This is a genomic window from Deinococcus misasensis DSM 22328, from assembly GCF_000745915.1.
Taxonomy (GTDB): domain Bacteria; phylum Deinococcota; class Deinococci; order Deinococcales; family Deinococcaceae; genus Deinococcus_C; species Deinococcus_C misasensis.
This window is the reverse complement of sequence record NZ_JQKG01000018.1, coordinates 1-55905: the sequence shown is the minus strand read 5'-3', so window position 1 is coordinate 55905 and position 55905 is coordinate 1. Positions and strand designations below refer to the sequence as shown.

General features: G+C 54.3%; 58 protein-coding genes and 1 rRNA gene (1 of these 59 only partly in view). 20 read left to right on the top strand and 39 right to left on the bottom strand.

Going from position 1 to position 55905, the window contains the following annotated elements:
* Both Q371_RS13230 and ppk1 read left to right on the top strand, forming a co-directional pair.
* Nucleotides 1-364, top strand: partial view of a cupin domain-containing protein gene (locus Q371_RS13230; protein ID WP_034341351.1) — the 3' portion only. It extends 47 nt beyond the left edge of the window; 364 of the gene's 411 nt are visible here — the last part of the coding sequence; its start codon lies beyond the left edge, outside the window; the stop codon is at nt 362-364.
* Nucleotides 365-507: 143 nt separating this feature from the next.
* Complete coding sequence (gene ppk1, locus Q371_RS13225; RefSeq protein WP_084571425.1) at nt 508-2571, top strand: polyphosphate kinase 1; 2064 nt, start codon at nt 508-510, stop codon at nt 2569-2571.
* A 191-nt stretch (nt 2572-2762) separates the two neighbouring features.
* On the opposite strand, the gene Q371_RS13220 is transcribed toward ppk1, so the two are convergent.
* The 5 genes from Q371_RS13220 to Q371_RS13195 form a co-directional block, all read right to left on the bottom strand.
* Nucleotides 2763-4064, bottom strand: a complete 1302-nt coding sequence (locus tag Q371_RS13220; protein ID WP_034341349.1) for an MFS transporter — start codon at nt 4062-4064, stop codon at nt 2763-2765.
* Nucleotides 4065-4157: 93 nt separating this feature from the next.
* Nucleotides 4158-4877 carry a tetratricopeptide repeat protein gene (locus Q371_RS13215; RefSeq protein ID WP_157442700.1) on the bottom strand — a complete coding sequence of 240 codons (720 nt, stop codon included), beginning with the start codon at nt 4875-4877 and terminating at the stop codon, nt 4158-4160.
* 244 nt (nt 4878-5121) lie between these two features.
* Nucleotides 5122-7659: an alpha-glucan family phosphorylase gene (gene glgP, locus Q371_RS13210; RefSeq protein WP_034341447.1), complete on the bottom strand. Its 2538-nt coding sequence runs from the start codon at nt 7657-7659 to the stop codon at nt 5122-5124.
* Nucleotides 7660-8177: 518 nt separating this feature from the next.
* Nucleotides 8178-10073: a 1-deoxy-D-xylulose-5-phosphate synthase gene (gene dxs, locus Q371_RS13200; RefSeq protein ID WP_084571424.1), complete on the bottom strand. Its 1896-nt coding sequence runs from the start codon at nt 10071-10073 to the stop codon at nt 8178-8180.
* Nucleotides 10060-10722, bottom strand: coding sequence for a hypothetical protein (locus tag Q371_RS13195; RefSeq protein WP_157442699.1), 663 nt, complete (start codon nt 10720-10722; stop codon nt 10060-10062). Before Q371_RS13195 ends, dxs begins: the two co-directional genes overlap by 14 nt.
* Nucleotides 10723-11023: 301 nt before the next feature.
* On the opposite strand from Q371_RS13195, the gene rapZ reads away from it, so the two are divergent.
* From rapZ to Q371_RS13175, 4 genes are all read left to right on the top strand, one after another.
* Nucleotides 11024-11860: an RNase adapter RapZ gene (gene rapZ / locus Q371_RS13190; RefSeq protein ID WP_034341444.1), complete on the top strand. Its 837-nt coding sequence runs from the start codon at nt 11024-11026 to the stop codon at nt 11858-11860.
* Between the two features lie 314 nt (nt 11861-12174).
* Nucleotides 12175-13515: a gluconeogenesis factor YvcK family protein gene (locus tag Q371_RS13185; protein ID WP_051964310.1), complete on the top strand. Its 1341-nt coding sequence runs from the start codon at nt 12175-12177 to the stop codon at nt 13513-13515.
* 124 nt (nt 13516-13639) lie between these two features.
* On the top strand, nt 13640-14434 hold the full coding sequence (locus tag Q371_RS13180; protein ID WP_034341342.1) for a glucodextranase DOMON-like domain-containing protein: 795 nt from the start codon (nt 13640-13642) through the stop codon (nt 14432-14434).
* A gap of 1 nt (nt 14435) precedes the next feature.
* Nucleotides 14436-15290, top strand: coding sequence for a DMT family transporter (locus tag Q371_RS13175; protein ID WP_034341340.1), 855 nt, complete (start codon nt 14436-14438; stop codon nt 15288-15290).
* Nucleotides 15291-15293: 3 nt separating this feature from the next.
* Here the strand turns inward: Q371_RS13175 and Q371_RS13170 are convergent, their stop codons facing one another.
* On the bottom strand, nt 15294-16547 hold the full coding sequence (locus tag Q371_RS13170) for a DUF4127 family protein (RefSeq protein ID WP_034341339.1): 1254 nt from the start codon (nt 16545-16547) through the stop codon (nt 15294-15296).
* A 46-nt stretch (nt 16548-16593) separates the two neighbouring features.
* A complete protein-coding gene (locus Q371_RS13165) occupies nt 16594-17031 on the bottom strand; it encodes a hypothetical protein (RefSeq protein ID WP_034341337.1) in 438 nt (145 codons plus the stop codon).
* Nucleotides 17032-17135: 104 nt separating this feature from the next.
* Here Q371_RS13165 and lepA point away from each other — a divergent pair, with 104 nt between their 5' ends.
* The gene (gene lepA / locus Q371_RS13160; protein ID WP_084571426.1) at nt 17136-18929 is read left to right on the top strand and encodes a translation elongation factor 4; all 1794 of its coding nucleotides are present in this window, start codon (nt 17136-17138) and stop codon (nt 18927-18929) included.
* A 116-nt stretch (nt 18930-19045) separates the two neighbouring features.
* On the opposite strand, the gene Q371_RS13155 is transcribed toward lepA, so the two are convergent.
* From Q371_RS13155 to Q371_RS13135, 5 genes are all read right to left on the bottom strand, one after another.
* On the bottom strand, nt 19046-19771 hold the full coding sequence (locus Q371_RS13155) for an alpha/beta hydrolase (RefSeq protein ID WP_051964305.1): 726 nt from the start codon (nt 19769-19771) through the stop codon (nt 19046-19048).
* Nucleotides 19768-20556, bottom strand: coding sequence for a MerR family transcriptional regulator (locus Q371_RS25770; RefSeq protein ID WP_051964302.1), 789 nt, complete (start codon nt 20554-20556; stop codon nt 19768-19770). The genes Q371_RS13155 and Q371_RS25770 overlap by 4 nt, the downstream gene beginning before the upstream one ends.
* A gap of 91 nt (nt 20557-20647) precedes the next feature.
* A complete protein-coding gene (locus tag Q371_RS13145) occupies nt 20648-20842 on the bottom strand; it encodes a nucleoside triphosphate pyrophosphohydrolase family protein (RefSeq protein WP_034341335.1) in 195 nt (64 codons plus the stop codon).
* Nucleotides 20843-20851: 9 nt separating this feature from the next.
* Nucleotides 20852-21766, bottom strand: coding sequence for a ComEC/Rec2 family competence protein (locus tag Q371_RS13140; protein ID WP_051964297.1), 915 nt, complete (start codon nt 21764-21766; stop codon nt 20852-20854).
* The gene (locus Q371_RS13135) at nt 21763-22011 is read right to left on the bottom strand and encodes a DUF3006 family protein (RefSeq protein WP_034341334.1); all 249 of its coding nucleotides are present in this window, start codon (nt 22009-22011) and stop codon (nt 21763-21765) included. Before Q371_RS13135 ends, Q371_RS13140 begins: the two co-directional genes overlap by 4 nt.
* Nucleotides 22012-22098: 87 nt before the next feature.
* Here Q371_RS13135 and Q371_RS13130 point away from each other — a divergent pair, with 87 nt between their 5' ends.
* Nucleotides 22099-22626 (top strand): DUF1572 family protein, encoded by a 528-nt coding sequence (locus Q371_RS13130; protein ID WP_034341333.1) that lies wholly within the window; start codon nt 22099-22101, stop codon nt 22624-22626.
* A 43-nt stretch (nt 22627-22669) separates the two neighbouring features.
* Here the strand turns inward: Q371_RS13130 and Q371_RS13125 are convergent, their stop codons facing one another.
* The 6 genes from Q371_RS13125 to Q371_RS27570 form a co-directional block, all read right to left on the bottom strand.
* Nucleotides 22670-23863, bottom strand: a complete 1194-nt coding sequence (locus Q371_RS13125) for an aspartate aminotransferase family protein (protein ID WP_051964295.1) — start codon at nt 23861-23863, stop codon at nt 22670-22672.
* A 199-nt stretch (nt 23864-24062) separates the two neighbouring features.
* Nucleotides 24063-24647 (bottom strand): GNAT family N-acetyltransferase, encoded by a 585-nt coding sequence (locus Q371_RS13120; RefSeq protein ID WP_034341332.1) that lies wholly within the window; start codon nt 24645-24647, stop codon nt 24063-24065.
* Entirely contained in the window at nt 24644-25237 is a 594-nt protein-coding gene (locus Q371_RS13115) for a GNAT family N-acetyltransferase (RefSeq protein WP_051964291.1), read from the bottom strand. The genes Q371_RS13120 and Q371_RS13115 overlap by 4 nt, the downstream gene beginning before the upstream one ends.
* A 47-nt stretch (nt 25238-25284) precedes the next feature.
* Nucleotides 25285-25713 (bottom strand): hypothetical protein, encoded by a 429-nt coding sequence (locus Q371_RS13110; protein ID WP_034341331.1) that lies wholly within the window; start codon nt 25711-25713, stop codon nt 25285-25287.
* Nucleotides 25714-25813: 100 nt separating this feature from the next.
* Nucleotides 25814-26638 (bottom strand): [LysW]-aminoadipate kinase, encoded by an 825-nt coding sequence (locus tag Q371_RS13105; protein WP_034341330.1) that lies wholly within the window; start codon nt 26636-26638, stop codon nt 25814-25816.
* 157 nt (nt 26639-26795) lie between these two features.
* On the bottom strand, nt 26796-27068 hold the full coding sequence (locus tag Q371_RS27570; protein WP_169743844.1) for a hypothetical protein: 273 nt from the start codon (nt 27066-27068) through the stop codon (nt 26796-26798).
* 111 nt (nt 27069-27179) lie between these two features.
* Between Q371_RS27570 and pdxR the strand changes: the two genes are divergently transcribed.
* On the top strand, nt 27180-28622 hold the full coding sequence (pdxR, locus tag Q371_RS13095; RefSeq protein WP_034341327.1) for a MocR-like pyridoxine biosynthesis transcription factor PdxR: 1443 nt from the start codon (nt 27180-27182) through the stop codon (nt 28620-28622).
* Here the strand turns inward: pdxR and Q371_RS13090 are convergent.
* Both Q371_RS13090 and Q371_RS13085 read right to left on the bottom strand, forming a co-directional pair.
* The gene (locus Q371_RS13090; RefSeq protein ID WP_034341325.1) at nt 28579-28971 is read right to left on the bottom strand and encodes a hypothetical protein; all 393 of its coding nucleotides are present in this window, start codon (nt 28969-28971) and stop codon (nt 28579-28581) included. The genes pdxR and Q371_RS13090 overlap by 44 nt on opposite strands.
* A gap of 10 nt (nt 28972-28981) precedes the next feature.
* On the bottom strand, nt 28982-29695 hold the full coding sequence (locus tag Q371_RS13085) for an SIR2 family NAD-dependent protein deacylase (protein ID WP_034341430.1): 714 nt from the start codon (nt 29693-29695) through the stop codon (nt 28982-28984).
* A 369-nt stretch (nt 29696-30064) separates the two neighbouring features.
* Between Q371_RS13085 and Q371_RS13080 the strand changes: the two genes are divergently transcribed.
* On the top strand, nt 30065-31054 hold the full coding sequence (locus Q371_RS13080) for a LacI family DNA-binding transcriptional regulator (protein WP_034341324.1): 990 nt from the start codon (nt 30065-30067) through the stop codon (nt 31052-31054).
* A gap of 39 nt (nt 31055-31093) precedes the next feature.
* Here Q371_RS13080 and Q371_RS13075 read toward each other — a convergent pair whose 3' ends face one another.
* Both Q371_RS13075 and Q371_RS13070 read right to left on the bottom strand, forming a co-directional pair.
* The gene (locus Q371_RS13075) at nt 31094-31681 is read right to left on the bottom strand and encodes a hypothetical protein (RefSeq protein WP_034341322.1); all 588 of its coding nucleotides are present in this window, start codon (nt 31679-31681) and stop codon (nt 31094-31096) included.
* A 63-nt stretch (nt 31682-31744) separates the two neighbouring features.
* Nucleotides 31745-32350: a helix-turn-helix transcriptional regulator gene (locus Q371_RS13070; RefSeq protein WP_169743843.1), complete on the bottom strand. Its 606-nt coding sequence runs from the start codon at nt 32348-32350 to the stop codon at nt 31745-31747.
* Nucleotides 32351-32405: 55 nt separating this feature from the next.
* Between Q371_RS13070 and Q371_RS13065 the strand changes: the two genes are divergently transcribed.
* Nucleotides 32406-32612: a YgaP family membrane protein gene (locus Q371_RS13065; RefSeq protein ID WP_034341319.1), complete on the top strand. Its 207-nt coding sequence runs from the start codon at nt 32406-32408 to the stop codon at nt 32610-32612.
* Between the two features lie 167 nt (nt 32613-32779).
* Here Q371_RS13065 and argC read toward each other — a convergent pair whose 3' ends face one another.
* From argC to Q371_RS12995, 15 genes are all read right to left on the bottom strand, one after another.
* On the bottom strand, nt 32780-33817 hold the full coding sequence (argC, locus tag Q371_RS13060) for an N-acetyl-gamma-glutamyl-phosphate reductase (RefSeq protein WP_034341317.1): 1038 nt from the start codon (nt 33815-33817) through the stop codon (nt 32780-32782).
* A gap of 27 nt (nt 33818-33844) precedes the next feature.
* A complete protein-coding gene (locus Q371_RS13055) occupies nt 33845-34150 on the bottom strand; it encodes a MazG nucleotide pyrophosphohydrolase domain-containing protein (RefSeq protein WP_034341316.1) in 306 nt (101 codons plus the stop codon).
* Entirely contained in the window at nt 34150-34677 is a 528-nt protein-coding gene (locus Q371_RS13050; protein WP_034341315.1) for a hypothetical protein, read from the bottom strand. The genes Q371_RS13055 and Q371_RS13050 overlap by 1 nt, the downstream gene beginning before the upstream one ends.
* A gap of 25 nt (nt 34678-34702) precedes the next feature.
* Nucleotides 34703-35545 (bottom strand): lysine biosynthesis protein LysX, encoded by an 843-nt coding sequence (lysX, locus tag Q371_RS13045; protein WP_034341313.1) that lies wholly within the window; start codon nt 35543-35545, stop codon nt 34703-34705.
* 204 nt (nt 35546-35749) lie between these two features.
* Complete coding sequence (gene lysW, locus Q371_RS13040) at nt 35750-35923, bottom strand: lysine biosynthesis protein LysW (protein ID WP_034341312.1); 174 nt, start codon at nt 35921-35923, stop codon at nt 35750-35752.
* A gap of 60 nt (nt 35924-35983) precedes the next feature.
* Nucleotides 35984-36262, bottom strand: coding sequence for a hypothetical protein (locus Q371_RS13035; protein WP_034341429.1), 279 nt, complete (start codon nt 36260-36262; stop codon nt 35984-35986).
* A gap of 19 nt (nt 36263-36281) precedes the next feature.
* A complete protein-coding gene (locus Q371_RS13030; protein WP_034341311.1) occupies nt 36282-36773 on the bottom strand; it encodes a LeuD/DmdB family oxidoreductase small subunit in 492 nt (163 codons plus the stop codon).
* Nucleotides 36774-36776: 3 nt separating this feature from the next.
* Nucleotides 36777-36932, bottom strand: a complete 156-nt coding sequence (locus Q371_RS27045) for a hypothetical protein (RefSeq protein WP_157442698.1) — start codon at nt 36930-36932, stop codon at nt 36777-36779.
* Nucleotides 36919-37698 (bottom strand): hypothetical protein, encoded by a 780-nt coding sequence (locus Q371_RS13025; protein WP_034341309.1) that lies wholly within the window; start codon nt 37696-37698, stop codon nt 36919-36921. The genes Q371_RS27045 and Q371_RS13025 overlap by 14 nt, the downstream gene beginning before the upstream one ends.
* A 3-nt stretch (nt 37699-37701) precedes the next feature.
* Complete coding sequence (locus tag Q371_RS13020) at nt 37702-38940, bottom strand: 3-isopropylmalate dehydratase large subunit (RefSeq protein WP_034341308.1); 1239 nt, start codon at nt 38938-38940, stop codon at nt 37702-37704.
* Between the two features lie 13 nt (nt 38941-38953).
* On the bottom strand, nt 38954-39811 hold the full coding sequence (locus Q371_RS13015; protein WP_034341307.1) for a PhzF family phenazine biosynthesis protein: 858 nt from the start codon (nt 39809-39811) through the stop codon (nt 38954-38956).
* Nucleotides 39812-39911: 100 nt separating this feature from the next.
* On the bottom strand, nt 39912-41081 hold the full coding sequence (gene lysS, locus Q371_RS13010; protein ID WP_051964282.1) for a homocitrate synthase: 1170 nt from the start codon (nt 41079-41081) through the stop codon (nt 39912-39914).
* Between the two features lie 241 nt (nt 41082-41322).
* Entirely contained in the window at nt 41323-42240 is a 918-nt protein-coding gene (locus Q371_RS13005; protein ID WP_034341305.1) for an aldose 1-epimerase, read from the bottom strand.
* A gap of 156 nt (nt 42241-42396) precedes the next feature.
* Complete coding sequence (locus tag Q371_RS27750) at nt 42397-43104, bottom strand: META and DUF4377 domain-containing protein (protein ID WP_211253843.1); 708 nt, start codon at nt 43102-43104, stop codon at nt 42397-42399.
* 114 nt (nt 43105-43218) lie between these two features.
* Nucleotides 43219-44016 (bottom strand): PIG-L deacetylase family protein, encoded by a 798-nt coding sequence (locus Q371_RS12995; RefSeq protein WP_245618333.1) that lies wholly within the window; start codon nt 44014-44016, stop codon nt 43219-43221.
* A gap of 357 nt (nt 44017-44373) precedes the next feature.
* On the opposite strand from Q371_RS12995, the gene Q371_RS12985 reads away from it, so the two are divergent.
* The 7 genes from Q371_RS12985 to Q371_RS12955 all read left to right on the top strand — a co-directional run bounded on the left by Q371_RS12985 (nt 44374) and on the right by Q371_RS12955 (nt 52669).
* Nucleotides 44374-46491: an alpha-amylase family glycosyl hydrolase gene (locus Q371_RS12985; protein ID WP_051964280.1), complete on the top strand. Its 2118-nt coding sequence runs from the start codon at nt 44374-44376 to the stop codon at nt 46489-46491.
* A gap of 133 nt (nt 46492-46624) precedes the next feature.
* A complete protein-coding gene (locus tag Q371_RS12980; protein ID WP_157442697.1) occupies nt 46625-47230 on the top strand; it encodes a hypothetical protein in 606 nt (201 codons plus the stop codon).
* Between the two features lie 44 nt (nt 47231-47274).
* Nucleotides 47275-48444 carry an alanyl-tRNA editing protein gene (locus tag Q371_RS12975; RefSeq protein ID WP_051964279.1) on the top strand — a complete coding sequence of 390 codons (1170 nt, stop codon included), beginning with the start codon at nt 47275-47277 and terminating at the stop codon, nt 48442-48444.
* Nucleotides 48441-49649: an O-acetylhomoserine aminocarboxypropyltransferase/cysteine synthase family protein gene (locus tag Q371_RS12970; RefSeq protein WP_034341301.1), complete on the top strand. Its 1209-nt coding sequence runs from the start codon at nt 48441-48443 to the stop codon at nt 49647-49649. Before Q371_RS12975 ends, Q371_RS12970 begins: the two co-directional genes overlap by 4 nt.
* 170 nt (nt 49650-49819) lie before the next feature.
* A complete protein-coding gene (locus tag Q371_RS12965; RefSeq protein WP_034341419.1) occupies nt 49820-50623 on the top strand; it encodes a polyphosphate kinase 2 family protein in 804 nt (267 codons plus the stop codon).
* Nucleotides 50624-50719: 96 nt separating this feature from the next.
* Entirely contained in the window at nt 50720-51688 is a 969-nt protein-coding gene (locus Q371_RS12960) for an alpha/beta fold hydrolase (RefSeq protein ID WP_034341299.1), read from the top strand.
* A gap of 51 nt (nt 51689-51739) precedes the next feature.
* Entirely contained in the window at nt 51740-52669 is a 930-nt protein-coding gene (locus Q371_RS12955) for an alpha/beta fold hydrolase (protein ID WP_034341297.1), read from the top strand.
* 405 nt (nt 52670-53074) lie between these two features.
* Here Q371_RS12955 and Q371_RS12950 read toward each other — a convergent pair whose 3' ends face one another.
* Together Q371_RS12950 and Q371_RS12945 are read right to left on the bottom strand one after the other, a co-directional pair.
* The gene (locus Q371_RS12950) at nt 53075-53785 is read right to left on the bottom strand and encodes a metal-dependent hydrolase (RefSeq protein WP_034341295.1); all 711 of its coding nucleotides are present in this window, start codon (nt 53783-53785) and stop codon (nt 53075-53077) included.
* A gap of 39 nt (nt 53786-53824) precedes the next feature.
* Nucleotides 53825-54061, bottom strand: coding sequence for a hypothetical protein (locus Q371_RS12945; protein WP_034341293.1), 237 nt, complete (start codon nt 54059-54061; stop codon nt 53825-53827).
* 221 nt (nt 54062-54282) lie between these two features.
* Between Q371_RS12945 and ychF the strand changes: the two genes are divergently transcribed.
* The gene (gene ychF / locus Q371_RS12940; RefSeq protein ID WP_034341290.1) at nt 54283-55380 is read left to right on the top strand and encodes a redox-regulated ATPase YchF; all 1098 of its coding nucleotides are present in this window, start codon (nt 54283-54285) and stop codon (nt 55378-55380) included.
* A 361-nt stretch (nt 55381-55741) separates the two neighbouring features.
* A 23S ribosomal RNA gene (locus Q371_RS27745) occupies nt 55742-55905 on the top strand; the annotation flags it as partial.

Here is a 55905-nt window from a genome sequence, read left to right as displayed (position 1 = left end):
ATACCGTGGCAAACAGGGCCTCGATTACCAGAGGGGCATCTCTGCGCAGAGCACCGGGTCCACAGGTCTGTGCATGCACCTGAACACTTTTCCTCCGGGTGCCAGAGCCAGAGCCCACCTTCACGACCACCACGAAACGGCCATTTACATGCTGAAAGGCGAAGTGGGCATGTGGTACGGCGAGAACCTGAAAGAGCACATGGTGGTTCGTGCAGGAGATTACCTCTACATTCCGGCCAACATGCCCCACTTGCCTTACAACATGAGTGAAACCGAGGAAGCAGTGGCCCTCCTTGCCCGCACCGATCCCAACGAGCAGGAAAGCGTCACCTTGCTGCCAGAGCTTGATCTCATTCACGTTTGACCCAACCCTCTGGCTGGTGGGTGAGGTGTGCTTGCCCACCAGTTTTTGTTCTGGAACCTCTCCTGCTTGCATAGAACTCTGCCCATCACCTGACACTCCCCTGATCTGACCATCATGGAGGCGGTCTAGAATGGAACTTGATCATGTCAGTGGAAAGTCATCACAACCTCGATAAACTGCCCAGAGAGGCCTACCTGAACCGTGAATTGGCCTGGCTGGAATTCAATGAGCGGGTGCGACACGAAGCCACACATCCCAAAAATCCTCCTCTGGAACGATTGAAATACACCGCCATTTGCGGCAGCAACCTCGATGAATTTTTCATGGTGCGGGTGGCTGGAATCCACCGGCAGATCGCAGCCCATGTGCGCACCCACACCCCGGATGGCCTGACCCCCCACCAGAACCTTGATCTTGTGCGCAAACACATGCCCGAGATGATGGCCAACATCCAGAGAAACCTGCAAACCAATCTGGAAAACCTTGAAAAGCACGGCATCCAGTTTGTGAAGTACGCAGAACTGGACGATGAAGCCCGCGAAAACCTCAGGCAGTATTACCTCAAAGAAGTGCACCCGGTGCTGACCCCTCTGGCCGTGGATCCGAGTCACCCTTTCCCCTACATTTCCAACCTGAGTCTGAACCTCGCGGTGATTCTGGAAGAAGACGAGGGCATTGAACTGGCCCGTGTGAAAGTGCCTGTGGGGGTGTTGCCCAGAGTGGTCAAGATCTCCGATGGGCGCTACATGTTTCTGGAAGACCTGATTGCTGCGCACCTTTCTGAACTGTTCCGGGGTCGCACGGTTCTGAGCAGTCATGTGTTCCGCGTCACCCGCAACACCGACTATGAATTTGAAGAAGAGGAGGCCGAAGACCTGCTGGCCACCATTGAAGACGGTCTCAGGCGCAGGCGTTTTGGTGCGGTGGTGCGTCTGGAGGCCAACCCGGACATTCCCGAGCGCTTGCTGTCCGAATTGACCGAGCGCCTCAGGCTCAGCCGTCAAGATGTGTTTTTGCTGTCCGGTCCTCTGGGCGTGGCAGATTTCATGGGTTTGGTGGGCATTTTGTCACCCCTCCATCCCCATTTGACTTATGTGCCTTATGTGGCCAGCATTCCCGATCTGGAAGGGGAGGAGGGCATTTTCTGTAGCCTTCAGCAGCAGGATTTCTTGATGCATCACCCTTATGAATCCTTCGAGGCGGTTTTGCAGTTCATCGAGGAGGCCGCACAGGATCCAGATGTGCTGGCGATCAAACAGACCCTTTACCGCACAGGCGGAGACCGGCGTTTGCTGCGTGCCCTGACCCGTGCCGCCGAGGCAGGCAAACAGGTGGTGGCCCTTGTGGAACTCAAGGCCCGTTTTGATGAGCAGCGCAACATCACCTGGGCCAGAGCTCTGGAACGTGCAGGGATTCACGTGGTGTACGGTCTTCCCAAACTGAAAACACACGCCAAGGTGACTCTGGTGGTGCGCCGTGAACAAGGAGGCCTGAGGCGTTATGTTCACATCGGCACCGGAAACTACAACCCGAGAACCGCTGCCATGTACACCGACATTTCTTTCCTGACTTCCGACAAGGACATCTGCATTGATGCCAGCGAGTTGTTCAACCGCCTGACCGGTTACGCCGAGGCCACCTACCGCAAAATGCTGGTGGCCCCAGAGCGCATGCGCCATGATTTTTATGCCTTGATTGACCGTGAGATTCAGCAAGCGAAAGCAGGGCAGCCTGCAGCCATCACTGCCAAGATGAACAGCCTCACCGATCCGGGACTGATTCAGAAGTTGTATCAGGCTTCGCAAGCAGGGGTGCAGATCCGCCTGATCATCCGTGGGGTGTGTTGCCTGAAGCCCGGTGTGCCTGGCCTGAGCGACAACATCGTGGTGCGTTCCATCATCGGGCGTTTTCTGGAACATGCCCGCATTTATGCGTTTTTCAATGCTGGAGCCAGCGAAGTGTACATTGGCAGTGCAGACTGGATGACCCGCAACCTGAACCGGCGCGTGGAGGTGGTGGTCCCCATCCGGGGCAGCAAGCACCAGCGTTACCTGCAAAACCTGCTGGAAGCCGAGTGGCGTGATACCCGTGGAAGCTGGCAGCTTTTCCCGGACGGCAAATGCGAAAAAGTGCGTGGCAGCAAAACCTTCAGCTCCCAGAGGCACTTCATGCTCAAGCACGGTGCTCTGGAAGAAGTGGAAGACTGAACTTTACTGCGTTTATCAGTGAAACAGGAGGCTTCGTCTGAAGCCTCCTGTTTCAAAAAACCTTTTCCAGAGAGACATCCTTTTATTCTTCTGTCAAATGCTTTAAACAAGGACCAAAAAAACAGGAGGCTTTCTCAGGCCTCCTGTTCCAGTTTTGAACATGAAAACCTCTTATTTATCTGTCAAATGCTTTAAAATTTGCGCACTGGAATCAGGTGCTGGGCAATGTAGCGCAGCACATCTCGGGTGCGGTGGGCTCGGGTTTCGGTGATGGGCTTGAGCAGGATCCATGCACTGGCGCGCATCACCCCGGCCAGAATGAACAGCGCATGGTAAGCGTGGGTGTTGCCAAAGATCAAAGGAAACCACTCCATCAGGGCACCGCTGATGATGCCCCCCAGAAACCCAGTAAACCCGGTCAGCAAATTGAACATGCCAAAGTAGGAAGCTCGGGTTTCGGCTGGACTGCTGGCGAGCACCAGATTGAACAGTGCAGGTCCGATGGCACCCCAGGCCACCGCATCAAACACCGCTGCAGCCCAGAGGTACCCCATGTTTCCGGTGATGCCTCCCAGCATCCAGCACAGAGGCATCAGGGTTCCGGCCACAAAGGTGCCAATCGCCAGCACAGGTTTGTTGCCCCAGCGGTCTGCCACTGCTCCCCACAAGGGCATCAGCAGCATGGCTGAGATGCTCGCCACGGCGGTCCAGAGGGCCAGCATGGTGAAACTCATTTTCACCACTTTCAGGAAGTAAGGGAACACAAAACCCGAGCACAGCATCACCGCAACCATCCAGTAGGCTGCAAAGCCCAGATAACGGCGGAAATTGAGGTCCCTGAGGGGAAGTGCAAAAGTGTCCAGCAGTTTGAAGCGCAGCACTTTGCCTTCGGGTTCGTGGTGTTGCTTCAGGAAGTATCCACCCAGCAAGGCACATCCTACCCCGAGCAGCAAAACCAGCTGGAAATTGTAGGGCTCTGGAAGGCGGTCCAGCAACCATCCAGCCAGCAGGTTTCCCAGCATGCCGATCACGCCCACCAGTCCGGTTCGGAAGCCCATGTATTTGCCCCGTTCTTCCTCGGGGATCACATCGCCCATCCATGCCTGCCAGAGGGTGCCTGCTGCGGCTTGAAGGGCACTGGACAGGGCCACCAGCAACACCACAAAGGTGGGCCTGAAGGCTTCAGGAATGTTGAAAAGAGGCAAGAGGGCTGCCAGCACCCAGAGGCTTCGTCCCAGCACTGCGGTCAGCAGGGTCAGGTCTTTGCGTTTGCCCAGTCTGCCTGCCCACCATGCTGCAAACGGGCTGATCATCTGGGCCAGCAAGGGGACGCTGGCCACCAGAGCCAGTTCGCTGGGTTTGGCCCCGAGGTAAATCATGAACCCGGTCAGCACAATTCCGGTGGTCCAGTTGAGGAAAATCTGGCTCATGCTGCCTTCAAGAAGCGAGTAGAACATGGTGCGACGGACAGGATCACGGGGGGCAGACAACATACATTTCGAGCCTACACCCGCCTTTTTGGACTAAGCCATTTGTCGGATGCCCATTTTGTATACAACTTTCGAAGTGCTGTGCCAGCAGGCGAATCAGAGGGTTTTGAGCAGTTCCAGCGCTTCCCTTTGGTCCTCTTTGTCCCAGTAGGTCAGGGCAGGCATGCTGGTGGCCCGTTGCAGGTGTTTTCTGGCATCCTGCAGGTGTTTGGCTTTCAGGCGTTTGTTTTTGTTGCCCAGAATGATCAAGGCCTTGGCAAAGTTCAACTCATGGGAGACCACAGCAGATTCCAGTTCAATGGCTTTTTGCAGACGGGGCAGGATTTCGGCTTCATTGCCGCCAAAAATCCCGGCAGTGAGGGTGCCGTACTTGATCACGTTGGCATGCCACATCGCCAGACCCACCTGTGCAGAGGCATAATTGGGACTGTATTGCACGGCTTTTTCAAAGAGCGCTCTGGTTTCACCCAGAGCGCCCAATCCACCCACAGCCCCTTTCAGAACCGCCTGCCCTCCAAGGGCTTTGGAGAGCTGGTAGTAAGCTGCTCCATTCTTGGGGTTCAACTCAATGGCTTTTCGGGCGTACTTTTCAGCCTGTTCCAGCGGTTCCAGATTGGCTTTGTCCGTGATGTGCTTGCGCACGCTCAGCACCAGAGCTTCTGCTGCGAGGGTGTAGGCTTCAGAGGTTTTCAGCTCCAGAGCCCCTTGAACGGTTTCTTGGACCTGACCGGCAGCCAGACTTTTTTTGAGCTCGGGCAGGCTTGCCGCAAAACCTTGCACAGCCAGCATCATCACAACCACAGAAAGCCACTTCACAACAAGCATTGTCCATGATCTAGCATCTTGCAAAAAGGGTCCGAATTTCAATTGGTTCGTGGCCTGAAACCACCAAAAAGAACCCGGCTGCAATTTGCCGCTTGCAGCCGGATCGATCAAGGATGGAAAGGGAGTAGATTTGCGTGGTTAAGATTGAAGCGCTTCCATTTTATCAGAAAGACCAAGAGACAGATGAGAAACACTTCAAAGGGAGGGGGATTTGACTCCCCCTCCGGGGAGATGGTTAAGCCCAGCGGATCAGGCCAAGTTCCAGAGGTGTGCTGAGGTCAGACACGTAAGGAATCACCCGTGCGCCCACTTCGAAGGTGCCGCTCTCAGGGAGGGCCACTTCGCCAGCGTACTCGGCCCAGCCGTCTTGACTGCTTTGCAGGGTCAGGACACCGAAGGTGCGCACATCGTCACTCTGGCGGCGGATGACGCCTTCCACACGCAGGGTGTTGGGATCGATGCCAGCGGTTTGCACACGCACGTACACCTTCACAGCGTCGCCGGGTTTGGCATGCTCGGGAAGTTCACTGAAGGCTTCCACGTGGAGGCGGCTCCACTGCTGGCGCACCCAGTTCTTCCAGCCAGCGATGTGACGCACGGCTTTCAGGTCTTCTTTGCTGATGCTCTGGGCGCGGGCGTCCAGGGTCTGGTAGTACTGCTTGGTGTAGTCGATGACCTGACGGGCCATGCTGAACTGGGGAGCCACAGACTTGATGGCAGCACGGGCGATGTTCATCCACTTGTGGCGCAGTTTGGAGTCGTCGCGCTCGTAGTAGGCGGGCACGATGTGGTTTTCCAGCAGGTCATACAGGCTGTAGGCGTCTGCGTCGTCCTGAACATCGAGGTTCTCGTATTCGCGTTCTTCACCGATGGCCCAGCCGTTGGTGTTGACGGGATCGTGGCCTTCCACCCACCATCCGTCAAGGATGGAGAGGTTGGGGCTTCCGTTGAAGGAGGCTTTCATTCCAGAGGTGCCGGAAGCTTCCAGAGGACGGCGGGGGTTGTTCAGCCACACGTCCACGCCCTGCACGAGGTGACGGGCCACTTCCATGTCGTAGTTCTCCATGATCACGATCTTGCCTTGCAGCTCGGGGTCCTGAGCGTAACGGTAGATCTGCTGGATGAACTCTTTGCCGGGGTTGTCGGCGGGGTGTGCTTTACCAGCGAACACGAACTGCACAGGACGCTCGGGGTTGTTCACGATGCGCTTGAGGCGCTCAAGGTCGCGGAACAGGAGGGTGGCGCGTTTGTAGGTGGCGAAGCGGCGGGCAAAGCCGATGGTCAGGGTGTGGGTGTCGAGCACTTTTTCAGCGCTGGCCACGCGGGCTGCACTGGCACCGTGACGCAGGTACTGGCGCTTGAGGCGCTCACGCACAAACTTGGCCATTTTCTTCTTGAGGTCGTGCAGGGCCTGGGTGAACTCGGCGTCAGGAATTTTGTCCAGATCGTTCCAGAGGTCTTTTTCGTGCACGCGCTCTTTCCAGTCCTCGGGGAGGTGCTGGTCAAACAGGTCGCGCAGTTCCTGAGCAAGGAAGGTCAGGGTGTGGGCACCGTTGGTGACGTGACCGATGGGCACTTCGGTGTGGTGTGCGCCGGGGTACAGGAAGTTCCACATCTTGCGGGACACTTCGCCGTGCAGGGCAGACACCCCGTTGGCGGCTCTGGAGAGTTTCAGGGCCAGCACGGTCATGCTGAAGGTGGGACCCCAGGGCTGGTCATGGCGGGCAAGTTCTTGGAACTCTTCGCGGCTGACGTTCAGGGTGTGGTACCAGCTGCCGAGGTAACGGTCAATCAGGTCCATGGGGAAAGCGTCGTTTCCGGCAGGCACAGGGGTGTGGGTGGTGAACAGGGTGCTGGCAGCGGCCAGTTCCACAGCTTCACGGAAAGACAGCCCGAGTTGCTGCTCGAATTCGCGCACACGCTCGATGCCGAGGAATGCAGCGTGGCCTTCGTTCATGTGCCAGATGGCGATGTTTTCATTCAGGGCACGCAGGGCACGCACACCACCGATGCCCAGAATCATTTCCTGAGCGATGCGCATTTCCTGATTGCCACCGTACAGGCGGGCGGTCAGGTTGCGGTCTTCAGGGGAGTTCTCGGGGACGTTGGTGTCCATCAGGTAGACCTTGATGCGGCCCACTTGCAGGATCCACACCCGGGACTGCACGTCGCGGCCCAGAATGTCCACGTGCACGCGCAGTTCACGGCCATCTTTGCGGGCCAGTTCGATGGGCAAGGTCGAGAGGTTTTGCTCGTCGTAGCGCTCTTGCTGCCAGCCGTCTTTGTCCAGCAGTTGGGTGAAGTAGCCCTGATGGTAGAGCAGACCCACGCCCACAAAAGGCAGACCGAGGTCAGAAGCGCTCTTGCAGTGGTCCCCGGCCAGCACGCCCAGACCGCCCGAGTAGATGGGGAGGCTTTCGGCGTAGGCAAACTCGGCGCTGAAGTAGGCGATCTTGCCCGAGAGTTTTTGTTTCTGTTTGGAGTACCAGGTCTTCTTCTGCTTGATGTAAGCATCGAAGTCTTTGATCACCTGGTCGTAACGTTCAAGGTAGTCGGGGTTTTTGAGGACAGCCTGCAGGTCTTTCTGGCTGACTTCGATCAGGGTGCGCACGGGGTTGTTGTGGTAACGCTCCCAGATTTCAGGGTTGAGTTCCTGATACAGCTCCTGTGCTCTGGGGGTCCAGGACCAGTAAAGGTTATAGGCCAGATCCTGCAAACGTTCGATGCGCTTGGGCAGGCTGGGCATCACAGTGACTTTGGTAAGGGTGTTCATGGCTCTCCTCCAGAGATCCTGACCAATTTCGCAACCTTCAAAGACCAAAAAGGCCATTTTTCAGGGGTTGTGGGGTTTTGGTCATGGTGAGTGGTAGGTTTATGCTACACATCACTCCTAAAAAATGCAAATTTGTAATGAAGATTAGGCCTTTATTCTTTTGTGAAACGGCATTTTTTGACCGTCAACATTTTTTATTGAAAAAATAGGATTTCTGGGGATTTTGGGGTGGAAAAGAAACTTTCTATTGAAATGTAAGAAATTCAGTCCGGTTTTGAGCCTGTGGAAAATCTGCAGTAGACCAGCGATTTTCCTTGGATTCAGACCATTCTCAATTTTTGGAGGCAGATTGGGTATCTTTGTTTTTAAATTCACAAGCACATTTTTCTCCATGTAACAACAAAAACGGACCCGAAGGTCCGTTTTTGTTGAACATTTCAAACTTGTTACACTTTCAAAGTGACCTGTTTTGAGGACAAAATCCAGAGGTTTTTGTAGGCCAATCCCAAAAAGCCCATTCAGATCTCTATGGGAACGTCTACACCCAGCTCTGCAAGGACCGTTCGAATGGCCTGAGCATCAATTCCGGCCTGGGCATGGATGGAGGAGACCTCTGCATGGTCATAGAACTGGTCAGGAATGCCCAGAACCCGCACTTTGGGACTGAGGCCCCGATCTGCCAGAAACTCCAAAACCGCTGAACCAAACCCTCCCATCTTCTGGTGGTCTTCAACCGTCACAATGGCTCTGGCGGTGCGGCCAATGTATTCCAGCATCTCCTCATCGAGCGGCTTCACAAAGCGGGCATTGACCAGACCCACCTGTGGAAGGTCTTGGACGGCTTTTCGGGCATACTCCAGAGCTTTCCCACCTGCCAGAACCACCACGTCTTCGCCGGGGTTCAGCCATTCCCAGGAACCCCACTCGATTTCAGGCCAGGTGCCTTCAGGAACCTGATCGGTGTTGCCTCTGGGGTAACGGATGGCCACAGGACCACCTTGTTTCATGGCGGCTTTGAACATTGCACGCATTTCAGAGGTGTCTTTGGGCAGGGCCACCGAAACATTAGGAATGGTTCGCAGGTAAGCGATGTCAAACACCCCATGGTGGGTTGCTCCGTCTGCTCCGACCATTCCCCCACGGTCAATGGCAAAGATCACAGGCAGGTCTTCGATGGCCACATCGTGCAGGACCTGATCGAATCCCCGTTGCAAGAAGGTGCTGTAGATGGCGACCACAGGCTTCAGACCTTGCAGTGCCATGCCTGCGCCCACAGTCACGGCCACGTCTTCAGCGATGCCCACATCGGTGTAACGGTGGGGATGGGTCTGGCTGTATTTCACCAGTCCAGAGCCTTCACGCATGGCCGGGGTGATCACAAACAGGCGTGGATCCTCCTTGGCCAGCTCGATCATGGCATCACCAAAAGCCGTGGACCAACTGTAACCTTTGCTGGCCGGTGCTTTGCCAGTGGTTGGGTCGTGCGGAACAGCACCGTGCCACTTGATGGGGTCTTTCTCGGCGTATTCCAGCCCTTTGCCTTTTTTGGTGACCACGTGCAACATGGTGGGGCCTTCAAGGTCTTTGACTTTGCCCAGAATGTACACCAGTTGCTCAAGATCGTGGCCATCAATGGGCCCGACGTAACGCACATTCATGGCTTTGAAAGGGTTGTCTGAAGCCGGATCAAAGAAGTTGCGTGCACTGTCTTTGGCTCTGGACATCATCTGGGCCAGAGGACGACTGAAGGCCTGAATGGCTTTCTTGCCTGCATCTTCGACATCCTGAAACCAGCGTTGCACTTGCAGGGTCCGCATGTACCGATTGAGGGCCCCCACGTTTTCCGAAATGCTCATTTCGTTGTCGTTGAGGATGATCAGCATGCGTTTTTGCTGGAAGCCAATCTGGTTGATGGCTGCCAGAGCCATTCCGCCGGTCAGGCTTCCGTCTCCGATCACAGACACAATGTTGTAATCCTGTCCGAGGGCATCTCTGGCGAAAGCCATCCCCAGAGCGTTGGCCAGGCTGGTGCTGGCGTGACCCACCGTGATGGCATCGTGTTCAGATTCGCTGACTTTGGTGAAGCCGGACAGGCCACCTTCTTTGCGGATGGTTTGCATGCGGTCGCGGCGGCCAGTGAGGATTTTGTGGGCGTAAGCTTGATGTCCAACATCAAAGAGAATGCGGTCTTTGGGACTTTCAAAAACGTGGTGCAAAGCGGTGATCAGTTCAACGGCACCCAGACTGCTGGCAAGGTGTCCACCTCCAGTGGCACACACCCGGATGATTTCCTGACGCAGTTCATCCGCGACCTGAGAAAGTTCTTCCCGGGAGAGGTTTTTGAGGTCCTCGGGTCCATTGATGTGGTCCAGTAGCACAATCGTGTCCTTTCCAGCAGGTTCATTGACCTGCATTGGTGCTTTTTAAGACGAAGCCATCCGGGGTCAGCACTTCACCGACATACGGTACAAAGTAAAACTCTTTTGACTCGGGCAGGATGTCCTTTGCCCCAATCAGTTGGCGGGTCACCACCCACACAGAGTACGACTGGTTGCTGGTGTTGAGTTTCACAGTGCGTTGATCGAGCACCGTGTAGCGGTACTCCACATCTGCTTTGTCACGGACACCGCGGCCATCCAGCAAGGTGATTTGGGTTTTTCCAGACCAGCGGGCACCCACCTTCCAGGCTTTGATGGAAGGGTATTCTTGCATGGGAGGGTTCAGGGCAATTTTCGCTCCAGGAACGGTCATGCCATGGAGGTACACCCCTTCATCGGTGTAGGTGCGGAAGTATTCTCGTTCCACGCCGCGACCCACCAGAGCAAAACGGGTGGCGACCTCCTCACCGAACAGGGTGTTGCCTTCCACGGTCATGCGGTATGGAGGGGCATCAAGCCGATCGTCCTGCAACAGGAATTCCCACTGAAGTCCCAGTTCGTGTGGGTAGAAGGAGGCTTTGGCGGTTGCCACGGTGACGTTCACTTTGCCAGGGTCCTGGGCCACCTGTGGAGCACATCCGAAAAGCAGCATTCCACTCAGCGCGACCACAGTTCCTCGTAACATAGATCTCATCATAGTTGCCTCACAGGGAAGGGGAATGTCATAAGATCTGCAAATTATATCCCTTCTGGACCACAATGCGGCTGTGAAAGCGCTTAGAAAGTTCAAGATTGTGTACAGGGATGCACATTGATGGCATGTGATCAGAGCATGGCCAGAGCTTTTGAGAACACCCATTTGTGAACATTCAGAAGTCTTGATTTTGAAAATCCGAAACAGAAAATTCAAAGAAGTGGAAAAGGGGTTTCCAGATTCCGCTGGTTTTTCACCCCAGCCTGAACAAAAAATGGGTACACTGCTGTTTATGGAAGTGGTGATCATCTCTGGACTCTCGGGCTCGGGCAAGAACACAGCCCTCAAGGCCCTTGAAGAAGCCGGGTTTTTTGTGATGGACAATCTGGTGCCTGACTTGTGGGACAAGATGTACGATCAGGCACTCACACACGGCATTCAAAAATACGCTTTTACGGTCGATGCCCGCATGTGGCCTTTTCTGGAAAACCTCGACCGCCACCTGCAAGACTTTCAGGAACGCTCCGAAGCCAGGGTGCTTTTTCTGGAAGCGTCTGAAGATGTGTTGCTGCAGAGGTACAACCTCACCCGCCGCAAGCATCCTCTGGGAGAACGTTCCCTGTTGATGGACTTCCACCGGGAAAAGGAAATGCTCTCTTGCCTCCGTGAGGTGGCCGATCTGGTGGTGGACACCACCGAACTGACCGAGAAACAACTGGCCCGCAAAGTGGAGCAAATTTTCAGCATCCACTCCAAATTCACCCTCAGGCTGTTCTCTTTTGGGTTCAAGCATGGGGTGCCCAGAGATGCCGATTTGATGCTGGATGTGCGCGGTTTGCCCAACCCCTTCTATGATCCACAACTGCGACCGTTGACCGGGCTGGAAGAAGGGGTCAAGAATTACGTGTTCACCCCTGAAACCCACACCTACTACCAGACCCTGGTGCATTTCCTGAGAAGCACCCTTGATCTTGCAGAAAAAGCAGGACGCCGGGCCTACACCGTGGCGATTGGTTGCACAGGAGGAAGACACCGCAGCGTGGCCATCACCGAAGCCCTCTTGCATGACCTTGCCGATTACAATCCACAACTCAAAGACCACAGGGACATTCAAAAAGGGGAATATTGACCCTGAAGGTGAGCGAGTTGGTCAAAGACCGTTAAAACTCCATGAGAAAAGTCTCTGGTGTTGGTCAGGTTCAAGGAGTACAGTGAAAAACAGCCTGCCAGCATGCATCGCCTGAGATTTTGGATGTTGCACCATGAAAAAGCGACCACCATGCTCACATCTTCAACCCGCTTTTTCGGCTATCCTTGAACCGACGATGAAGTGTTTCCCATACACTTGCTGCAAGTTTCGGCTGCAACACCAGATTTGAACAACCGTGTGCCCACCAGAGCAAACCGTCTGGACGTACACACTTCCCAATGGAGGATTGACACATGAATTGGCACCATGAAGTTCGCCGCATCAGCGAGCGGTCTGCCACAGCAGGAAGGGTGGCCAAATGGTTGACTCCAGGCATGAACGTCAAGCGCTACTTCTTCATTCTCATCCTGAGTCTGAGCATCTTGATGGTGGGTTTTCTGCACTTCGTGTGGACCGGACCTTACCGTTTTGTCGCCACCAAATGGATTCTGTTTCTCAACCAGTTCACCAATCCAGAACTGATGCCCCTGTGGGTGGTGGGTCTGTTCGTGACCCTGCTTGCCCTTGCTGGAGCCATCTGGAGTGTGCTCAACCTGAACCGCACCTTCCTGAAGCTGACAGGCCTTGAACCTTCACAGGCGGCAGACCAGATGTACTCCAAGAATGCCCTTGCCCGAGGTCCCAAAATCGTGGCCCTTGGGGGCGGAACGGGCCTCAGCAACCTGCTCTCGGGCCTGAAAGAATACACCAGCAACATCACCGCGGTGGTGGCGGTCACCGATGATGGAGGCAGCTCTGGGAAGTTGCGCCGTGACCTGCACATGATTGCTCCCGGAGACATGACCGATTGTTTTGCTGCCCTTTCAGACTCTCCAGTGCTGGCCCGGTTGCTGTTGCACCGTTTCAGCAGAGGAGAAGGCATTGAGGGTCACACCTTCGGCAACCTGATGCTGGCCACCCTCTCCGAAGAACGGGGCCATTTTGAAGGTGCTGCACACGACCTCAACGACATCCTGAAAGTGCGAGGGCGTGTGTTCCCGGCCACCCACGATCCTGCAGTGCTGGTTTCTGAACTGCAGAACGGTGAAGTGATTTTTGGGGAAAGCCAACTCGGGGAGCTTCGCAAAGGCCGAACCATCAACCGCATGCGCCTTGATCCTCCAGAAGTGCGTGCCCCCAGAGAAGTCATCGAAGACCTGCTGGATGCAGACCTGATTGTGATCGGACCAGGAAGCCTTTTCACCTCCCTGATTCCCACGGTGCTGGTCCCTGAAGTGCGGCAGGCGATGGCCCAGAGCAAAGCCAAGCTGGTATATGTCACCAACATCATGTCTGAACCCGGTGAGACCGATGACCTCAGTCTGGAAGCCCACATCGACATGCTGGTCAAACACATCCGCCGTGACCCGGATTTCATTCTGGTCAATGACAGTCCCTTGCAACCCGAGGTGCTGGGCCGTTACGAACAACAGGGAGCCCGTGAACTCAGCAAAGATCCACTGTCTGACAAATGGCTTGGTCGGGTGGAACGTGCCCCTCTGGTGGCCATTGGCAAAGGGCAACACGATCCTTATTTGGTGTCCAGAGCCATCACAGAACTCCTGACCAACCCCAGACGAAAATCCACCCTGTGAAGCGTTTACACCAGTTGCTGAAATCCCCTTTTGTCTGAAGCAGAGGGGATTTTTTCATGTTCTGGATGGTGTGTTGTCAAAACGTCCCCCTGACAATGGGTGAAGGTTGTTTTATACTGCCAGAGTGCTCATTTCTGCTGTCCTTGCCACCCTCCTGCTGAATGCCCCTGATCCCAGTGGCGACCAGAAAGGGGACGGAACCTACCACCTTCCTGAAAACCTGTCCAGCACAGAACTCAACACCCTTGACCTGCGCAACTTCACTGCCAGCGATGACAATGGCAAACTGACCCTCGAAGTGGGTCTGGGGGCTCTGGCCAACCCTCTGGGTGCGCCGATGGGGTTTTCCACTTCCATTGTGGACATTTTCATCAAAACGAGGGTGGGGGGCAGCGTCAAACTGGGCGAAACCGGTTTTGAAACCCCTCCGGGGCAGGGCTGGCAATACCACATCCACCTGTCCGGTTTTGAAAAGGAATTTTACCGGGTGCCCAAAATGGAGCCCGAGAAACTCAATGCATCCGATTTGCAGGTGAGTGCCTCTGGAAGCAACATCCAGATCAAAACCCCCATTCCAGCTGGAAAATACGAATACTGGGTGACGGTCAGTTTGTTTGATCCCCTCACCCCGAGCGGTCTGGTGGCTCCAGTGAACGACAGCAACCCTTTTCACCTGAGCAGCCGACTCAACAATCCACCTGTGCCTGTGGATGTGCTCTCTGAATCGGATCAAGGACGCCACTACATCCAGCGCACCCTGCCCGGAGTGGGCAACTTGCAAGACATCCGCCCATGGATTTTGCTGGCGATGGGCGTTCTGGGCATGATTGGCGTGGTGGTGGCCACCATCGTGTTGATGAACCGTCGCAACGCCCCTGCTGCAAAGCAAGACTACAAGTACGACGCAAAGCTGGACTGACATGCCTTACTTTCTGTTGCTCTTGGCTGCTGCCCTGTGGGGCACCCTCGGGATTTTTGGCAAACTGGCGGTCCAGCAAGGACTCACCCCTCTGGAAGTGGCTTTCTGGCGTGCCGTGATGGCCGGAGGTCTGTACCTCTTGCACAGCCGAATCACCCGGGATCCCGCTTTGAAGACCCCGGACATCTGGGCCACCGTGGTGTTTGGTCTGCTGGGAGGCAGTGTGTTTTACGGATCGTACCAGTTGGCTGTGAACACAGGAGGGGTCAGTCTGGCCAGCGTTTTGCTGTACACCGCTCCGGCTTTTGTGGCAGTCATGGCCACAGTGTTCCTCAAAGAAAGCTTTGGCCTGAAAAACGCCTTGCTGGTGCTCCTGACCATTGTGGGCGTGGCCCTGATCTCTCTGGGCGGAGGCAGCAAAGTGAGCGTCACACCTGTCAGTCTGGGATGGGGTTTGCTGGCTGGATTTACTTACGCCCTGTATTACCTGTATGGCAAGCTGTATTTTCACAAGTACACCCCGATCAGCCTGTATGCTCTGGCCTTGCCTGTTGCAGCATTGGGCCTGTATCCTTTCGTGGAGTTTCAGCCCAAAACTGCTGTGGCATGGGGGATTCTGGTGTGTATTGGGGTGTTTGCAACGTATTTTGCGTACTGGGCTTACAGTGCAGCCCTCAAACGCCTTCCAGCGGTGCAGGCCAGCGTGATTGCCAGCCTCGAACCGGTCATTGCAGCGGTTCTGGCAGCACTGGTGTTCGGAGAGGTGCTGGCCCCACTGGCTCTTGTGGGTGCCGTGGTGGTGCTGGGTGCTGTGGTGATCACCACCCTCCCTGCCCGTTCAAAAACCCAAGCCTGAATCTCAGGGCAAAGCCCGATCCAGTTCGAATTCCCACTCAAAAGACCTTTCCCAAGGGAGTCCTGCACCCTTCACCACAAAACCCGAGAACAGTTTCAGCTCGGGCAGTTTGTTTTGCAGGTATTCCCAGGCCTCTTTGGATCCCATCTGGTTTTCCTGAAAGTGCTTGCGGATGTCAGGTCGGACCATCGCGCTGAACCACACGTCATTGGCATATTCATAGGCCAGCACTTCCTGCTGACGTGTGGCATCCACGCCAGAAAGGGCCAGTTTGGCATGGGAAAGGGCGGTTCCCAGATTGTTGCCCGGTGTTCCCCAGCCAGAGAGGCTTAAAAGTTGTGGGGTTTTGCCCAGCGTGGTCAGGTCTTTCCAGAGCCTAAAGGTCCCCTGATTGACCCGGTTCACATCCACCACCGTCAGAGGACCTTTGATCTGGTTCAGGGCCACTGCAGTGAACCTCGGGTCGTCCTGAACACCATTGAAAACAAAAAGGGTCAAGTCAGCATTCCCATTGACAACCTGAAAACCCACGCTGCCTGCATGCAGTTTCACGCTTTCGGTCAATGGAAGGCCATCGTACTTGATGACTTCTTTGGCTTTTTCAGGATCGGAATATTGCACTTTTAAGGTTCGGGTTTCTGGACTCAGGTAAGTGGCGACCAGAGCACTGGCCACTTCGTCTGCGCCGGGATACAGGTGGATGTTGGGTGCCAAGAGGGATTTTAAGCTGTTGGCTTCTTTAACCGCAGGAGAGCCAGACACGGCATCGTCCCACGTCACCCTCAAATCGGTGAAGATGCCATCTTTGGCCCACCCCATCATTTCGCGGATCACGGTCAGGTTGCGTTCACGGTATTTGGCGTCCGGATGCCTCGGGATGGTGATGCTGGCATAAACCGGTTTTCCGGTTTCCAGTTTCCATTTTTTGACCACCTGCAATCGTTCAATGGCCTCTGTTGCAGGCAGGTCCACGCCTCTGGACTGCACCAGTCCGCCATAAGCCACACTGTCCAGAGAAACGATCAGGACTTCGGCATCCTTTTGCTGCGAAATCCAGTTCTGAATTTCCTGAATGTCTCCAGAGACCTGACCTCTGCCCAGACGGTACCACGGCAGGACGTGGGTTTCTTTTCCTTTCAGGGCAGCCAGTTTGACCGGGTAAATTCGGTTGACCGGACGGCTGTCCAGTGGCACCAGAGCCACTTGCGCGTAAGCAAAAGAACACATGAGTGCAACGGAAATCAAAAGCGGTTTCATGCTCTACAGGTAGCACAGCCTCCCTGAGATGGGATGAGGAGTGTGTTCACCTTTCCAGAGGGCGGTGGGTTTTCAGGCGTTCCAGAACCTCTGGTGCAGAAAGGGCATCAAAAAAGATCAGGTCTGAAGGGGCAGGATGGGGAAGGTGCAGGTGCAAAAATTCCAGCCAGTAAGCGAGTTCTCTTTCGGTTCCTCTGCCTTCCAGCAGAAAAGCGATGATTTCCAGAAATTCACTGTCCTGCACATCAGGAAAATACTGCACAGGACTCATGGCAATTTCTGCAAAGTCATGGGCATCCAGAGCCCCTGAAATTCCACGAAAATGTGCATGCACATACTGCTGGCCGGTCAGGCGGTTGAATTCTGTAAGCAAGGGGCAATCTGGTTGCTCTGACGCATCCTGAAGTTGCTGGGCCAGATGGGCCACCTGACCGATCAACTCCAGATCCAGCACTGGAGGTAAAAATTCAGTCCGAAGGTTCATTCAAGCATGGTAATCCATGCCCTCTTGCAGAAAAGCCCACAAATGAAGAACACTGACCAGCAAAGCATGCAGTGATTTTCAGCAAGTCGTTGTACACTCTTTACGTGAACGTACGGAACTTCAGCATCATCGCGCACGTGGACCATGGGAAAAGCACCCTGGCAGACCGCATCCTCGAAAAACTCGGGGCAATGGGAGAGCGCGACAAGCGAGACCAGACCCTGGACACCCTGGAACTGGAACGCGAGCGTGGCATCACCATCAAGAGCACACCTGTGCGCCTGACCTACAAGAGACCCACCGACGGGACCGAATACACCTTCAACCTGATCGACACCCCCGGACACGTGGACTTCAACTATGAGGTGTCCCGCAGCCTCTCCGCCTGTGAAGGCGTGTTGCTGCTCGTGGACGCTTCTCAGGGTGTGGAAGCGCAAACCATCGTGAACGCTTACCTCGCCATCGACAACAACCTGGAGATCATTCCGGTGATCAACAAAATCGACCTTCCGGCTGCAGACCCCGAATCTGCCGCCAGAGAGCTCGAAGATGTGATTGGCATTCCTGCAGACGACGCCATTCGTGCCTCTGGCAAATCGGGAATTGGCATTGAAGAGATTCTGGAAGCCATCGTGGAGCGCATTCCCGAGCCGCCCGGAGATCCCGAAGCCCCCCTCAAGGCCCTGATTTTTGACAGCTTCTATGATGCTTATCAGGGCGTGATCAGCTTCATTCGTGTTCTGGAAGGAACCCTCCGGCCCAAAGACACCATCATGATGTGGTCCACGGGCAAGACCTTCGATGTGGACAAGGTGGGTTTCTTCTCACCCGGTCTGGTGGTTGGAGATGAACTGAAAGCCGGGGCCGTGGGATGGGTGGCAGCCAGCATCAAGGACATCCATGATGCGCTGGTCGGTGACACCATCACCCAGAAAGACCGACCCACCGATACGCCCTTTCCGGGATTCAAAGCTGCCCAACCGGTGGTGTTCTCGGGGCTTTATCCCACCAGCACCGAAGATTACCGCAAGCTGCGTGAAGCACTGGAAAAACTGCAACTGAACGACGCTGCCTTCAGCTTTGAGCCAGAAACGTCAGAAGCTCTGGGATTCGGTTTCCGTTGTGGATTCCTCGGGCTGCTTCACGCCGAAATCGTGCAAGAACGTCTGGAGCGTGAATTCGATCTGGACCTGATCGCCACCGCCCCCGCAGTGGTCTACCGCCTGACCCTCTCGGATGGGACCGTGCTGGAAACCCAGAACCCCGCAGAATTTCCCACCCGTGACCGCATCGAACTGATTGAAGAGCCTTACATCAAGCTCTCGATCATGCTCCCCGAGGAGTACGTTGGGCCTGTGATGCAACTGCTGCAAGAGCGCCGGGGCGTTCTGATCACCATGAATTATCCCGGTCGCCGCGTGGAACTGCTCTATGAGGTCCCTTTTGCAGAGATCCTTTATGATTTCCACGACCGCCTGAAATCCATTTCGCGGGGTTATGCCAGCATGGACTACGAGCAGATCGGTTACCGCGAAGGGGATCTGGTGAAGGTGGACATCATGGTCAACAACGAACTGGTGGACGCTCTGGCCGTGATCATCCACGAAGACAAGGCCTACTCTCTGGGCCGCAAAATCGTGGACAAGATGGCCGATGTGATCCCCAGACAGATGTGGGCGGTTCCTGTGCAGGCCACCATCGGAGGCAAAATCATTGCCCGTGCCACCGTGAAAGCCTACCGCAAAGACGTGCTGGCCAAGTGTTACGGTGGGGACATCTCCCGCAAGAAGAAACTGTTGGACAAGCAGAAAAAGGGCAAAGCCCGCATGAAGCAAATCGGAACCGTCGAAGTGCCACAAGAAGCTTTCCTTGCGGTCCTTTCCAACGACGACGATTGACCCCTGCTTCTTACCCCCTGCTTCTCGTTTCACTCGAAGTTGTCCCCCTCTGGCGAGGGGGATTTTTTGGATGCTGGACAGAGCGAAGTTCAGCCAGAGAAAGCTGGAGGTTGCAGCTACTTCAGGTGCTTTTTCACAAAGGCTTTCACAGCGTCCCAGGTTTCTTTGCCTCCAAAAATGGACATCTCGGGATGCAGGATGCTGGCCCCGTGCTTGCCGAATTTGTCGGGGACGTACAGGGTTTTCTGTGGGCTTTTGACGGCTGTAAAAATTGCTCTGGCAGCTTCGGTCTCGCCTTTGGCACAGGTGATGAACACTGCAGTGCGCTGCACTTTTTTGGCAGCATCTTTGATGGCAGTGTTCCCCTCACCATATTCGTCAGGTGAAAAGCTGAGAAGGGCCCTGACCTCGGGATGCTTTGCAGCCACCACAAAGACCAGAGCCGAAGAATAGCTGCTCCCCATGAGCCAGATGGGTTTGCCGGGATGTGCTTTCTGGGCCCATGCAATGGCTGCATCAAAATCTGGCAGGGTTTCGGTGTAACTGTAGGTTCTGCTGGCACCTTTCACGGTCTGGTTGTCCGCTCCAAAAAGGCTTCCTCCAGAGCGTTGGTCAAGGGCGAGACCTGCAAAGGCCATTTTGACGAACTCGGGCGCAATGGGGGCATATTCTGCTTTGTTGGAACCTGCCTGATGGAACATCAGCAAGACCGCCTTTGCTTCAGGGTTTGGATAATGCAGGGCATGCAGGGTCACACCGTCGCTGGTTTTCAGGGTGATGGGACGCTGGGCAAGGGACAGACCACTGAACAACATTCCACCGACCAACAGCAGCTTTTTCATGTGGGTTCTCCTTCGATCACACACCAGATCTCGGTGATGGGTTTTTCTCCGTCCCCCAGTCCGGCCAAATAACTTTCACACCATGGACTGAGGCGTTTCAGGGCATGCTTTTCCACCCAGGCTTCCAGTGCCTGATAAGCCAAATACAGGTGGGTGTAATCTCCCACATGCAGGGTGCTGAGCACCGTTCCAGAGAATCCTTGCCGTGTGTCTGATCCACTGGTATGCACAGGCAAGCAAAAAATGGCCTGATACTGGTCCGGATCAAAGCCCCCCTGCGGAGGATGATGGGTGTATGGGGACCCTGTGGGTTTCAGGCGGTGCGCTCTGGCCTGTTCCAGCAATTGCTGGTGCACCCGTTCCCGGTCCTGTTCACAAGTGGCCAGTGAAGTGCTGTGCTGCAGAGCCAGAACACTGTAAGGTGACCGGTGCTGTACCTGCACCGGATGATCCTGCATGTCTTTCTGGGCGAGATAAAGGCGCTGCAGCAATGCCTGCTGCTCACGGATCTGAAATTCCAGTCTTGTGGCATGGTTGTGCAGGGCTTGCTGCACTGTGAGGTCTGCCTGCGCCACCTGCTGCACCTCGTCCAGAGGCAGGTCGAGTTCCCGCAAACTCCGGATGCGTTCGGCCAGGCCCCTCTGGTAAAAGCGGTAATAACGGTAGCCGGTTTCAGGGTCCACCACCGCAGGCAGCAGCAAACCTTCGGCCTCATAAAAACGCAAAGCTTTGACGCTCAGGCCAGTCAACTGGGCAAACCGACCAATGGAAATCAGCTTTTTCATTCCCCTCCTTTGACCTCAGGGTACAACCCGTCCCCTGCAGGAGGGTCAAGCAAAACCTCCCCTGAGGAGGGGAGGAGCGAAGCGGGATGGGTTACAGCAAAGCCTCAAGCCGTTCCTGACGCACCAGTTTTTCCATCACCAGAGCTTGCAGTTCCACGCTGGAAATCCCGTGGGTGGCGGCCAGAGAGAACACCACTTCCAGCAGATCGGTCAGGGTCTCAAGGGATTCGTTCTGCAGGTAAGCATCGGTGTATTCACGGAGGGCGTTTTTCAGGTCTTCTTCCATGGGGTCATTTTATTGTTTTTTGCCTTTTTCGGTTTGAACCCGGTAATTGCCGTTGGCATCCACTTCAATGGTGACCATGCCGTTTTTGTCGGTGCGGTACACCGATTTGCTGTAGGCTTTGTACAGCTTCAGGGCCTCAGGGGCAGGGTGTCCATAGTTGTTGAGACCCACCCCGATCACGATCACCTGAGGTTGCAACATGGACAGAAAATCAGCGTTGTCGTTGTGTGGGCTGCCGTGGTGGGCGCTTTTGTAAACGTTGATTCCGGTCAGGATTTTGCTGTACTGGTTTTTCCAGCCTTCCATGGTGTCTTTTTCGCTGTCTCCGCCCAAGAAGGCTTTGAACGTGCCCCTCTGGATCAGAATGCCCACACTGTTGGCGTTCTGGTCATCGCCCAGACCTTTGGGAATGTCCAGCACACGCAGCTTGATGCTTCCCAGATCGATGGTCCGGTCCTTGGCCACCAGACCTTGTGCTTTGACTTTTTTCACTGCAGCAGTGAGTTTCCTGAAAGCCTGCGTATCGGCAGCAATTCCGTTGTTGATGAAGTAGGCAGGTTTCAGTTTCACGGCTTCATTGAGGCCATTGATGTGGTCGAAATCTCCATGGCTCGCCACCATGATGTCCAGTCTGCTGAGGCCCAATTCAGCGATGGCTTCCTTCATGCGGGAGGTGCTGCGACCACCGTCGTACAGCATGGTTTTCCCCTGTGGACTGGTGACCAGCACAGCATCGCCTTGCCCGACATCCAGAAACTGGATTTTCATGAGCCCTCCAGAGGGATCAAATTTCTCTGAAGGTCCTGTGGGTGTAGGGGGGGTGCTTCCTCCACTTCCAGAGTCCTGATCGGGTTTCAGAAGGTAATATCCAGCCAGCAGAAGGCTCAAAATGAGCACCATCACAGGGGGCAATTTGTTGTTCATATTTTGAGGTCTCCCTCGGGAGCATCTGCATTGAGGTCTGCCAGAGCGGTGATGGCTTCTTGCTGGGCTTGCCGGGTGGACTGTTCATCCAACACAAAACGAAACCATCCGGCTTCCTGTTCCAAAAACAGCACATCCCCCACTTTCACTTGTGGAAGCAACTGCACAGGAAAATCCAGCAAGTGATCTCCGTGTTCCAGACGCACGAAGCCGTTTTCGAAGCCTTCAACAATCCACTGGGTCATGGGGTCATTTTAGGGGATTTTGAGAGACCTCCTGCCCATCCGTAAAGGTTTCACTTTTGCCTCTGGTCTTCGGGTTTAAAGTCAATCATGGATGAATTGAGCTTGCATTACCTGAATACGGTCCGCAAAGTGTTCACCAATTACCGCAACATGGCTGAAAAAGCCATGGCCCAGCTTTCGGATGAACAGTTTTTCTTCTTGCTCGACCCTGAAAGCAACAGCACCGCATTGATTGTGAAGCATCTGGCGGGAAACATGCGTTCCAGATGGGAAAATTATCTGAGTGAAGATGGTGAAAAGCCTGACCGCCACAGGGATCAGGAATTCATCATGGATGGAGACACCCGAGCATCCCTGATGGCTGCGTGGGAAAAGGGTTGGACTCTGGCTTTTCAGGCTCTGGATGATGTGCCTGATTTGCACTACAAAGTCAAAATCCGTGGTGAGGACCATACCATTCTGGAGGCGATTGAGCGCCAAATTGCCCATGTGTCCTACCATGTGGGTCAAATGGTGTTTCTGGCCAAGCACTTGAAAAGTGAAGATTGGCAGACCCTGAGCATTCCCAGAAACCAGAGCCAGCAGTTCAACCAGCAGATGCAAGACAAAAAATAAAAAATGGGGTCCCTGACTGAGGACCCCAGCAAAATAAAGAAGTTCAGCCTTCTACATTCTCCAGCACGGTTTTGAATGCTGCTACAGCCTGATCGATTTGCTCGTAGGAAATCGAAATGGGGGGCAGGAAGCGCACCACCAGAGGGGTGGCCTGCAGGGTCAGGACGTGGTGCTCATGTTCCAGAGCGGTGATGTAGGGGGCACTCTTCTCTTTGAGTTCCACGCCGATCATCAGGCCCAGACCGCGCACTTCGCGGATTTTGGGGCTGCCAATTTCACGCAGTTTTTGCATGAAGTGGTTGCCTTTTTCTTCTGCCTGCTTCCAGAGCTGGTTGCGCTTCATGTAGCGGATGGCAGCCACACCTGCAGCCATGGCCAGAGGGTTACCGCCGAAAGTGGTGCCGTGACCGCCTTTGGGCATTTTGTCTGCCACTTCGGCGTTCATGGCAAAAGCACCGATGGGCACCCCACCTGCCATGGCTTTGGCGAGGGTCATGCCGTCAGGGACCACGCCAGAGTGCTCGCAGGCGAACATTTTTCCGGTGCGGCAAAAGCCAGTCTGGATTTCGTCCAGAATCAAGAGGGCACCTTTTGCTCTGGTGAGTTCACGGGCAGCCTGAATGAATTCCACAGATCCGGGGCGCACGCCACCTTCACCTTGCACAGGCTCCATGATCACTGCGGCGGTGTTGTCATCGATGGCGGCTCTCAGGGCTTCAATGTCCCCGTAGGTGATGAACTCCACGTTCTGGTCCATCACGCCTTTGAAGGGCTCACGGTATTTGGGCTCCCAGGTAAAAGCCAGAGCACCCAGGGTGCGCCCAGAGAAGCCGCGTTTCATGGAGATGAATTTGGTGCGTCCGCCGGTGGCGGTCACGGCGAACTTTTTGGCAGCCTCCATGGCTTCGGTGCCTGTGGAGCACAGGAACACCCGGTTCAGGCCCTCTGGAAGCACGCTGACCAGTTCATCAAGGAATTCGGCTCGCTTGTCGTTGGGAAGGGTCTGGGGCATCACCAAGAGGGTTTCGGCCTGCTCTTTGATGGCTGCCACCACATCGTCATTGCAGTGTCCGATGTTGGCCACACCATAACCGCCCACGCAGTCGATGTAAGCATTGCCTTCGCTGTCCCACACGGTGGCGTCTTTGCCTTTGACCATCACGACCTGGTGCTTGTTGTACACGCCGCTGTCGTATTTTTGTTCGAGTTCCAGCCAGTTGGGGGTGGTTGCAGTCATGTGCTTCTCCTTGTTGCCTTATTTTAAAGGGTGTGGATGAGGGTCAAGCTGAAACTTCTAGCGTTTCAGACGGTGCGGTTTTGGCATAAATATGCGTTGTTCAAACCGCGGTTTTCCTGCCAGTGGCTTTCGGATGCCATCACAGGAAACATGTTCCATTTTGCCCATCCAGAGCACTTTTGAACAGTACCATTTTTGCTCAGGGTTTGGGACCACTTTGCATCAAGGACACCATGCCCTGCATGCGCTCCAGGTTCACCTGATCCCGCAGGATTTCCATCCAGACTTTGTCAAAACGTTCATCCCCCAACAAAGCTGCCCCCCGGCGGCGTCCCACCTCGCGGAAGCCCACTTTCAGGTAGGCCTGAATGGCCCGAGGATTGAATGAATATACAATCAGGTCAATGTTGTAGAGGTTGAGGTGGAACATCCCATATTCCACCATCAGTTGGGTGGCTTCTGTCCCATAACCCTGACTCCAGAACTCTGGGTTCCAGATGCAAATGCCAAAAGTGGCGGTTCCTGAGCGGTGATTGATGCCAAACAATGAGCACGTTCCAATCAGGAGACCTTCCAGTGTCAGAATTCCAAAAGTGACATTGTTCGGATCGTTGAGGGTGTTCTCATACCACTGGTGCTCCTCTTCCAGAGAAGTGGTCTTTCCATACCCATACATGTACATGGTCATGGCTGGATTCTGGAAATAAGGCGCAATTTCAGGAATGTCGGTGCGTTCCACCACACCCAGCATCACTTTTTCCCCTCGAAACAGGATGGGCCTCATGGGGTGCCTCTCTGCGCTCTGGTGCCAAAATACCGGGTCCTCAGGTGGGACAGGTCCACTTCATCCCGCACAATGTCCATCCACGTGCCATCCAACCTTTGTCCACCCAGCACAAAGCAGCCTGTTCGTTTGCCGAGGGTCTGAAACCCTGCTTTTTCATAGGCACGGATGGCCCGGACATTGTTGCTCAAAACCAGCAAATCAATGTTGTAGAGGTTCAGGTGAAACATGCCGTACTCCACCATCAGACGGCTGGCTTCTGTTCCATGGCCTTTTCCAAGGTGTTCTTGACGGAAGATCACAATCCCCAGACCTGCAGTTTGCTGGTGATGGTTGATGCTTTTCAGGGAAACGGTACCCATCAGTTGCTCTGTTTCATTGAGGAAAATGCCAAAATCCACCCGCGCGGGGTTTTTGTGGTTCTGTTCATACCACTGGGTCTGGCTTTCCAGAGACACAGGTGCTGCAAATCCTCCAGAAAGTGTGGCGATTTCCACACCATTGATGTGTTTGTAAATTTCGGGAAGGTCTTCTTTTTGCAATTGGCCCAGAAAAACCTGCTGTCCTGGCATGATTTTTGGTCTGCTCATGTCTCAGCTTAGAACAGCAGGTTTTGGGGTGTCATGGTCTGTCTGGCTTACTTTTTGCGACCCACCAGAAAGTACACGGCATCTTTCTGGTAAGAAGTGAACAACAAAAGGATTTTGCCTGCATCGTTGGTGAATTCACTGCGGGTGGTGGTTCCAGAGGTGGTTCCTGAGGTTTTGAAATAGCCTGCCGCGGCAAAGTTGGTTTCCAGTTGCTGCACAAATGCAGGAGCCAACTTGGTGGTGATGCCTGTGGCCACATACAACTGGTAATCGGTGTAACGTGCGCTGTCGTTGCCAAGGCTTTTGGCAAAATTCATGGCGTATTGAACATTGGTGTATCCATACGTGCCTTTTGGAACAGAAATTTTGCTGTCCAGGGTTGCCGCGATCGAGGTGACCACCAGCATTTCAGCGACAGTTTGGGCCATTGCAACAGGGGCCAGCATCAAGGTCAGGGCCAACAAGAATTTTTTCATGGTTTCATGATAGCGGGCTTGTGTGCAGGGCAGGTGAAAAGCAAAACCTCTGGTCCGGAAGAAGTGGACCAGAGGGCAGCAAGGGTCAGGTGGAGAAGATTCAGTCTGCTGCGTTCGCTTTGTCTGCAACGACAGTGCCACGTCCAGAGAGGGCTGCAGACACCGGACTTTCAATGCGGGCATCTCCGAAGATCACACGGCCCACGCCTCCGGCCACGGCTTCTGCGGCGCCCAGCACTTTTTTCTTCATGCGGTCCTGTGCGAAACCCATGTAGGATTCCACATCGGTGGCGGGAATGAAGGGGATCAGGCTGTCCTCATTGGGGTATTCGCGGAGCAGGCCGGGAACGTTGGACAGCATCATCAGGGTGTGGGCTTTCAGCGCTGTGGCCAGAGCTGCTGCTGCGCGGTCTCCGTCCACGTTGATGGCCACCCCTTCGTAGCTGCTGGCAGGGGGAGTCAGGACAGGCAGATAGCCGTTGTCCAGCAGGAGTTCAATCAGGTGGGTGTTCACTTTTTCAACGGTGCCGGTGTGGTCACCGCGCAAAAGTTTGACTTTGCCATTTTCCACGCTGCGCACGCTGTCTTTGTGCTTGCCTTCAAAGACCCGTCCGTCCAGACCGCTGAGGCCCACAGCATTGACGCCCAGTTTTTGCAGGCGTTCCACAATGCCTTTGTTCATTTTGCCGCAGTAGACCATTTCGAAGATTTCGATGGTTTCACGGTCGGTGAAGCGGCTGGTGTAGCCACTGGGAGAGGTGATGAAACGGGGGGGATGCCCGAGGGCTTCTGCCACCCGGTTGGTTTCGGCACTGCCGCCGTGCACCAGGATGAGTTTTTCCCCGGCTTTGTACAGCGCTGCAATGTCTCTGCACAGCGCGTCGTAGTCGATGCCTAAAGATCCGCCAACCTTCACGATGATCATAATGAATGCAGTATGGCATACATCTGTAAACAAAATCAAGACTAAAGTTTTCAAATGTTAAGTTTTATGTGCTTCGAATCTGACACTTGAAAAGTAACGGCTCTGGATGTCCAGAGCCGTGGCACGCAAAACGCTTTGTGGGATGCTGTTCAGTGTCTCATTCGCACAGGACCCAGTCGTAGTCCTGATCTGCCTCAAGGGTGTTCTCGGTGTACTGAAAACTGTTCTTGGCAAAAAGCATGTGGGTGCCTTCAGCCATCATGAATTCGGCTTCATGGCCCACAGTGCCCATGTAAAAACCATCAATGAAAATGTCCATGCTGGCCTCACACAGGTTCTTTACTTTCAACATGTGGACGCCCTCCAGAGCCAGCGAAGAACCTGCCATCCACAACCCCACCACAGCCATAAAAATCTTTGCATGACGCATAAAATCCTCCTCTTCTTCAAGATAAAAGGGGGCTGTTTTCAGAAGCGTAAGACTTGCTCACATTTCCTTCAGGCTAAAGAATCCCTAAACCGTCTCAGATACACTACAGGGGTGCTCCGAGAACTTTCCCTTTCGATTCAGCGGTCTTCTGCAACACCTTTGCATCAGCAAATTCGGGATCAACTGCGCAAAAGCATCTTGCAAGGTCAACTGGTTGCTGGAACCCGCTTGCCTTCCAGTCGCGATGTGGCCCGAGCGCTCGGGGTGACCCGAAACACAGTGATTGCTGCCTTTGAAGACCTGATGGCCGAAGGGTTGCTGGTGTCCAGACAGGGTTCAGGCACGTTTGTGCATCCCGAGGTGCTGGCCCACACAGAAGGCATGCCTCCCATCGAACGGGATCCCACATGGATGAAAAAACCCCCTCTGGCCTTGCCGGTCAGCTCGCCCATCAAAGCGGGCACCATTGCATTCCGTGCAGGGCAGCCCAGTCTGGAAGCTTTACAGCAAGACGAATGGAAATCCCTCTGGCGTGCAGTGGGCAACCGTGCTTTTCCAGTGGACTACGGGGATCCTCAGGGGGAAGGGGAACTCCGGGAGCAGGTGGCCCTTTTTGTGCGCAGGTCCAGAGGTATTGCCTGCACTGCCAAGGATGTGCTGATCACCTCTGGGACCATTCATGCCCTGAATTTGATTGCACAGGTGACCCTAGAACAAGCAGACCCTATGGCCTTCGAAGAACCGGGATTTCCTCTGGCCCGTGAAGTATTCAAGCGCCATGGGGCCACTGTGACAGGAATTCAGGTGGATGAAGACGGTCTGCGCGTACAGGACCTGCCCACCGAACAGCCTCCAGTGCTGATTTACACCACTCCCAGCCATCAGTTTCCTCTGGGTTACCGCATGTCCTTGCCCAGAAGGGAAGCCTTGCTGCGTTATGCGGCCACACACGACAGCCTGATCCTTGAAGACGACTACGAAAGCGAATTTCGCTTTGATGCCCCTTTGCCTGCTCTGGCCTCCATGGACCGACATGGACTGGTGGCCTACATCGGGACCCTTTCCAAAGTCCTGTCGCCTGCCATCCGGCTTGGATACCTGGTGGCTTCAAGGCCCCTGATTGAACGCATCACCCCACTGCGGCAACTCGGGGATTACCAGCATTCCGATGTGCTGCAAACCCTTGCTCTGGAACTGCTCAAACGGGGCATGCTGGACCGTCACATCAAAAACATGCGCAAGGTGTATGCCCAGAAAAGACAGGTGCTCAGAGACGCCCTCAGGGAAACGGCAGGTTTGTGCAAACTGATTGGCATTGAGGCAGGTTTGCATGGTTTTCTGGTGCTGCCAGAGCACATCCCTTACCAGAAGGTCATGGAACGTTGTGCAGAGCGTGGGGTGCTTCCAGAAGCTCCAAACCGATATTACGCAACCCATGCACCCCTCAATGGTCTGGTGCTCGGGTATGGAGGACTGTCCATCCCTGAGATTCAAAAAGGAGGCAAAGTTCTCAGCGAGGTGATTCTGCAACTGGCTTCAGAACATGCAAAATGAGGCCCAGCAGCACAATCGCCCACCATGCTTTTTTCACCATGCCCATCCCAAGGGTCCATCCCACCTGCAAAGTGTCCATCGAGACTCCCCACCAGAAAAGCAAACTGAGCACAGAAACCATCAAAACCGAAAGAAAGGCCAGCATGATCCCTTCCAATACGCTGGTTTTTCGATGACCTGACCTGACCCAGAGCACACCCAGCACAGGCAACACCCCTGCAGCGACACAGACCACCAGCACTCTGGCCATGCGGGCAGCAATGAAACCTGCTTCTGTGGGAAAGATTTGCATTCCAAAAAAAGCCCCGATGGCTCCCAGTAAGGTGCAGATCAGGGCAAACTTCAACATGGACAGGCTTTCAGTGGGCCAGACTTTCCAGTGCAATCAATTCTCGGGCCAACTGGGGCACCCCTTTGCTGGCCATCGATTGGATGAAAGACAGGTTTTGCATCCGGGCCATGCGGGGTTGCCTGGGATCAATGATGTATTTGGGGGCATGTTCTGGAACGTACTGCAAGAGGGAAGAGGCCGGATACACCGCCAGAGAACTGCCCACCACCATCAGGATGTCGGCCTGACGCATGAGGTGGGCCGCCTGATTGAACTGGGTGACCTCCTCGCCAAACCAGACGATGTGGGGACGCAACTGGGAACCCAGTTCACAGGTGTCACCCCACTTCAGGTCTGGACCCTGCAAGTGGTAAACCAGCTCTGGATTGCGGGTGGACCGGGCTTTGAAGATTTCTCCGTGCAGGTGCAGCACATTGCTGGACCCTGCACGTTCATGCAGGTCATCCACATTCTGGGTGATGATGCTCACCTGATAATGCCTCTCAAGGTTTTTCAGGGCAATGTGGGCCGGATTGGGTTGGGCCTGCATCACCTGTTTCCGCCATTCGTTGTAAAACTTCAGGACTTCGCGGGGCTGCTTGCGCCAGGCTTCCAAAGAGGCCACCTCGTCGATGCGGTGGTGTTGCCAGAAGCCACCGAAATCGCGGAAGGTGGAGAGTCCACTTTCCGCTGATATGCCAGCACCAGAGAAAACGACAAGATGTTTGGGTCTGCTTCCCATGAGGTAACCCAATTGTAAATCTTCTGACGAAACCTGTCGCGAGGCAGGAGAATCCCTGAGGCAGGTCTTTGATCAGGAGCTTCCCAAGTCGCTCAAACTCTGAAATTTTCTTTAGAACTGTAAAGAACCGTAAAATTTCGTAAATCACACACGCCTTACGGTAAGGGTTGTCACCGATGACAGGAGAGCAAAAAAAGTCAAAAATGAGGTTTGATGGAAAATCTCGCACTCTACACGAAAATCCGTTCAGCCTCTATAATGAAGTCAGTCAAAAATGCCTGAAATTCTTGAAATTCTTTCAGCGTAAACGTGCACGCTTGAAAAAACACGATCAGGCCTTTGTGTTGCTCCCAGAAAGGTGCATCCTGCATGAGTAAAATCACCATCAATGAAGTGGCCCGCATTGCCGGGGTTTCCATTGGAACCGTGTCCCGCGTGCTCAACAACCGGGCAGATGTCAACGAACAAACCCGCAAACAGGTCCTCGAAGTGGTCCGTCAGCTTGGATACGTTCCAGATGCAGGGGCACGCAAACTGGCCAGAGGCACCCGTGGCCTGATTGCAGTGGCCCCTTTCTCCAGCCACGCATCCAACAGTCCCTACTACGCCATCATCATGGATGCAGTGCAAGAAGTGCTCATGCAGCATGGGTACACCGCCCGCGTGATTGAACCCTCTCTGGCCGACCCTGCCAAAGTGCAAGCCTACATCTTCCCCGGTTTGCGCCTGCACGACACCCGACTGGAACAGCTCAGGGACAAAGGCATCCCCCATGTGGTGATTGGTCGCCTCACCGAAACAGGCACCCCCTGGGTGGATGTGGACAACTTCAAAGGCATGCAAAGTTCGGTGCTGCACCTCGTCAAACTCGGGCACACCCGCATCGCCCACCTGACCGGAAGCCCCATTGGACAGACCACCTTTGACCGTCTGGAGGCCTACCACCAGACCCTCGCCCAGCACAACATCGAAGAAGACCCTGATCTGATTCTGGACGGTGGTTTCAGTGAACTGGGGGGGTACCGTGCTGTCCGTCAAGCCCTCGAAAAAGGCATCGAATTCACAGCCATCTCTTCTGCTTCCGATGAAATGGCGGTTGGAGCCATTTACGCTCTGGAAGATGCCGGTTTGCGGGTTCCCTACGACGTGAGCGTGACCGGTTTCGATGATCTGGAAATCGCACAGGTGTTCCGCCCAGCCCTCACCACCGTCAAACAACCCATCCGTGAAGTGGGACATGCCGCCGCCAACATGCTGCTGGACATCCTCGAAAACCGTCCAGCAGACCATGTGCTGCTGCCCACCGAGTTGGTGGTTCGGAGTTCCTCTGGGCCGGTCAAACGCATGGTGAAAAGGTAAGCGTTTCAAGTTCAGAACCTCGTCTCGTGCGGGATTTTTTTATTCGCTATCCTCTTGGATAGATGTGTTTTTGTAGGGCAAAGACGAAGCTTCAAGCTCGCCCTGATCGTCCAGATGCTTCATGGTGCTCCAGATGGTGTCTTCAGAAAGGTGAGAGAACATCACCAGATGCGGAATGTTGAAGGACATGAAATCCATGCCACTTTTGGTTTTCAAATTATGACCAAGAAATTGAAACACGGTCCATTCAAGGCCATCTTGCTCCTTGGGCTTGGGCTGAATGCCGTTTTCGATGTGGTGCAGAAAATGGGTTGGAGTGGCACACAAACACCAGCGCAGGCTTCCATCGGAAAACTTCAAAGTGACTTCAATGCAATCAGAGTTGGGATTGTGAATGGGATCATCCAGATGCACTTCCTGCAAAAGGATTGCATCTGCACCTGAGAGATCAAAAGAAAAAGTCGAATACCATCTGTGACGGCTGTTGTCTCCTTTGATTCTGATCAAATCAGAATCAGCTTTGACGCTCAAAATCTGGTATTTTTTGCCTTTGGTTAAGGCTTCAGGATAATTGCTGACCCGGATACACGTCACCCATTGACCCACCAGAGCTTGTAAATCTTCCATCCTCAACAGTGTATGGGTTGCTTTGCAGGGTACAAATCCTCTGGATGGCTTAAACCAAATGATTTACAAGGTTTTGGAGATCAAGAACACACAACTCCGCTCTCCGGTTCTCTGGCACACGGGGCGTTCACAGGGAAGGCCCGTAACCCCTTCAATGACCCGTCTGGGAATTTCGCACATGTCGGGAAATTCCTGACTCAGTTTGCGGAAGTGGCAATGAAACGCTTGCAGCTCCCATGCTGCAGGATGTTCGATGGTGCGGGTCAGCATTCCGCCGTAATCAAACTTTTCGGCCAGTTCATGGACCCTGCCTTCAGGTTCCAGAGCGGACCCTTTGAACTCCTGAGAGAGTTGATCCACCATGAGCTGCAACACCTGCTGTTTGACCCCGAGTTCTGACACCGAAAGCAGGGCCAGTTTCAAGAGTTCATCGGCCATTTGTGGGAACACCCGATCTGCCGATTCATGCAAGCTGTACAGTTTGCCCGGCCTGCCACGTTCATTTGGGGCAGAGGAGACCTCTAGAAAGCCCTCCTCATCCAGAGCATGCAAGTGATGCCGGATGGCGTTCTCACTGAGGCCCAGCGTTTCACGAAGCTGCAAGATGGTGCTCGGGCCATGCATCTTCAGGTGGGTCACCAGTTTCATGCGCGAGTCATTTTCCACCATTTCCACCATTGTACTGGCGGAAAGATCGGCGTGTAATGGATTTCAGGAGGACAACATGTCACACAATGAAAACACCACCGATCGCATCATCCGAATCGTGCTTGCTCTGGTTTTGCTGGCCCTGATCCTCACCCAGACCGTCACAGGAACACTGGCCGTCGTTTTTGGAGTGCTCGGGGTGGTCTTCGTGGCCACGGCAGCCATTGGGTTTTGCCCGTTGTATCAGCTTTTTGGGATTTCGACCTGTGCTGTGAAGCGGTAGGGGGCCTGTGGCCCGCCGAGGGCCAAGCGCCGAGAGCCGAGGGTAGAAAAGCAAATGCTGGAGCATGTGTTTTGAAGCTTCTGGCTTGCCACGAAAGCACACACAATGAAACAGGGACGCCTCTGAAGTGCGTCCCTGCTCATGTTTTTTGCTCTCGGCGCTCGGCCTTAAGGATGCAACCCCGCGAACTCCAACCCCAGAGTCTCCTCCCAGCCCTGAGCGATGTTCAGGGACTGGATGGCGTGACCTGCGGTGCCTTTCATCAGGTTGTCGATGGCGCTCATGACCACCACGCGGCCAGAGTCCTGATCGATCTCGAAGCCGATGTCGCAGTAGTTGGTCCCAGAGACCAGCTTGGGATCGGGGTAACGGTGGATGCCTTTGCGCACCTTCACAATGCGGATGAAAGGCTCGCTGCCGTACACTTCACGGAAAGCGCCCCACACGTCGCGTTCGCTGTAGCCGTCGGGAATCCACAGCTGGGCGGTGGTCAGGATTCCGCGCACGTGAGGACCGGCAATGGCGGTCATGTGGATGGGGAAGTTGCCGGGAAGCTCCTGACGCAGCTCGGCGTAGTGGCGGTGACCGGTGGCGGCGTACACCCGGTAGCTGTTGTCCCGCTCGGGGTGGTGGCTGGCGTCGCTGGAACTGGCCCCGGCAGCGCTGGACCCCACCAGACCGGTGATGATGATGTCTTTGGGCTGAGGCACACCCAGTTTCAGGAGGGGATACAGGGCCAGAATGGCACTGGTGGCAAAGCAACCTGCGCAGGCAATGCGCTTGGCCCCTTTCAGGTCTTCGCGGTGCAGCTCAGGGTTGCCGTAAACCCACTGGTCCAGCAGCTCGGGGGCAGGGTGGTCCTCATCGTAGTACTTCTTGTAGAGGTCCAGATCCTTGATGCGGAAATCGGCAGACAGGTCGATGATGGTGTCTGCCAGTCCAGCAAACTGGTGGAAGCGCTTGGCCGCGTTGCCGTGGGGCAAGGCCAGCACCAGCACATCCACTGGCTCCAGATCGGCCATGCGGCGGAATTTGAGGTTGGTGCGGCCCCTCAGGTTGGGGTGCACGAAGGTGATGGGATCGCCAGCGTTGCGTTCACTGGTGACCTGGGTGACTTCCAGATTGGGGTGCCCGAGGGCCAGACGCAGGAATTCTCCTCCTGCGTAACCGGACCCGCCAACAATGCCTACTTTGAGTTTCGTCATGGTGCAAACTCCTTTGTTGTGTTGCTGTTATTTTCCTGAGCCAAGCTCATTTTTGACGGACAGACGCTTGCGCAATTTATCCAGGGCAGCATCCAGTGCTTCATCTGGATCCACACCCGTTTCGGCGCAGAGCACCAGTAAAGCAAAAAGGGTGTCACCCAATTCTTCCTTGAAGTTCTCAGTGACTGTGAAAGGCTGGGTCCCATAAGCCGTGCTTTTCAGGACGGATTTTGCCAGTTCTCCAGCTTCACTGACCACATCCAGCACTCTGGAGGCCGGATCGGTCTGAAGCTTGAACTCCTGCTGGATGGAATCGGACAGACCTTTCAGCATCAAGACCACCTCAGGTCACAAAGCATCTCTTCACGGAAATCCAGATCCACAGCCATCCCATAAGCCAGAGGGCTGTGGCACCTCCGCATGGGCGTGCTTTTGCATGCCTGCAATTCCCTTAAGGCAATGGTTTTCACCTGTTCCAGAATGAGGCTCTGGTGTTCCTGAAAAACCTCCAGAGGGTATCCCATCATTCTGGGAGGGCAGTCTGCAAGGTCGTGGCGTTTCTGGGAAAAGGCCCACCTGCTGGGACGGCTGGTGACTTCCCAGTCCTGAATGAAATCCAGCCCAGCATGGATGGTGCTGATGTGGGGTGTTTGTCCGTTTCGCGTCCGGGTTACGATGTAACGGTTGTTGATGGTGAGGGGAAGGATGTACCCAGATCCGGTGGTCCCATTGAAATGAAACCTGAGGTCTTCATTGGCAAGGTCCAATGCTTTGAACAAACCGCCCACAAAATCCAGATAAAGCTCCAGTTCGGCTCTGGAACTGAACTTTTTCAGGTGTTTGATCAGCAGGGTGTCCATGTGGATGCCTTCCCCTCTCAGGGTCTTATTTGGTGTACTGCAAGGTGTATTCGGCCATGAGTTTGGGGATGTTCACGCCCGTGGTGGACACGCTGTTCTTGAACTCCATGGTGTGGTTGATCTCGATGACCAGGAGGCCACGCTCGGGGTCTTCCACGAGGTCAATGGCCACGATTTCCCCATCCACGGCTTTGGCAGCACGCACGGCCAGATCGTTCAGCTCTGGGGTGACTTCGCACTTGGAAGCCTTGCCACCCCGAGCGGTGTTGGTGATCCAGTGCTCGCTGGAACGGTAGATGGCCCCGATGCACTGGTCTCCGATCACGAAAGCACGGATGTCACGCTCGGGTTTCTTGACCAACTCTTGGATGTAGAAAATCTGGTGCTGGTAACCGCCCAGCACCTCTTTGTGCTCGATGATGGCCTCTGCTGCATCACGGTCGTTGATTTTGGAGACCATGCGGCCCCAGCTTCCCACGGTGGGCTTCATCACCACGGGGTAGCCAAACTCTTCGATGAGTTCCAGAGCGCTCTCAGCAGTGAACGCCACGCCGGTTTTGGGGGTGGGGATGCCTGCGGCGGCCAGTCTGGCGTTGGTGGCGAGTTTGTCTCCACACATTTCGATGACGTGGCTGGGGTTCACCACTTTCACGCCGAAACCTTCCAGAGCACGGGTGATGGCGTGGCCTCTGGACTGGCTCACGCAGCGCTCGATGGCAGCTTTCCAGGGCACCTGACCTTCACCAAAAGTCAGTTTGAGTTGAGGGGCGTACACCTTGTCGTACTCGATGCCCAGTTCATCGAGGGCATCAAAGAGCATTTTTTCGTCGGGGCGTACACGGTCATAGATGATTGCGAAGTCGGCCATTTTTTCCTCTTTTTGGGGGACTCAGATTTGCAGAACAAAGCCCCGGGCCTGTCTCGGCGTCCGGGGCGCAAGGTTGACATCCAGTGCGGTGCAGAGTCAGGGATTTGGTGTACTTGCTACACCTTGATGGTTCCATTGTTCCAGAAAGTGTTCTTCAAAGAAAGAACCATTTTTCACGGGTTCACAGAACCAATCCCGACCGGATCACTCGCCCCAGTCTTCGGCTTCCTGAGGAGCAAGGCTGAGCACTGGGGGCTCAAGGCTGGTGACTTCCAGTTCAGCGCCGCACTCGTCGCAAATGACCAGTTCGCCAAGCTCAGGGTTGTTCAGTTCGATGGTTCCGCCGCACTCGGGGCATTCAAAGCTCACAGTTGCCATGTTTCTCTCCTTTGGACCTTACGGGTTCCAGGTGAATGGTGAGGAAAACCTCACAGACTTTTACTCCTCCCACTCTAGAGCAAATTTGTATTTGCAGTGGGGACATTGGGCTAGGCTTTTGGTCAGCATCTCGTCTGTCAGCTCGAATTCCTCTCCGCACTTGGGGCAGAGGGTCATCCAGACATGACGGTGCAATTCAAGGCCTTCTTCGGTCTTTACGATTTCCAGATCGGTGTGGCAACAATCGCAGGTGATGATGTCACCGTCCTGAAAGTCATTCAGATCTTGATCGGTGAACAGGAGTTCTTCGCCACAGGCTTCGCAGAAAGCTTGATACATCCCGTTCATTCTAACAGCCTTACTCTCCGGGGAATTTCTTGTACTTGCGGTAGTACTGCAAGATGCTTCCCTCTTTGAGGGCCTCGGTCAAAAAGGCAGGTGGAGGAGGAAGCTGGAACACTTCACCGTTGCGGGTCAGGACCCCGGTCGCCAGATCCAGAGACACCTCATCCCCGTCTTGCAGGGCATCGGCGATCTCGGGGGCTTCGAAAGCGGGAATCCCGAGGTTGAGCAGGTTGCGGTAATGGATGCGGGCAAAGCTGTGGGCAATGATCCCACCGATTTGCAGTTTCTTGAGGGCCATCGGAGCGTACTCACGGCTGGATCCCAGACCCCAGTTGCGGCCTCCCACCAGCAGGTCACCGGGTTTCACTTGCCCTGCAAACTCGGGGCGAAAGTGCGAGAAGGCGTACTTGTGAAAGACATCCTCTCCAACCATGAAAGGGGCGTACTTTCCGGGCAGGATGTCGTCGGTGTTGATTGAGTCACCAAACTTCCAGATTCTGGACATCATTTACTCCTCTTCTACAAAAAAGCCCATCAGGTCATCCAGATTCCAGGTGACCCCACATCCGGGGCATTCGACGCGTGGTTTCTCGGGGTGGGTGACCTCGACCTGTTCACCGCAGGACGGGCACCGGAAGGTGAAAGGGAAATTAAGGTGTTCCATTATTCGTCCAAGGGATATTTTTTATGCCTTTATCGTAGTAGGAAATTATATGGATATAGTTTAGATCCTCTCGATTTCTTATAATGTACTCACGTATAGGTCCATATTTTAATATTTTAAATACTGAATCGAAAAATTGAAAATTTACATTATAGTCTATCAATTCACTCTGTAAGCAATATAAAATAGAATCAATTTTGAATAATAATTCATTGACGTTTTCTTTGAGTAAGATTTCTGTTCTTCTGGTGTTGTTTGCGTTGAATCCGTATATTTCGTCAAATATATCCATATTTAAATTTCTGTTGCTATCTATGAATTTTTTGATAACATTTCTGTCTTTTGTGAAAATCTCCTGAAATTTTCCTGTACTATCGGTATAGTATATAAATTGTATTTCTAGACTCTCTGTGCTTCTTAAGATCGTTTTGTATATCTCCATATCGAATATGGAAGCGTGTATAGATTTATAGTTTTCGAGCTTTTGTAGATTGATTGAAAGTTCGGTGTATCTTTTATTTTCTTGGTTGGATTTGATGAGGTATAAAAATGTTATAAAAGTCAGAATGGAAGTGAGTCCGCCAAAGCTATCTCCAAAGACTCCTATTCCATCATCTGAGGCGGTTGATATATTTTCAATTATAAATTTTACTATTAGGGGCCAGAAAAAGAGTAGAAATAGGATTAAAAATAATTGCATACTTCTATTTTTCAAAATATATTCTAAAATATAGTCAATATATTGATTAATGCCTTTCCTCTTCATAGTTTAAAGATCCTCAGGCAATGAAATCACGCCCATGACGGCAGTGGCAGCAGCAACAGCAGGGGAGGCCAGATAAATCTTGGCATCCTTGTCCCCCATGCGCCCGATGAAGTTGCGATTGGAGGTGCTCACGCAGACTTCGCCGGGGGCCAGCACACCCTGGTGCCTTCCCATGCAGGGACCACAGCCCGGAGTGCTTAAAGTTGCGCCAGAGCGGATCAGGGTCAAGAGGGTTCCATCTGCGGTGGCCTGTTCCAGCACTTCACTGCTGGCAGGGATCACCAAGAGGCGCACATTGGGGGCCACTTTGCGGCCTTGCAGGATCTGTGCAGCAGCATGCAGGTCTTCGAGGCGTCCGTTGGTGCAGGTGCCAATGAACACCTGATCCACTTTGATGCCGCGCAGGGCGGTGACCTCTTCCACGTTGTCCACGTAGCTCGGGACGCTCATGCGGGGGGTGAGTGCGCCCAGATCAATGGTGATTTCATTGACGTAACGTGCACCTTCATCGGGGTAGACCCACTCTGGGATGGTGTAGCCGTAATCGGTCAGGATTTCTCCGCCGGGAACGACCAGACCCGCTTTGGCTCCGGCCTCCACGCACAGGTTCGCCAGAGTCATGCGTTCGCCTCTGGTGAATCGGTCTCCAGCGTGGATTTCGATGCTCATGTAGGTTCCGCCGTCTGCGGTCAGCACGCGGATCATTTCCAGAGCCACGTCTTTGGCGGTGACCCCTGCGTTCAGTTCGCCGGTCAGGGTGACTTTCACGGACTCGGGGACTTTCAGCCAGGTTTTGCCACTGGCGGCAGCCAGAGCAATGTCGGTTGCGCCCATTCCGGTGCCGAAGGCGGCCACGGCCCCGTAGGTGGTGCTGTGGCTGTCGCTGCCCAGCACGATGGCTCCGGGGAAAGCGAGGCCTTCTTCCATCAGGACCTGATGGCAAATGCCACGACCCACATCAAACAGCTTGACGCCTGTGCGGGCTGCGTATTCTCGGGCCACCTGATGGCTTTTGGCCACATTCACGCTGCTGGCAGGGGCAACGTGGTCAATCACGATGGACACCCGCTCGGGGAATTTGGGGGTGGTTTCCAGTTCGCGGTCCAGCACTTTGATCACGGATTCGGCGATGGAATCCACGATCATCACTTCGTCCACCTCGACCACTGCGAGGTCTCCGGCGTAAACGGTTTTTCCGCTGCGCTGGGAGAGGATTTTTTCAGCCATGGTTTGGGGTTTCATGGTTCTCCTTCGTTCAGTCTTCCAGAGACAGGTCCAGCACGTCTTGCCGGGTGACCAGTCCGCCGACCCAGATGTCTTGGGCTTCGCCGTTCTGGACAGTGAAAAGTGCGTTCAGTCTGGAAGGTTTTTTGATGGCCACGGCCTGTGTGACACTCAGGCGCTGGCTTCCATCTTCCAGAATACCCACTTTTGCGAGGTATCCGCAGAGTGTGGCATAGGTGTTGCTGGCCGCGTTGTCTTCCACGATGTTTTTCAGTGGAGCGGTGTACCTGAAGCTGATTTCCCCTTCAAGACACACGAAAATCAAGCCTCTGGTGCCAGTTGCATTGTTGAGGTCGGTGACCAGTTCCAGATTGGGCTTGGCGCTCCTCAAGCCTTCTGCGGTCAGAGGGACCACCAGATTGGGTCTGGAGGTGCTTGCGGCCATGATGGGATACCTGAGGTCCAGATCGGTCCGGTCAATTTGCAGGGCCTCGCAGACCAGATCCAGATCGGCCTCGACGGACAATGCGGTGGCATCTCCCTGCTTCAGGTGGTACATGCCCTGTTCCAGACGAGCAGGCATGACTTCCTGCATGTTCACTTGCACCGCTTCATCCAGTTCACCCCGAGAGCGCAGGTGGGCCAGAGCCACAATCGCCCCAGAGTCGGAATCGCCTTTCTCTTTCTGGGCATTGAAAAAACGCAAGCTGACGTGGTCCTGCCCATACTCCGTGATGAAGGCGGTGATGGGCGCACCATAACGGCTGGCGTTCTGTTTGGCGATGCTCTGGAATTCGGTTTCAGAAGCATCCTCGCACACCGCGATCACTTTGCCGCCTGTGGCACTGGGGTAATCCGGGTAAACCGTGTAAATGTAGCTTTCGGGCATGGTTTCCTCCAGAGCCGTCAGCCATCAGCTTTCAGCAAGACACCAAGCCAGAGCTTGGGCATCTTGAGAACTGACCGCTGACGGCTGATTGCTGATGGCTTTAAGCCAACACCCAGCTTTTCAGGATGTCGCTGATGTGCTCGTCATCGAGGTCTCCGCTGTCTGCGAGGGCCTTGATGTGGTCGGTGATGTCACGGAGTTGGTGCTCACCGAAGTGCAGGCCCAGTTCGCGGGCTTTGAAGGCAATGGCGTGCTTGCCGGTCAGTTTGCTGCCAGCCTGAATGCGGCGGCCCACCCCGAACACCTCTGGGGGAATGGCTTCGTAGGCACCGGGATTCAGGTAAATGGCTTTCAGGTGCATGCCGGCTTTGTGGTTGTAAGCAAATTCACCGGTCAGGTAGTTGTTCCAGGGGATGGGCAAACCGACCATGCGGGCGATCATGTTGTCCAACTCGGGGAGCATCTCCAAGTTGTACTTGTCCATCAGGCCCTGAGGGTCAAAAGTGAACATGCGCGCCAGAAAACCGCCCATGGGGGTGATGCCGTTTCTCTCACCGATGCCCAGAATGGTGGTGTCGATGTGGGTGGCTCCGGCTTCCACGGCTTCGTAAGCGTTGGAGATGGCGCATCCCGTGTCGTTGTGGCCGTGGAATTCGATGTCGCAGCTCACGGCTTTGCGCACTTCACGGACCAGAGAGTACACCTGACGGGGGGTGGCCACGCCCACGGTGTCTGCCAGCCCCACGCGGTTCACGCCGATTTCGTCCACGGCTTTGTAAACGCGCAGCAGGTCGCTTTCTTCGCTGCGGAAGGTGTCTTCGGCAGAGAAACGCACCTGCACGCCCTGAGATTTCACGTATTGAATGACTTCTCTGGCCTGATCGATGATCTGGTCGATGCTTTTTCCGTGTGAGAATTCACGCAGGTAACTGGAGGTGCCGAACAGCAGGTCCAGCCCGTGCACGCCGGTGTCGATGGCGCGGCGGGCATCTTCCATGGCGCAGCGCACGTGGGTGATGATTTTGGCTTTCAGACCGAGGTTCACCAGACGGACTGCGTCGGTGGCGGCCTGTTCGTTCACCATGGGGGTGGTGACTTCGATGAATTCCACACCGAAGGCATCCAGAGCCTGTGCAACTTCGACTTTGTCGTCGCTGGAAAAGCTGGCTCGGGCAAATTGTTCACCTTCCCGCAGGGTGGAATCGATGATGTACCACCGGTCTGCGGGAATGTAGGCTTTGTATTCTTGGTTGCGAGGCTCCTGACTCATAAGTGAAAAACAATGTACCCCAAAAATTATCAAATGTCAAATAAAATGTGAATAAACTTTTCAAATGTTAAGTATCTCCTTCGCTCAATCACAACTGTGCCATAACTGTCCTGCAATTCTCCCTGAAAAGCACAGGGGGTGTCTACAGAAAGCCCTGTGTTTCCAGAGGCGTAACTGAACATCAAGGTGCGGAATGAAAAAGCACCTGCCAGAGCAGGTACAGGCTTGAAGCTGTAAAGGTTTAAGCTTTGAACACAAAACGAATGCTGCCAGAGATTTGCGCTCCGGGCTGTAGGCTCAAAAAGCCTGTGCCTTCAACCCCTTGCTCATGCAAATTGAAGGCATCTGTGCAGTTGGTGACGGGCTCCAGAGCCATCGTTCCATCAGGTGCGGTGAAGACAATCAGGTGCTGGAACACCGGATCGGCATCGAGGGTCAGGCTGTAAGGGGTGCCGGGGTATTGGATGTCCACAGGCCCTTCCAGACCGCCAAAGACCGTATCAAATTTGCGGTCTCCCAGAGCGGCACCTTCACTGAAATCCAGTTCTTTGGGCAAGGGTTTTTTCCCTTCAGTGGGAATGTTGCTGCTGTCGGTTTTGTAGACCCCATCCACTTTGAAGGTCAAAATGGCGTCTTCAGAGCCTGCAAAACGGCGCACAAAATAAGGGTGGATGCCAAACCCGATGGGCATTTCTTCTTCACCCACGTTTTCGATGGTCAAGGTCTGGGTCAGGGTGTTGCCTTGCAATTCAAAAGTGGTGGTCAGGGTGAGGGGAAAAGGATAGTTGAAGGCTTCCAGATCATCGTGGTCTCTGGAATCAAAGAAAAACACCAACTTGTTCTCGGTGTGCTCTTTCAGCACATGGGGTCGATTGCGCACATCGCCGTGAATGGCCACATGCTCTTTGGCGTTGGTCATCAACTGGTGGGTTTTGCCTTTGTAAGTGAATTTACCGGCCCGGATGCGGTTGGAGAAAGGCACAAGACTGTAACTCCCAAGAGGGCTGGAGATGTTTCCTTTGAGGGCTTCTTCTGTCACTTCCCGCATGATGGGGTGCCAAGTGCCCTGAATGTTGTGCTGAAAAGCTGCAATGCTGGCTCCCAGACGTTCGTGAACCTGCAAGCGCAACTGGCCGTTTTCGATGGTGTGTAAGTCCATAAGCCCCATTATGTGCACGAAAGGGGCAGCATCGGTGTCAAATGAACACTTTTGTTCAGAAGACTGGCAGGTTTCAGAACAAAAGACCCACCAGAGACAGAAGCATCCATCAAAAAAAACTGCCATTCACAGGCAGTTTCTCTGGGCCATAAGAATTCACTTGGGCGGATTTTTTTCGAGGACTTCCACCAGAATGTAGCGTTTGCTGCTGGCATCGGCAGGAGGATTTTTCACGTCTTCCACCCGGACCCGCAGTTTGTAGGTGAATCCCTCCTCGTAAGCAAACCCTTCGATGGACTGGTAGAAGAATTCCCAGTTGGTTTGCTCTGGGGTGCGGACCTGCAGGCACTTCATGGGCACCATGCCTGTGCAGTCCACTTTCTTGGGACCGACCAGCAGAATCTGGGTGTCCGGGGCAACACTGGTGATGGCGGCTTCAGGTGCAGTGTTCAGGGTTTTGGCCTCGATTTTGGGATTGCGGGTGAACACCAGCATGCCAGAGCCTTTGGTGTACAGCACCAGTGTGTTGTTGCTGACCTGATAACGCATGACCCCTTGCATGGCTTTGAAGTAAGCTTGCTCGGTTTTCGAAGGACGGGGTTCACAGGCCATTTTGGTGCTTGCCAGAGGATTCACTTTGAATTGGGTGCCTTTGGCAGAGAAGGTGCCAGAGTACCGGTTGCAACCAGAGAATCCAGACAGTTGTTTGCCCTGAATTCTCAGGGTGGGTGCAGGGGCCAGTTCTTGCAATTTCCCATAATTGCCTGAAATCAACAAGGTCCAATCCCCTTCAAGGGGATTGCCGGGTTGAGCAAAGGCCAGAGGTGCCAGGAGCAGGGTGCTCAGGGAGAGCAGTCTTTTCATGGCAGTCATTCTTACAGGTGCTCTCATGAGAAAACTTCAGTTTCGGCTAAGATTCAGGTCAAAGCCTAAAAAAACCTTCCAGCAGCACTGGAAGGTTGAGCAAACTGTAAGAAATCAATCGAAATCGTAACCCAACCCATCAAAGAGGCCTTTGAGGGGGAAGGTGTGAATGGGTGTGCGGGTTCCTCCCAGAGCGAAATGCTCCCACTTCATGCCCTCTTGCATTTGCTGGATGTACTCTGGGGGCATTTGTGCAAAACGGGAATTGGCCCCCATCTGGCTCTTGTGGGATTGCATGGAAGCCATTTTCTGGTCCAGCACGTGTGCCACATTCAGACGCACCGCAATGGTGGCATCGGTTACGCCATACACTTTGGGGTCCAGATTCTGGTTGATGCCACTCTGGGCCATGCGTTCAGAAAAGGCAATGGGCATGACGTTGTAAAACAGGCGTTTCGGAGTGCCAGAGGAGTAAAACAGCGCAGTCACTGCCCGATGGATGATCAGGTGGTCGATGTGCCCGTATCCACCGTGAGGATCAAAGGTCACCAGAATGTCTGGTTGAAGTTCCTCAATGTAAGGGCGCAATTTGGCTTCCACCTCGAAGATGTCCTGATGCATGAAGGCATTGGAATTCTCGTTCTGGGTGCGCTCGAAACGTCCAGAGTCGTGGTAGCCCAGAAAAATCGGCCCATGGATGCCCAGGGCTTTGCAGGAGTCACGCAATTCCTGTTCACGCTGTGCCCCAAGGTCGGTGATGTGACTGAGGGAAGGATCGGTGATTTTGCCAGATTCCCCTCGGGTGGCGCAAATCAGGTGGACATCCACCCCGAGTTTGGCGTAGTGGGCAAGGACCCCTCCTGAGAAGGCTTCGTCGTCTGGATGGGCGTACAGTGCAAGCAGAGTTGGCATATCCACGAGCATAAAGGCTTTGATGAACAGGGTGTGTGACGGGATGAGGAATGTGTGGGGGTGGAGTTTGTGTCCAGTCGCTGTTGAGGCGGTGAAGTTGGAGGAAGCCATCAGCAATCAGCAAGAAGGAAAGTCTTCTTCTCAGTTCTTGATGCCCAAAAACTTGTGGTGTTTTTGCCCTTTTGCTGTTTTGCGAGAGCCAAAGCTGAAAGGTGGGTTGTTCGCTGATGGCTGACTGCTGACCGCCTTCTCCTTGATCACGGTCCCATGGAACCCCCTGGAAATGCCTTGCAGGCTTGTCTTGACAATCCCCTGAAGCATTTGGAAGCGATACCAAAAATGCCTTATACTCGAACCATGCAAAAACTCAAAACCTGGCTGGTCAGCCTGGGTCTGCTTTCCAGCATGGCTTTTGCCCAGACCCCCGATTTCAGCAATGACCGCATTTATTTCCTGCTCACCGACCGTTTCGCCAACGGAGACACCACAAATGACCTCGGGGCCAACCCCCAGCAACCCCTCAACTGGCACGGTGGAGATTTCAAAGGACTGATCCAGAAAATCAAAGAAGGTTACTTTCAGAAACTCGGGTTCACGGCGATCTGGATCACCCCGGTTTACCTGCAAACCCCTCCCGTTCCGGTCACTGGAGGCCCCAACGCAGGTTCTGAATTTGCAGGCTACCACGGCTACTGGGCCGAAGATTACTTCAAAGTGGACCCCCACCTGGGCACCCTCGATGACCTGAAAGAACTGGTCAAAGTGGCCCACGACAACGGCCTGAAAATCGTGCAGGACATGGTGGTCAACCACCTGGGCTACGGAGCCACCTTGAGCAAAACCCGTCCCGAGTGGTTCAACACCGATGCAGACTGCAATGCCAGCATCAACCGGGATGTGGATTGTGCTCTGGCGGGTCTCCCTGACCTGAAGCAGGACATTCCAGAGGTCCAAAAACTCCTGAACGATGCTGTGACCTACTGGATCAAAGAGGTGGGCATCGATGGCATCCGCATGGACACCATGAAGCACTCCACCGACAGTTACTGGCCGCAGTTTTTTGCAGAAGGTGGTCCTGCCGATGCCTCCAAAATCTGGACCGTGGGTGAAGTCTACAACGGCGATCCCAATTTCCTTTCCAAATACCTGAATTTGGGTGCGCCTTCGGTGCTGGATTTCGGGTTGTATGGGGCCATCAAAGACAGCATCTCGGGTGGAGCAGATGCCACGCCTGTTGCAGATGTGCTGTCGCGCGATGGGGTGTATCCAGATGCCAGAAGGCTCAGCACCTTCATCGACAACCACGATGTGAAACGTTTCGTGTCCGAATCGGCAGAACGGGGGGTGACCGGACAGGCCGCCGTGGAACGCCTCGATCTGGCCCTCAGCCTGATTTACACCCTGCGCGGGACCCCTGTGGTGTATTACGGCACCGAACTGGCCATGCCCGGAGAAGGGGACCCCTACAACTATCCCCTCGGGCGCAGCAACCGCGAAGACATGAAGTTTGAAGGTGCCTTGCAAGCCCCCATCGCCCAGAGGCTTGCTGCTTTGAACCAGCTTCGCAGCAACACCCCCACCCTGCGCAATGGCCGTTACGCCGAAGTGTGCCGTCCTTACGGAGACACCAACGTTTTCGCATTCAAGCGCTCTCAACTGGGTCAACCTCCGGTGGTCGTGGTGATGAACAACGGAGACAGTGCCATCAACTTCAACGACCTGCCTCTGGAACTGTCCAAAACGTTTGCACCCAGTGCCCAGTTGCAGGAAATGACGGGCAGAAACCTGTCGGTCACCCTCAACGGAGATGGGAATCTGGTGGGTTCCCTGCCTGCCCGCACCCTGTATGTGCTGACTGCAGAACGCGGTCCCGGAGCCTACAGCAACCCCGAGAACCCCTGCATCGCTCTGGCGAAAGCAGGAGGGGCCAGTGCACTGGTCAAAATGAACTTCACTGTGGATGCCCGCTCACAGGGCAACGGACCTCTGGAACTGCGCCGTTTTGACACCGGATCGCAGGTCACTTACCCGATGCAGCCTGACCCCGAGCGTCCCGGCTTCTGGAAAACCACCATCAGTGTGCCCAAAAACACCCTCCTGAAGTTCAAGTACGGCAACCTGAATGCCCGTGCCCAGAACTCTGGCTACGAAGGCTACGGGGAACCGGACCGCTCTGTTGTGGCCAAAGAAGAAAATGCCAACGTCCAGAACGTGTTCAACTTCATCGTGTCACCTGTGCCCATCCTGATTGTGACCGGAAAGGTCACCAAGAATGGACAGCCTGTGGCCAACGCTCTGGTGGCTCTGGAAGGGGAGAACACCCTGTTCCATGCCCTGACGCTTGATGATGGCAGCTATTACCTGCCCATTCCAGCAGGCAAGCAGAAAGTCCGTGCCCGCCATCCCGATTTTGGGGGCAGCGATTGGATTGAACTTGAAGGTGCCCAGCAAAACTTCAATTTCGAGCTGAAATAAATTCAGTGCACCCAAAAGGGAGGCGAAAGCCTCCTTTTTTGTGGTGTCAATCCAGCATGCTGTTTTTTTTGATCCCATCCTTTTCTGGTCATGCAAATTGCAAGTCAGCTTACAGACTGTCACAATGCAGAACATGCTTGCATCCAAACTCAATTACCCTCTGACTGCCACATTTCGCATTGTCACCCTTTCGCCCGAGTTGCAAATCAAGAATGCCTCTGGTGATGTGGTCTTGCAAATCAAACAAAAACTTTTGACCTTGCGCGAAGACACCACCGCTTATCAGGACGTCAACAAAACCATCCCCCTGTACCGCATGAAAGCCGACCGCATCAGTGGTTTCTGGGCGGTGCACCACTTCTGGAGGCAACAGGGAGAACAGTACCTCGGAGGCATCCGGGCCAACGGCCTGCGTTCCCTCTGGCGCATCAACTACACCGTTCTGGATGCCCATCAAAAAGAGATCTTCAACATCCGTGAAGAAAATGCATGGATCAAATTTCTGGATGCAGTGCTGTGCGAGATAGACTTCATCGGCTGGATTTTTGGCATGTTCATCAATCCGGTTTATCTGGTGCAAGACCTCTCGGGCAGAACCCTGTTCAGGATCAAGAAAAAGCGTTCTTTCTGGGAACGCTCTTTCACCATGGAAGCAGACCTGAAAGTGCCAGAGGAACAACAGGAGTTGGCCCTGCTTGCTCTGGCCCAATCGGTGCTGCTTGAACGCGCCAGAGGCTGAACCGGTCAGGAACTGTACAGGACTGTCAGGGTAGACTGTTCTCCATGACGGTTCTGCTTTTTCATGAAGATGCTTACCGCACTTCGTTCATTGCCACGGTGACGGCCACCGACGGCAACCGGGTGGCTCTGGACCAGACGGCTTTTTATGCTGAGGCGGGCGGCCAGAATGCCGATCAGGGCTTCTTTGTCTGGAACGATGAGCGCATTCCGGTGACCGATGTGCAAAAGAAAAACGGTCAGGTCTGGCACACCGTAGACGGTCTGGTGCCCAGGGTGGGTGATTACGTGCACGGCGAGGTGGATTGGAGCCTCAGGTACCGGCACATGCAGCGCCACTCTGGAGAGCATCTGCTGGCGCAGGCTTTTTTGCGGGTCAACCCCGAGTTCAAAGTGCAGGCGGTCAGCATGCGCAGCGAGGAATGCACCCTTGACCTTGCAGGCAACCCCACCGAGGAGGATGCCCGCAAAGCCGAAGAGGCTCTGATGCGCGTTGTTTATCGGAATTTGCCTTTTCACACGGTGTGGGTCACCGAAGCAGAATTGAGGCAGTATCCCCTCAGAAGGCCCCCTCAGGTTCAGGGGCGCATCCGTCTGGTCTGCGTGATGGACCGCATGGAACGCACAGGGTACTGGGAGGTCAGTGCTTGTGGTGGAACCCATGTCAACCGCACCGGAGAAGTGGGATCGGTGTTCATCACCAAGCTGGAGAAGGTGGCAGGAGGACTGACCCGGGTGTTTTTCGTGACCGGGCATGAAGCCTACCGCCTGCTCACCCACACTTACCGGGAATCCCGTACGCTGGCCACGTCTTTTTCCACCAGCCTGGAGAAACTTCCAGAGCGTGTGGAATCCCTGAAAACCGAAAACCTCGACAAAGCCCGCAAGCTGAATGCCGCTTACGAGGCCCTCTCAGAAAGCCTTCTGCAAGGCAAAAACGGAGTGCAGGTGGTGCCTCTGCCTGATGCAGACATGCTGAAACCGTTCAGCAAAGTGGCTGCTGCCCAGACGGACCTGCTCTGCATTGCCCATACGCCAGATGGCCGGGTGGTCGTGACGTCTAGCACAAAAGCTTCCGCAAAAGAGGTGCTGGCAGAAATACTGAAGAACGCTCAGGGCAAAGGGGGAGGCAAAGCGGACCTCGCGCAGGGCAGCGCACCCTCAGACCGCCTTGAGCAGGCGATTCACCTCTGGCGTGAAGGAGCAAACCCATGAAAGACTACTCCAGCAAAGCCGTGCACGTCGGCATCCCGAGGGGCCACGCAGAGCCTCTGGGCATCCCGATTTACCCTGCGGCGGCCTACCAGTTCGATGATCTGGATGTGGCTGCCGACGAATTCCAGCAAAACACCGGATACTCTTACATCCGAATGCAGAACATGACCAACCAGGCCCTCGAAGAGCGCCTGTGCAGTCTGGAAGGTGCAGACACCACCGTGGTGATGGCCAGTGGTCAAGCGGCTTCTCTGGCTGCGTTTCTGTCCACCTGCAAAGCCGGAGACCACATCGTGGCTTCCAGTGCCGTGTTTGGCGGAACCGCAGGCCTCTTGAACAATGTGCTCCCCAATCTGGGCATCACGGCTTCCATCGTGGACAACAACCCCGAGGCTGCCCGTGCTGCCATGCGAGACAACACCCGTCACCTGTGGGTGGAAACCATTTCCAACCCCAACGGAGATGTTGCAGACCTGCAAGGCTGGGCCGATGTGGCCCACGAGCATGGTGCTCTGTTCTGCGTGGACAACACGCTGGCAGGTGCAGGTTACCTGTGCCGTCCATTTGACCACGGTGCAGACATGATCATGCACAGCCTGACCAAGTGGGCCGGAGGTCACGGCAGCGCTCTGGCCGGATGCGTGATGGTCAAGGATGGGGCCAACATCGACAACATCCCCGTCCTGCAAGACCTGAAAGACCAGTTTGGACCCAGAGCCCTGTCCCGCAAGGTGCGCTCCATCGGGGTGCATCAACTGGGCATGACCCTGAGCCCCTTCAATGCTTTCATGATTGCTCAGGGCCTTGAAACGCTGGAGTTGCGCATGCTCAAAGAGTGCGACAACGCCATGAAAATTGCCCAGTTCCTGCAAGACCACCCGAGGGTCAAATCCGTGAACTACAGCGGTCTGGAAAGCAGCCCTTTCCATGCTGTGGCCCAGAAGTACCTCAGAAATGGCTTCGGGGCCGTGATGTCTTTCGAGGTGGAAGACCCCGAGCGTTTCTTCAAGAGCCTCAAAATGATCCGCATGGTGGCAAACCTTGGTGATACACGCACCTTGTGCATCCACCCTTGGACCACCACCCACGGCAGACTCTCCGAAGAAGGCAAGAAAGCGGCAGGTGTCAGCCCTTACCTGATCCGCATGACCGTTGGCGTGGAAAGCCTGCAAGACATCCTGTCTGACCTTGAGGGTGCCCTGTAAATTTTCTTGAACGTGCAGGGTGAGGTTTTGGCCTCACCCTTGTTTGTTTTCTTTTGTGGCTCTGGTTCCCCTTGATTTCCCCGGTCTTTCATCAGGGGTTTCCCTGTCTCTGACCTGACTTTCCCATGACAAATCAGGTGTACCACAGCTTTTCTCATACAATGAAAAACATGGATTTTGACAAGTACTGCATTGACCGTCCAAAACATGTGCGCCTGGCAGACTGGAAAACCGATGACAAAGGCCGACTCACCAAAGAGAAAGCCGAAATGTTGATGGAAGACTTGCGCGGAAAGCTGCTGGACTTGCAGGAACGTCTGTATGCCGAAAACCAGCGCAGTTTGCTGGTGATTTTGCAGGCCAGAGACGCTGGAGGCAAAGACGGCACCATCAAACACGTCATGAATGGCCTGAACCCTCTGGGGGTCAGTGTGGTGCCCTTCAAAGTGCCCAGTGAACTGGAGGCTTCACACGACTTCCTCTGGCGCATCCATCAGGTGGCTCCACGCAAAGGTCAGGTGACCATTTTCAACCGCAGCCAGTACGAAGACATTCTGGTGCCCACGGTGCACGGCCTTGCCGACAAAGAGGTCATTGACAAGCGCTACAGGCACATCCGGCATTTTGAAGAATTGCTGGCAGATTCAGGCACCAAAATCCTGAAGTTTTATTTGCACATCTCCAAAGAAGAACAGAAGCAGCGTCTGCAAGAACGCCTCGACAACCCCGAGAAGCACTGGAAATTCAATCCGTCCGACCTCAAAGAAAGGGCGCTCTGGGATGAGTACACCTCGGTCTATGAGCGAATCCTCTCGGAGACCAGTTCCAGTTTTGCTCCGTGGTATGTGGTGCCTGCTGATCGCAAGTGGTTCCGAAATTATCTGATTGCTTCGGTGCTGGTGCACACCCTTGAAAGCATGAACCTCAAATACCCCAAAATTGCTGAGGGCATCGAACACATCACCATCGAATGACCATCGAATGAACCTCAAAGCAGGGTTTGCATCCAGCACGCCCGCTGGGTAAGAATTCCTGCGGAAAGGCCAGAGGTTTTCGGGCACACTCAGACCATGAAGCTGAGTTTTCGAAAAACCATTGGCCTTTTTGCTTTGATGGCTATGGGGGTGTACCTGTTTGCACCCCGTCGCATTGTGACGGTGCTCCCCACCCCCCGAATTCCGGGCATGGAAGAGGGGAAAACCGTCACCCTCAACGGTCAGGACATTTATTACGAGGTGGGTGGTGCAGGACCACCTGTGGTGTTCATTCACGGCATCGGAGGGGGCAACTCTGGGTACCAGTGGGTGAAAAACGTGCCAGAGTTCCTTTCCAACCACCGGGTTTTTGTGCTGGACCTGCCCGGCTTTGGTCGCAGCACACCCAGACCCCAGCATTACAGCACCGGTCTTTATCTGGCAGCCATCGAATCCTTCTTGAAGGAAGTGGTGAATGAGCCATGTACCGTGGTGGCTTCCAGTCTGGCCGGAGCGTACTGCATCAAAATTGCCCACGACCATCCCGAGTTGATCCAGAAACTGGCTCTGGTGTCTCCGACAGGTCTGGACCAGTTGGTGGAGGCTCCAAACATGGATTTCTACCACAAATTGATTGGAACCCCTGTGGGCAGTGTGTTTTCCCGTTTGATCCGCAGCCGTCTCAGTGTCAGTTATTTCCTGAATCAGCAGGTGTATCTGGACCGGGATCTCATCAATGAAGGGGTGAAGGATGTCTATCACATGCACCTGCAAACCCCACACGCCCAGTACCCGATTTTTGCCTTCATCACCGGGCATCTGAACCTCAACATCAAAGAAGAATGGAAAAGCCTCAAGCAACCCGTCGTGGTGGTGTGGGGCCAGAGGGACATCAACACACCTGTCAAAGGCTTGCAGCACTTCAAGGACCTGAAGCCTGACTTTGAATCTCAGGTGCTGATGGCCCGGGCCATCCCCAACGATGAAAAGTCCGCAGAATTCAACGGATTTCTAAGGCAATTTCTGGACCATCATTCCGAAATGATGTCTCCAGAGCACAATTGACCTGTGGTTTGACATGCTGAAAAAAGCCTCAGGCAGGCGCAGAATGGCCCCATGAAATTGAAAATGGGTCTGTTCTTGTTGTTCCCTCTGGTGCTCTTTTCCTGTGCACCCCGCCAAACCCTCGCTGCCACACCTACCCTCAGGCTTCCCGGAATGCAAGAAGGTCGGTCCATTGAACTGAATGGTCAAACCGTTTACTACGAGGTTGCAGGAACGGGTTCTCCTCTGGTGTTCATCCATGGCATTGGAGGCGGGAACTCAGGTTACCAGTGGATCAAGAACGCACCAGAGTTCATTCAGAACCATCGGGTTTATGTGATGGATTTGCCCGGGTTTGGCAAAAGCACGCCCAAACCCCAGAATTACACCGCAGACCTTTATGTGAACACCATCAAAGCGTTCCTCAAAGAGGTGGTTCAGCAGGAAGCCACAGTGGTCGCATCCAGTCTGGCCGGGGCCTACAGCATCAAAATTGCCCATGACCATCCTGAACTGATTGGTAAACTGGCTCTGGTTTCTCCCACAGGCATCACTGAACTGGTTGAACCACCCAACACCGGTTTTTACGATGCGCTGCTCAACACACCTCTGGGAGGCACGATTGCTGCTGCCCTGAGGGGCCGTTTTGGCATCAGTTTTTTCTTGAAACAGCAGGTGTATCTGGACCAGAGTCTGGTCACCAATGACCTGAAGAAGGTCTACCAGAACAACCTCAAGCATCCCAATGCCCCTTATCCTGTGTATTCTTTCATCTCGGATCACTCCAATTTGAACATCGAGCAGGAGTGGAAAGCCCTGAAGCAACCTGCCGTGCTGTTCTGGGGTTCCGACGATGTGAACACCCCTGCTGCAAGCGCGCAACGGTTTGTGGAACTGCGCCCAGAGGTCAAACTCAACGTATTGAAGGCTCGGGCCATTCCCAACGATGAAAGGTCTGCAGAATTCAATCTTCTGCTTGCTGAATTTCTGCAAGGACGCTGAAGGGGTTTTCAGGGGTTTGTGTTCTTTTCCTGAGGCGAAACTGTAGATCAGTGGGAAGAAATCTCCTCAAATGGGCTAAAGTCTAAACCGAGTTCAATTATGTATATGGCAAAATATAGCATTTGTGTTATACTGATAACGGCGCACGAGACACCCAGGGCTCCGTTGGTGGGCAGGGTTCAGAATGGTCTGATCGTGTTCGCGACCCCAAGACTCTGTGCCTCGCCCAAGTTGCGAGTCGGGTAGTTTCTACCACCGTTGTCTTTCCCAAAACAGAGCCATTTCAGAGAGAGTCCCCACCAAGGGGGCTTCTCTCTTGAAGAAACCAGAGCAGAACCCAGAGCAAAAAAGCACCCTGAATGGGTGCTTTCTGATTTTGATCCTTTTCACGGTCCCTTTTATATTTTACAGAGGCAGGGTTTCTCCGGGCTGCAAGGCCAGAATGTTCAATCCTTCGATGTCCTGGGTCAGGGATGCCAGTTCCTCTGGGGTTCCCACCAGAGCCGGAATGTACCCATAGTGAAAAGGCACCACCTCTTTGACCCCCAAAAGCCGAATGGCATGTGAAGCTTCCAGAGGTCCCATCGTGAACCGGTCTCCAATGGGCAGCAAAGCCAGAGTGGGCTGGTAAATGTCACCAATCAGGCGCATGTCTCCAAAAATGCAGGTGTCTCCAGCCACATAAATTCGGCTGTTGTCCAGATGCAGCACGTAACCCACCCCTTCGTGCAGCCATCCTGCTCCCTCTGCCGTGTTGATCTGGGCATGGTGAAAAGCCTGCGTCATGGTGACTTTGATGCCCATCACCTCAATGGTCCCTCCTTTGTTCATGCCTTCAAAAAGGTTGGGATCCATGCCACGTTCAATCAGGAACCAGCGGATGGGATTGGGAACAATGAGACGGGTGCCCATTCTGGCTGCCTGATCGAGCACCTCCAGATCCATGTGGTCACCGTGTCCGTGGGTGATCAGGATCAGGTCTGCCCCAGAGAAATGCTTGAATTCTGCAGGACACGCAGGATTGTCTTTGAGCCAGGGATCAATCAACAGGGTTTTACCCTGTGGGGTCACCAGTTTGAAGCTGGCATGACCGATAAACGTCAATTCGGCAGGCATGCACTGTTATACCTTTTCTGTGCGGTCACCTGACATCCGTCAGGAAGCGTAGTCTTCTCGGGCTTCCTCCAGAGCTTCCATCACGATGGCCCGTGCATCTTCCTCCCCAAACAGGGGCACCACCAGAGCCTCCATGTCACTGACTTTGCCCAGAATGCGTTCATCGGCATACTCCGGGTCCATTTGGGGGTGCTTGGCCTGATGGTTCTTGAAGCGCAGACGCACAATTTCGGTCAACAGTTTTTTGACAATGTCGCGGGTTTCTCGGGTTTGCATGTGTTGTTCCTCCTTCAATCGCTTTCTTTCAGGGTAGAGGAGGGGCCTGAGAGCCCTGACAGGGTTGGCTGAAGTTTTCATTTGTGTGTGTGGCTTTTGTGCTGTACGCTTATTCAGATGTTGCTTCAGACAAAACTTCCCTGAAGCAAGAAGACAGGTGAGCAGGTGCAGCACAACCTCAATGGATCTGCAACAACTGATCTGCAACGCAGGAGGACCTCATGGGTTTAGGAATCGGAATTGTCGGACTTCCGAATGTTGGAAAGTCCACCTTGTTTAATGCCATCACCAGAGCAGGCGCTCTGGCCGCCAACTATCCTTTTGCCACCATCGACAAGAACGTGGGTATTGTGACCGTGCCAGATCCACGCCTCAAAGCCCTCTCCGATGTGTTCACCAAAGGAGACCGGGTTCCCCCCATCATTCCCACCGCTGTGGAATTTGTGGACATCGCCGGTCTGGTGAAAGGGGCACACAAAGGGGAAGGTCTGGGCAACCAGTTTCTGGCCAACATCCGTGAAGTGGATGCCATCGCCCACGTGGTGCGCTGCTTCGAAGACCCCAACGTGGTGCACGTGGCCGGACAGGTCAACCCCATCGAGGACATCGAGACCATCAACACCGAACTGATCCTCGCAGACATGTACGGTCTGGAAAAGCGCATCGAGAACCTCAAGAAGAAAGCCAAGAGCAACGACCGCGACTCCGCAGAGTTGATGGCTCTGGCCCAGAGCATTCTCAAAGTGCTTGAAGAAGGCAAACCTGCCCGCGCTGGTGAATACGAGATGCCTGTCCCCAAAGATTTCGGCCTGATGACCATCAAGCCCGTGATCTACGTGGCCAACGTCTCCGAAGAATTCCTCACCGAAGACAACGACATGGTGAGAGCCGTCCGCGAATACGCTGCCAAAGAAGGGGCAGAGATCGTGAAGATCAGCGCCCAGATCGAAGCAGAGCTTTCTGAAATGACCCCAGAGGAATCCAAAGAGTTTCTCGCTGACCTTGGCGTAGAGGAATCCGGTCTGGACCAACTGGTCAAAGTGGGCTACAAAACCCTCGGCCTGATCACCTTCATCACCTCTGGTGAAAAAGAAGTGCGTGCCTGGACCATCCGCGAAGGCACCAAAGCCCCCGGCGCAGCAGGCCAGATCCACAGCGATCTGGAAAAAGGCTTCATCCGCTCCGAGGTCATCGAGTGGGACAAGATGGTGGAAGCTGGAAGCTGGGCCAACGCCAAATCCAAAGGCTGGGTTCGCACCGAAGGCAAAGATTACGTGGTCAAAGACGGGGATGTGCTCTACATCCTCTCGGGCATCTGAGGATTTTCACACCAAATCCATCTCGGGGAGGCGCACAGCCTCCCTTTTTTTGGTTTTTGTGGGGTTTGCTGCAGGGTTTTTGTGGGGGATGTCTCCGGAATCCGTCTAGACAACTGTATTTTTGGCGGAGGTTTCCGCTCGGGATTTCTGTTGTTCTGGACGATGCCAAGTAGGTCAAAGCAAATACCCCTTTTTGGGAGTGTTGACATAAGGGCGTAATGGTTGTATTCTTTTCTTCGCCCGAGAGGAAGCAGCGATGCGAGAGACGAGGGCGGAGTTGTTTGACAACCGAAAGAATGCGAGCGAAGGAAAGTTTTCTTCTGCGAAGAAGAGAGCGAATCCCATACAAAATGATCTTAAGGGTCAAGATAGTAAGGGTGTATGGTGGATGCCTTGGCACTGGAACCGAAGAAGGACGTGGTTACCTGCGAAAAGCCCGGTCGAGCTGGATACAAGCATTGACGCCGGGATGTCCGAATGGGGGAACCCACTGCGTAAGCAGTATCTCGAAAGAGATGGGAACCG

Coding starts and splice junctions, on each gene's coding strand:
- ppk1 (WP_084571425.1), top strand. CDS start 508: ATGTCAGTGGAAAGTCATCACAACCTCGATAAACTGCCCAGAGAGGCC.
- Q371_RS13220 (WP_034341349.1), bottom strand. CDS start 4,064: ATGTTGTCTGCCCCCCGTGATCCTGTCCGTCGCACCATGTTCTACTCG.
- glgP (WP_034341447.1), bottom strand. CDS start 7,659: ATGAACACCCTTACCAAAGTCACTGTGATGCCCAGCCTGCCCAAGCGC.
- dxs (WP_084571424.1), bottom strand. CDS start 10,073: ATGCAGGTCAATGAACCTGCTGGAAAGGACACGATTGTGCTACTGGAC.
- Q371_RS13195 (WP_157442699.1), bottom strand. CDS start 10,722: ATGTTACGAGGAACTGTGGTCGCGCTGAGTGGAATGCTGCTTTTCGGA.
- rapZ (WP_034341444.1), top strand. CDS start 11,024: ATGGAAGTGGTGATCATCTCTGGACTCTCGGGCTCGGGCAAGAACACA.
- Q371_RS13185 (WP_051964310.1), top strand. CDS start 12,175: ATGAATTGGCACCATGAAGTTCGCCGCATCAGCGAGCGGTCTGCCACA.
- Q371_RS13175 (WP_034341340.1), top strand. CDS start 14,436: ATGCCTTACTTTCTGTTGCTCTTGGCTGCTGCCCTGTGGGGCACCCTC.
- Q371_RS13170 (WP_034341339.1), bottom strand. CDS start 16,547: ATGAAACCGCTTTTGATTTCCGTTGCACTCATGTGTTCTTTTGCTTAC.
- Q371_RS13165 (WP_034341337.1), bottom strand. CDS start 17,031: ATGAACCTTCGGACTGAATTTTTACCTCCAGTGCTGGATCTGGAGTTG.
- Q371_RS13155 (WP_051964305.1), bottom strand. CDS start 19,771: ATGAAAAAGCTGCTGTTGGTCGGTGGAATGTTGTTCAGTGGTCTGTCC.
- Q371_RS25770 (WP_051964302.1), bottom strand. CDS start 20,556: ATGAAAAAGCTGATTTCCATTGGTCGGTTTGCCCAGTTGACTGGCCTG.
- Q371_RS13145 (WP_034341335.1), bottom strand. CDS start 20,842: ATGGAAGAAGACCTGAAAAACGCCCTCCGTGAATACACCGATGCTTAC.
- Q371_RS13140 (WP_051964297.1), bottom strand. CDS start 21,766: ATGAACAACAAATTGCCCCCTGTGATGGTGCTCATTTTGAGCCTTCTG.
- Q371_RS13135 (WP_034341334.1), bottom strand. CDS start 22,011: ATGACCCAGTGGATTGTTGAAGGCTTCGAAAACGGCTTCGTGCGTCTG.
- Q371_RS13130 (WP_034341333.1), top strand. CDS start 22,099: ATGGATGAATTGAGCTTGCATTACCTGAATACGGTCCGCAAAGTGTTC.
- Q371_RS13125 (WP_051964295.1), bottom strand. CDS start 23,863: ATGACTGCAACCACCCCCAACTGGCTGGAACTCGAACAAAAATACGAC.
- Q371_RS13120 (WP_034341332.1), bottom strand. CDS start 24,647: ATGAGGCCCATCCTGTTTCGAGGGGAAAAAGTGATGCTGGGTGTGGTG.
- Q371_RS13115 (WP_051964291.1), bottom strand. CDS start 25,237: ATGAGCAGACCAAAAATCATGCCAGGACAGCAGGTTTTTCTGGGCCAA.
- Q371_RS13110 (WP_034341331.1), bottom strand. CDS start 25,713: ATGAAAAAATTCTTGTTGGCCCTGACCTTGATGCTGGCCCCTGTTGCA.
- Q371_RS13105 (WP_034341330.1), bottom strand. CDS start 26,638: ATGATCATCGTGAAGGTTGGCGGATCTTTAGGCATCGACTACGACGCG.
- Q371_RS27570 (WP_169743844.1), bottom strand. CDS start 27,068: ATGCGTCATGCAAAGATTTTTATGGCTGTGGTGGGGTTGTGGATGGCA.
- Q371_RS13090 (WP_034341325.1), bottom strand. CDS start 28,971: ATGTTGAAGTTTGCCCTGATCTGCACCTTACTGGGAGCCATCGGGGCT.
- Q371_RS13085 (WP_034341430.1), bottom strand. CDS start 29,695: ATGGGAAGCAGACCCAAACATCTTGTCGTTTTCTCTGGTGCTGGCATA.
- Q371_RS13080 (WP_034341324.1), top strand. CDS start 30,065: ATGAGTAAAATCACCATCAATGAAGTGGCCCGCATTGCCGGGGTTTCC.
- Q371_RS13075 (WP_034341322.1), bottom strand. CDS start 31,681: ATGGAAGATTTACAAGCTCTGGTGGGTCAATGGGTGACGTGTATCCGG.
- Q371_RS13070 (WP_169743843.1), bottom strand. CDS start 32,350: ATGGTGGAAAATGACTCGCGCATGAAACTGGTGACCCACCTGAAGATG.
- Q371_RS13065 (WP_034341319.1), top strand. CDS start 32,406: ATGTCACACAATGAAAACACCACCGATCGCATCATCCGAATCGTGCTT.
- argC (WP_034341317.1), bottom strand. CDS start 33,817: ATGACGAAACTCAAAGTAGGCATTGTTGGCGGGTCCGGTTACGCAGGA.
- Q371_RS13055 (WP_034341316.1), bottom strand. CDS start 34,150: ATGCTGAAAGGTCTGTCCGATTCCATCCAGCAGGAGTTCAAGCTTCAG.
- Q371_RS13050 (WP_034341315.1), bottom strand. CDS start 34,677: ATGGACACCCTGCTGATCAAACACCTGAAAAAGTTCAGTTCCAGAGCC.
- lysX (WP_034341313.1), bottom strand. CDS start 35,545: ATGGCCGACTTCGCAATCATCTATGACCGTGTACGCCCCGACGAAAAA.
- lysW (WP_034341312.1), bottom strand. CDS start 35,923: ATGGCAACTGTGAGCTTTGAATGCCCCGAGTGCGGCGGAACCATCGAA.
- Q371_RS13035 (WP_034341429.1), bottom strand. CDS start 36,262: ATGTATCAAGCTTTCTGCGAAGCCTGTGGCGAAGAACTCCTGTTCACC.
- Q371_RS13030 (WP_034341311.1), bottom strand. CDS start 36,773: ATGTCCAGAATCTGGAAGTTTGGTGACTCAATCAACACCGACGACATC.
- Q371_RS27045 (WP_157442698.1), bottom strand. CDS start 36,932: ATGGAACACCTTAATTTCCCTTTCACCTTCCGGTGCCCGTCCTGCGGT.
- Q371_RS13025 (WP_034341309.1), bottom strand. CDS start 37,698: ATGAAGAGGAAAGGCATTAATCAATATATTGACTATATTTTAGAATAT.
- Q371_RS13020 (WP_034341308.1), bottom strand. CDS start 38,940: ATGAAACCCCAAACCATGGCTGAAAAAATCCTCTCCCAGCGCAGCGGA.
- Q371_RS13015 (WP_034341307.1), bottom strand. CDS start 39,811: ATGCCCGAAAGCTACATTTACACGGTTTACCCGGATTACCCCAGTGCC.
- lysS (WP_051964282.1), bottom strand. CDS start 41,081: ATGAGTCAGGAGCCTCGCAACCAAGAATACAAAGCCTACATTCCCGCA.
- Q371_RS13005 (WP_034341305.1), bottom strand. CDS start 42,240: ATGGACTTACACACCATCGAAAACGGCCAGTTGCGCTTGCAGGTTCAC.
- Q371_RS27750 (WP_211253843.1), bottom strand. CDS start 43,104: ATGAAAAGACTGCTCTCCCTGAGCACCCTGCTCCTGGCACCTCTGGCC.
- Q371_RS12995 (WP_245618333.1), bottom strand. CDS start 44,016: ATGCCAACTCTGCTTGCACTGTACGCCCATCCAGACGACGAAGCCTTC.
- Q371_RS12985 (WP_051964280.1), top strand. CDS start 44,374: ATGCAAAAACTCAAAACCTGGCTGGTCAGCCTGGGTCTGCTTTCCAGC.
- Q371_RS12980 (WP_157442697.1), top strand. CDS start 46,625: ATGCTTGCATCCAAACTCAATTACCCTCTGACTGCCACATTTCGCATT.
- Q371_RS12975 (WP_051964279.1), top strand. CDS start 47,275: ATGACGGTTCTGCTTTTTCATGAAGATGCTTACCGCACTTCGTTCATT.
- Q371_RS12970 (WP_034341301.1), top strand. CDS start 48,441: ATGAAAGACTACTCCAGCAAAGCCGTGCACGTCGGCATCCCGAGGGGC.
- Q371_RS12965 (WP_034341419.1), top strand. CDS start 49,820: ATGGATTTTGACAAGTACTGCATTGACCGTCCAAAACATGTGCGCCTG.
- Q371_RS12960 (WP_034341299.1), top strand. CDS start 50,720: ATGAAGCTGAGTTTTCGAAAAACCATTGGCCTTTTTGCTTTGATGGCT.
- Q371_RS12955 (WP_034341297.1), top strand. CDS start 51,740: ATGAAATTGAAAATGGGTCTGTTCTTGTTGTTCCCTCTGGTGCTCTTT.
- Q371_RS12950 (WP_034341295.1), bottom strand. CDS start 53,785: ATGCCTGCCGAATTGACGTTTATCGGTCATGCCAGCTTCAAACTGGTG.
- Q371_RS12945 (WP_034341293.1), bottom strand. CDS start 54,061: ATGCAAACCCGAGAAACCCGCGACATTGTCAAAAAACTGTTGACCGAA.
- ychF (WP_034341290.1), top strand. CDS start 54,283: ATGGGTTTAGGAATCGGAATTGTCGGACTTCCGAATGTTGGAAAGTCC.